51 protein-coding genes, 1 tRNA gene and 2 pseudogenes (2 of these 54 cut by a window edge) are annotated in these 57,378 nt (G+C 65.9%); 34 read left to right on the top strand and 20 right to left on the bottom strand.

Translation table 11 applies throughout. From position 1 onward, the window contains the following. A pseudogene (locus tag LAQ73_RS07570) lies at positions 1-726 on the top strand (MFS transporter); its annotated part reaches 543 nt to the left of the window's first position; the annotation flags it as partial. A gap of 355 nt (positions 727-1,081) precedes the next feature. Here the strand turns inward: LAQ73_RS07570 and LAQ73_RS07565 are convergent. Next, positions 1,082-1,154 (bottom strand) — tRNA-Gln (locus LAQ73_RS07565). A 126-nt stretch (positions 1,155-1,280) separates the two neighbouring features. Here LAQ73_RS07565 and LAQ73_RS07560 point away from each other — a divergent pair. Both LAQ73_RS07560 and LAQ73_RS07555 read left to right on the top strand, forming a co-directional pair. Continuing rightward, positions 1,281-1,856 (top strand): IMP cyclohydrolase, encoded by a 576-nt coding sequence (locus LAQ73_RS07560; RefSeq protein WP_224270615.1) that lies wholly within the window; start codon positions 1,281-1,283, stop codon positions 1,854-1,856. 96 nt (positions 1,857-1,952) lie between these two features. Continuing rightward, positions 1,953-2,612, top strand: coding sequence for a metallophosphoesterase family protein (locus LAQ73_RS07555; protein ID WP_224270614.1), 660 nt, complete (start codon positions 1,953-1,955; stop codon positions 2,610-2,612). A 5-nt stretch (positions 2,613-2,617) separates the two neighbouring features. Here the strand turns inward: LAQ73_RS07555 and LAQ73_RS07550 are convergent, their stop codons facing one another. From LAQ73_RS07550 to LAQ73_RS07540, 3 genes are all read right to left on the bottom strand, one after another. Further along, positions 2,618-3,964, bottom strand: a complete 1,347-nt coding sequence (locus LAQ73_RS07550; RefSeq protein WP_224270613.1) for a tryptophanase — start codon at positions 3,962-3,964, stop codon at positions 2,618-2,620. Positions 3,965-4,103: 139 nt separating this feature from the next. Next, positions 4,104-4,589, bottom strand: a complete 486-nt coding sequence (locus LAQ73_RS07545) for a hypothetical protein (protein WP_224270612.1) — start codon at positions 4,587-4,589, stop codon at positions 4,104-4,106. Between the two features lie 92 nt (positions 4,590-4,681). Then, entirely contained in the window at positions 4,682-5,860 is a 1,179-nt protein-coding gene (locus LAQ73_RS07540) for an aspartate kinase (protein ID WP_224270611.1), read from the bottom strand. A gap of 192 nt (positions 5,861-6,052) precedes the next feature. On the opposite strand from LAQ73_RS07540, the gene LAQ73_RS07535 reads away from it, so the two are divergent. Further along, on the top strand, positions 6,053-6,514 hold the full coding sequence (locus LAQ73_RS07535; RefSeq protein ID WP_224270610.1) for a hypothetical protein: 462 nt from the start codon (positions 6,053-6,055) through the stop codon (positions 6,512-6,514). A gap of 22 nt (positions 6,515-6,536) precedes the next feature. On the opposite strand, the gene LAQ73_RS07530 is transcribed toward LAQ73_RS07535, so the two are convergent. Next, positions 6,537-7,661: an oxidoreductase gene (locus LAQ73_RS07530; protein ID WP_224270609.1), complete on the bottom strand. Its 1,125-nt coding sequence runs from the start codon at positions 7,659-7,661 to the stop codon at positions 6,537-6,539. 271 nt (positions 7,662-7,932) lie between these two features. Continuing rightward, positions 7,933-9,687, bottom strand: a complete 1,755-nt coding sequence (locus tag LAQ73_RS07525) for a DNA-directed DNA polymerase II small subunit (protein ID WP_224270608.1) — start codon at positions 9,685-9,687, stop codon at positions 7,933-7,935. Positions 9,688-9,944: 257 nt separating this feature from the next. Between LAQ73_RS07525 and LAQ73_RS07520 the strand changes: the two genes are divergently transcribed. Further along, positions 9,945-10,637, top strand: a complete 693-nt coding sequence (locus tag LAQ73_RS07520; protein ID WP_224270607.1) for a S24/S26 family peptidase — start codon at positions 9,945-9,947, stop codon at positions 10,635-10,637. A 107-nt stretch (positions 10,638-10,744) separates the two neighbouring features. On the opposite strand, the gene LAQ73_RS07515 is transcribed toward LAQ73_RS07520, so the two are convergent. Further along, positions 10,745-12,418, bottom strand: a complete 1,674-nt coding sequence (locus LAQ73_RS07515) for a Cdc6/Cdc18 family protein (RefSeq protein WP_224270606.1) — start codon at positions 12,416-12,418, stop codon at positions 10,745-10,747. 1,245 nt (positions 12,419-13,663) lie between these two features. On the opposite strand from LAQ73_RS07515, the gene LAQ73_RS07510 reads away from it, so the two are divergent. From LAQ73_RS07510 to LAQ73_RS07485, 7 genes and pseudogenes are all read left to right on the top strand, one after another. Beyond that, entirely contained in the window at positions 13,664-14,305 is a 642-nt protein-coding gene (locus tag LAQ73_RS07510) for an Era-like GTP-binding protein (RefSeq protein ID WP_117593782.1), read from the top strand. Positions 14,306-14,309: 4 nt separating this feature from the next. Further along, positions 14,310-14,693 carry a DUF2073 domain-containing protein gene (locus tag LAQ73_RS07505; protein WP_224270605.1) on the top strand — a complete coding sequence of 128 codons (384 nt, stop codon included), beginning with the start codon at positions 14,310-14,312 and terminating at the stop codon, positions 14,691-14,693. Between the two features lie 5 nt (positions 14,694-14,698). Next, positions 14,699-14,851, top strand: a pseudogene (locus LAQ73_RS17615) (OapC/ArvC family zinc-ribbon domain-containing protein); the annotation flags it as partial. A 420-nt stretch (positions 14,852-15,271) separates the two neighbouring features. Next, the gene (locus LAQ73_RS07495) at positions 15,272-15,547 is read left to right on the top strand and encodes an OapC/ArvC family zinc-ribbon domain-containing protein (RefSeq protein WP_224270737.1); all 276 of its coding nucleotides are present in this window, start codon (positions 15,272-15,274) and stop codon (positions 15,545-15,547) included. A 186-nt stretch (positions 15,548-15,733) separates the two neighbouring features. Beyond that, complete coding sequence (locus tag LAQ73_RS07490; protein ID WP_224270604.1) at positions 15,734-15,973, top strand: hypothetical protein; 240 nt, start codon at positions 15,734-15,736, stop codon at positions 15,971-15,973. A gap of 107 nt (positions 15,974-16,080) precedes the next feature. Continuing rightward, the gene (locus tag LAQ73_RS17800) at positions 16,081-16,170 is read left to right on the top strand and encodes a hypothetical protein (protein ID WP_425601125.1); all 90 of its coding nucleotides are present in this window, start codon (positions 16,081-16,083) and stop codon (positions 16,168-16,170) included. A gap of 15 nt (positions 16,171-16,185) precedes the next feature. Continuing rightward, the gene (locus LAQ73_RS07485) at positions 16,186-16,968 is read left to right on the top strand and encodes a DUF7089 family protein (protein ID WP_224270603.1); all 783 of its coding nucleotides are present in this window, start codon (positions 16,186-16,188) and stop codon (positions 16,966-16,968) included. Between the two features lie 28 nt (positions 16,969-16,996). Here LAQ73_RS07485 and LAQ73_RS07480 read toward each other — a convergent pair whose 3' ends face one another. Then, complete coding sequence (locus LAQ73_RS07480; RefSeq protein WP_224270602.1) at positions 16,997-17,578, bottom strand: DUF7090 family protein; 582 nt, start codon at positions 17,576-17,578, stop codon at positions 16,997-16,999. Positions 17,579-17,670: 92 nt separating this feature from the next. Then, the gene (locus tag LAQ73_RS07475) at positions 17,671-18,120 is read right to left on the bottom strand and encodes a DUF2391 family protein (RefSeq protein ID WP_224270601.1); all 450 of its coding nucleotides are present in this window, start codon (positions 18,118-18,120) and stop codon (positions 17,671-17,673) included. 98 nt (positions 18,121-18,218) lie between these two features. Between LAQ73_RS07475 and LAQ73_RS07470 the strand changes: the two genes are divergently transcribed. Continuing rightward, a complete protein-coding gene (locus LAQ73_RS07470; RefSeq protein ID WP_224270600.1) occupies positions 18,219-18,899 on the top strand; it encodes a class I SAM-dependent methyltransferase in 681 nt (226 codons plus the stop codon). Positions 18,900-19,148: 249 nt separating this feature from the next. Here the strand turns inward: LAQ73_RS07470 and LAQ73_RS07465 are convergent, their stop codons facing one another. From LAQ73_RS07465 to LAQ73_RS07450, 4 genes are all read right to left on the bottom strand, one after another. Further along, entirely contained in the window at positions 19,149-20,720 is a 1,572-nt protein-coding gene (locus tag LAQ73_RS07465; protein ID WP_224270599.1) for an FAD-dependent oxidoreductase, read from the bottom strand. Positions 20,721-20,849: 129 nt separating this feature from the next. Beyond that, the gene (locus LAQ73_RS07460; protein ID WP_224270736.1) at positions 20,850-21,974 is read right to left on the bottom strand and encodes an ABC transporter ATP-binding protein; all 1,125 of its coding nucleotides are present in this window, start codon (positions 21,972-21,974) and stop codon (positions 20,850-20,852) included. Positions 21,975-21,981: 7 nt separating this feature from the next. Beyond that, positions 21,982-23,775, bottom strand: coding sequence for an ABC transporter permease (locus tag LAQ73_RS07455; RefSeq protein WP_425601124.1), 1,794 nt, complete (start codon positions 23,773-23,775; stop codon positions 21,982-21,984). 1 nt (position 23,776) lies between these two features. Then, entirely contained in the window at positions 23,777-24,910 is a 1,134-nt protein-coding gene (locus tag LAQ73_RS07450; protein WP_224270598.1) for a thiamine ABC transporter substrate-binding protein, read from the bottom strand. A 124-nt stretch (positions 24,911-25,034) separates the two neighbouring features. Here LAQ73_RS07450 and LAQ73_RS07445 point away from each other — a divergent pair, with 124 nt between their 5' ends. From LAQ73_RS07445 to ddfA, 3 genes are all read left to right on the top strand, one after another. After that, positions 25,035-26,021, top strand: a complete 987-nt coding sequence (locus LAQ73_RS07445; protein WP_224270597.1) for an AI-2E family transporter — start codon at positions 25,035-25,037, stop codon at positions 26,019-26,021. A gap of 71 nt (positions 26,022-26,092) precedes the next feature. Next, positions 26,093-26,734, top strand: coding sequence for a helix-turn-helix domain-containing protein (locus LAQ73_RS07440; protein WP_224270596.1), 642 nt, complete (start codon positions 26,093-26,095; stop codon positions 26,732-26,734). A 73-nt stretch (positions 26,735-26,807) separates the two neighbouring features. Then, a complete protein-coding gene (gene ddfA / locus LAQ73_RS07435; RefSeq protein ID WP_224270595.1) occupies positions 26,808-27,101 on the top strand; it encodes a DdfA family disk-determining factor in 294 nt (97 codons plus the stop codon). A gap of 21 nt (positions 27,102-27,122) precedes the next feature. Here ddfA and LAQ73_RS07430 read toward each other — a convergent pair whose 3' ends face one another. After that, positions 27,123-27,935 carry a sulfurtransferase gene (locus LAQ73_RS07430; RefSeq protein WP_224270594.1) on the bottom strand — a complete coding sequence of 271 codons (813 nt, stop codon included), beginning with the start codon at positions 27,933-27,935 and terminating at the stop codon, positions 27,123-27,125. Between the two features lie 231 nt (positions 27,936-28,166). Between LAQ73_RS07430 and LAQ73_RS07425 the strand changes: the two genes are divergently transcribed. Beyond that, positions 28,167-29,030 carry a sulfurtransferase gene (locus LAQ73_RS07425; protein ID WP_224270593.1) on the top strand — a complete coding sequence of 288 codons (864 nt, stop codon included), beginning with the start codon at positions 28,167-28,169 and terminating at the stop codon, positions 29,028-29,030. A gap of 958 nt (positions 29,031-29,988) precedes the next feature. On the opposite strand, the gene LAQ73_RS07420 is transcribed toward LAQ73_RS07425, so the two are convergent. Beyond that, positions 29,989-31,494, bottom strand: a complete 1,506-nt coding sequence (locus LAQ73_RS07420) for a stage II sporulation protein M (protein ID WP_224270592.1) — start codon at positions 31,492-31,494, stop codon at positions 29,989-29,991. Positions 31,495-31,625: 131 nt separating this feature from the next. Between LAQ73_RS07420 and LAQ73_RS07415 the strand changes: the two genes are divergently transcribed. The 3 genes from LAQ73_RS07415 to uvrB all read left to right on the top strand — a co-directional run bounded on the left by LAQ73_RS07415 (position 31,626) and on the right by uvrB (position 35,901). Then, a complete protein-coding gene (locus LAQ73_RS07415; protein WP_224270591.1) occupies positions 31,626-32,246 on the top strand; it encodes a ferritin family protein in 621 nt (206 codons plus the stop codon). 189 nt (positions 32,247-32,435) lie between these two features. Beyond that, a complete protein-coding gene (locus tag LAQ73_RS07410; RefSeq protein ID WP_224270590.1) occupies positions 32,436-33,773 on the top strand; it encodes a GNAT family protein in 1,338 nt (445 codons plus the stop codon). 67 nt (positions 33,774-33,840) lie between these two features. Continuing rightward, positions 33,841-35,901, top strand: coding sequence for an excinuclease ABC subunit UvrB (gene uvrB / locus LAQ73_RS07405; RefSeq protein WP_224270589.1), 2,061 nt, complete (start codon positions 33,841-33,843; stop codon positions 35,899-35,901). Between the two features lie 30 nt (positions 35,902-35,931). Here uvrB and LAQ73_RS07400 read toward each other — a convergent pair whose 3' ends face one another. After that, on the bottom strand, positions 35,932-36,426 hold the full coding sequence (locus LAQ73_RS07400; RefSeq protein ID WP_224270588.1) for a GNAT family N-acetyltransferase: 495 nt from the start codon (positions 36,424-36,426) through the stop codon (positions 35,932-35,934). A gap of 259 nt (positions 36,427-36,685) precedes the next feature. Between LAQ73_RS07400 and LAQ73_RS07395 the strand changes: the two genes are divergently transcribed. Together LAQ73_RS07395 and LAQ73_RS07390 are read left to right on the top strand one after the other, a co-directional pair. Continuing rightward, the gene (locus tag LAQ73_RS07395; RefSeq protein ID WP_425601123.1) at positions 36,686-39,142 is read left to right on the top strand and encodes a ribonucleoside-diphosphate reductase subunit alpha; all 2,457 of its coding nucleotides are present in this window, start codon (positions 36,686-36,688) and stop codon (positions 39,140-39,142) included. 34 nt (positions 39,143-39,176) lie between these two features. Continuing rightward, complete coding sequence (locus LAQ73_RS07390) at positions 39,177-40,169, top strand: ribonucleotide-diphosphate reductase subunit beta (protein ID WP_224270587.1); 993 nt, start codon at positions 39,177-39,179, stop codon at positions 40,167-40,169. A 24-nt stretch (positions 40,170-40,193) separates the two neighbouring features. Here LAQ73_RS07390 and LAQ73_RS07385 read toward each other — a convergent pair whose 3' ends face one another. Further along, a complete protein-coding gene (locus tag LAQ73_RS07385) occupies positions 40,194-41,324 on the bottom strand; it encodes an SPFH domain-containing protein (protein ID WP_224270586.1) in 1,131 nt (376 codons plus the stop codon). A 162-nt stretch (positions 41,325-41,486) separates the two neighbouring features. Between LAQ73_RS07385 and LAQ73_RS07380 the strand changes: the two genes are divergently transcribed. From LAQ73_RS07380 to LAQ73_RS07370, 3 genes are all read left to right on the top strand, one after another. Next, complete coding sequence (locus tag LAQ73_RS07380; protein WP_224270585.1) at positions 41,487-41,681, top strand: DUF7554 family protein; 195 nt, start codon at positions 41,487-41,489, stop codon at positions 41,679-41,681. A gap of 105 nt (positions 41,682-41,786) precedes the next feature. Continuing rightward, a complete protein-coding gene (locus LAQ73_RS07375) occupies positions 41,787-42,602 on the top strand; it encodes a twin-arginine translocation signal domain-containing protein (RefSeq protein ID WP_224270584.1) in 816 nt (271 codons plus the stop codon). Between the two features lies 1 nt (position 42,603). Then, positions 42,604-43,104, top strand: a complete 501-nt coding sequence (locus LAQ73_RS07370; RefSeq protein WP_224270583.1) for a 2'-5' RNA ligase family protein — start codon at positions 42,604-42,606, stop codon at positions 43,102-43,104. 13 nt (positions 43,105-43,117) lie between these two features. Here the strand turns inward: LAQ73_RS07370 and LAQ73_RS07365 are convergent, their stop codons facing one another. Further along, positions 43,118-44,458 (bottom strand): cytochrome P450, encoded by a 1,341-nt coding sequence (locus tag LAQ73_RS07365; protein ID WP_224270582.1) that lies wholly within the window; start codon positions 44,456-44,458, stop codon positions 43,118-43,120. 79 nt (positions 44,459-44,537) lie between these two features. Next, positions 44,538-46,706, bottom strand: a complete 2,169-nt coding sequence (locus LAQ73_RS07360) for an ATP-dependent DNA helicase (protein ID WP_224270733.1) — start codon at positions 46,704-46,706, stop codon at positions 44,538-44,540. A 514-nt stretch (positions 46,707-47,220) separates the two neighbouring features. On the opposite strand from LAQ73_RS07360, the gene LAQ73_RS07355 reads away from it, so the two are divergent. The 9 genes from LAQ73_RS07355 to argF all read left to right on the top strand — a co-directional run bounded on the left by LAQ73_RS07355 (position 47,221) and on the right by argF (position 56,633). Beyond that, positions 47,221-48,507, top strand: coding sequence for an argininosuccinate synthase (locus LAQ73_RS07355; RefSeq protein ID WP_224270581.1), 1,287 nt, complete (start codon positions 47,221-47,223; stop codon positions 48,505-48,507). A gap of 3 nt (positions 48,508-48,510) precedes the next feature. Then, entirely contained in the window at positions 48,511-49,983 is a 1,473-nt protein-coding gene (gene argH, locus LAQ73_RS07350; protein ID WP_224270580.1) for an argininosuccinate lyase, read from the top strand. A 314-nt stretch (positions 49,984-50,297) separates the two neighbouring features. Continuing rightward, positions 50,298-50,468, top strand: coding sequence for a lysine biosynthesis protein LysW (lysW, locus tag LAQ73_RS07345; protein WP_224270579.1), 171 nt, complete (start codon positions 50,298-50,300; stop codon positions 50,466-50,468). A 61-nt stretch (positions 50,469-50,529) separates the two neighbouring features. Continuing rightward, complete coding sequence (gene lysX / locus LAQ73_RS07340; RefSeq protein WP_224270578.1) at positions 50,530-51,402, top strand: lysine biosynthesis protein LysX; 873 nt, start codon at positions 50,530-50,532, stop codon at positions 51,400-51,402. Beyond that, a complete protein-coding gene (gene argC / locus LAQ73_RS07335; protein WP_224270577.1) occupies positions 51,399-52,436 on the top strand; it encodes an N-acetyl-gamma-glutamyl-phosphate reductase in 1,038 nt (345 codons plus the stop codon). The genes lysX and argC overlap by 4 nt, the downstream gene beginning before the upstream one ends. A gap of 33 nt (positions 52,437-52,469) precedes the next feature. After that, entirely contained in the window at positions 52,470-53,501 is a 1,032-nt protein-coding gene (locus tag LAQ73_RS07330) for an acetylglutamate/acetylaminoadipate kinase (protein WP_224270576.1), read from the top strand. Beyond that, positions 53,498-54,634, top strand: coding sequence for an aspartate aminotransferase family protein (locus LAQ73_RS07325; RefSeq protein ID WP_224270575.1), 1,137 nt, complete (start codon positions 53,498-53,500; stop codon positions 54,632-54,634). Before LAQ73_RS07330 ends, LAQ73_RS07325 begins: the two co-directional genes overlap by 4 nt. Next, a complete protein-coding gene (locus LAQ73_RS07320; protein WP_224270574.1) occupies positions 54,631-55,725 on the top strand; it encodes a [LysW]-lysine hydrolase in 1,095 nt (364 codons plus the stop codon). Before LAQ73_RS07325 ends, LAQ73_RS07320 begins: the two co-directional genes overlap by 4 nt. Beyond that, complete coding sequence (gene argF, locus LAQ73_RS07315; RefSeq protein WP_224270573.1) at positions 55,725-56,633, top strand: ornithine carbamoyltransferase; 909 nt, start codon at positions 55,725-55,727, stop codon at positions 56,631-56,633. The genes LAQ73_RS07320 and argF overlap by 1 nt, the downstream gene beginning before the upstream one ends. 3 nt (positions 56,634-56,636) lie before the next feature. On the opposite strand, the gene LAQ73_RS07310 is transcribed toward argF, so the two are convergent. Next, positions 56,637-57,378, bottom strand: the 3' portion of a protein-coding gene (locus LAQ73_RS07310; RefSeq protein ID WP_224270572.1) for a cation:proton antiporter. It continues 458 nt past the right edge of the window; 742 of the gene's 1,200 nt are visible here — the last part of the coding sequence; its start codon lies beyond the right edge, outside the window; the stop codon is at positions 56,637-56,639.

Below are 57,378 nucleotides of genomic sequence, written 5' to 3'. Positions count from 1 at the left end.
TACGGCGTCGAGGCGGCGTTCGTCGTCGCTGCCGCGTTCGCGCTCTTCGCGGGCGTCATCGCCTACTGGCAGGTTCCGGAGACGCACGTCACGGCCGAGTCGTCGACGAGTGCGCCGTGGGAGATCGACACGAGCACCCCCGCGCTCACCGTCGGCTTCGTCAACTTCGGACTCTTCTTCGCGTACCTCGGCGCGCTGTTTGCGACGCTCGTGCTGTTCATCCAGGTGAACGAAATCGAACTCCTCGGCTACGGTCCACAAGGCATCTCGGGCGCACTGATGGCGGTGACCGTCGTCTCCGCGTCGGTATTCATGCTCGCCGGTGGGAAAGTGAGCGACGACTACGGCGCTCGGGTGCCGATACTGCTCGTCTTTCTCGTCGTCTCCTTCGTCGGATTTCTCCTCCTATCGCGGGCCTCCTCGCTGCCGACGCTCGTCATCTCCTGTATCTGCATCGGCGCGGGACAGGGTGGCACCAGCGGCCCGCTGATGGCGCTGTTGGCCGACCTCACGCCCTCCGATCGGATGGGCCGCGCGACGGGGACCAACAACGTTCTGGGAGATTTGGGCGGCGGTATCGGGCCGATGGTGTCGTTGCCGCTCGTCGAGACGGTCGGCTTCGAGCCGGTGTATGCGGCCTGCGCAGTAATTCCGTTGCTCGCGGGGTTCGTGCTTCTAGGTGGGGTGTACGCGAAGACCGGGAGCGTGAATCCGCAGACTGAGTGAGGGAGATCCGGTGGGTCGAAAGCGGTCGAAGTTCTATTCGAAAATTGTAACGTTTCGGAAATAGATGAGCGAACAGTGGACCGAACTGAACTCTTCAGCGCCCTCACGCTATTTTATGTGGTCGTACTGGTTCTCCGAACTGACTCTGCACCTGCGAACCACGCATTCAATACGGTCATCGCAATTCCGGCTGTCGTCCTGCTGTACGCGATCCCCGCGTACCTCCTGATACAGTTAGTCGGGCGATTGCTGGTCGCGTGGGACGGCAACTGAGCGTCTTTGGTCGAGCGTCCGTCATCGTGTCTCGGATTCGAGAGATGAGACGGCCGCTCACGGGTCGAGAACGGAAAGAAAGTAGTCCCACACGGATTCGAACCGCGGTCGTTGCCCCCAGAAGGCAACAGGATTGGCCACTACCCCATGGGACTGCATCGCTTCGTAGCCCCCCTGAATATGTAAACGTTGCGCGTTGGAGACGCTCTGCGACGGGCAGACACAGGAACGATGCTGTACAAATCGCCATCTATTTCCGTCTAAACTATGCACGATAGTGCATGTACGTCGGACGCTTCATCGTCGTCGGACCGGGCATCACCGCCTACCGCGTCTCGTCGCGGTCGTTCCCGAACAGGCGGATCGTCGAACGCGAAGACGCGCTCACCGTCGCTCCCACCTCGGACGCGCCGGAGACGGACAACCCTTACATCTCCTACAACTGCGTGCGCGAAACCGAAGCGGGAGAGGTCGTCGTCGGCAACGGGTCGCAGGTCGACCCCATCACCGAAAAACTGGACCTCGGCTACCCCGCCCGCGACGCGCTCGTCGAGAGTCTACTCGCGCTCGACTACGAGAAAGACGACTACGACACGCCTCGAATCGCGGGCGTCGTCGGCAGCGACGAGGCGACTATCGGCATCGTCCGGAAAGACGCCGTACTCGTGAAGGCCGTCGAGGAAGCGACGCTCGTCGCCACCTACGAGGAAGACCGTCCACGCGCGTTCGAGTTCTCGGCGACGACGGCGAAAGAGGCCGCCCGCGAGGCGTACGACCTCGACTTCGAACACGCCGTCTGCGCGGCGGGCGTCGCCGTCTCCGACGACGGCGTCGAGACGGCCGTCGTCAACGACTGAGCGCCGCAGGCTGTCGAAGCGAACGCCGGTGTCGACCGGTCAGAGACAGTGAACGTGGCCGTCGAACACTAAAGTCCTCGCGTTGTAACCGAGAGTATGCGGTTGGGTGTTCTCTCCGATATACACGGCAATTTGGTCGCACTGGACGCGGTTCTGTCGGATATGTCGCCGGTCGACGGTATCGTCTGCGCTGGTGACGTGGTCGGTTACAACCCGTGGCCCGCCGAGTGCATCGAACGGCTCCGCGAGCGTGGGGTCCCGACCGTCCAGGGCAATCACGACCGCGCCGTCGCCGAGGGGACGGCGTTTCGGTTCAACGAAATGGCCCGCGCGGGTGTGGAGTTCGCCCGCGAACGACTCGACGGCGAGCAACTCGACTGGCTGGCGAATCTCCCCGAGAAACGTCTCACGGCCGACCGCAGCGTCCGCCTGGTCCACGGCCACCCGGACAATCCGGACCACTACACCTACCCCGACGAGTTCATGCCCGAGTTGCTCGACGGCGAGGACGTGCTCGTGATGGGCCACACCCACGTCCAGGCGCACGAAGCGTACGACGAGGGTATCGTGATGAACCCCGGTAGCGTCGGCCAGCCGCGCGACGGCGACTCGCGGGCGGCGTACGCCATCGTCGATTTGGACGCGATGACCGTCGAGGAGCGCCGCGTCACGTACGACATCGACGAAGTCGTTCGCGCCGTCGAGGCCGAGTGCCTCCCCGAGCGCATCGGGACGCGACTGTACGAAGGAACGTAGGAGAGTTACTCCGAGACCGGACGGAGCGTCGCAGAGAAGTGTCGGAGTTCCGGTACCGGCGGTTCACCGGTGATTTCGAGGCCGCCCACGTCCTCGCGGTGTGCGGCGACCGCACCCGCCGTCTCCGCGACGTGTTCGAGGTGTTCGCGCGAATACGTCCGGCGAGGAACCGCGAGGCGGACGAGTTCGAGTCGGTTCGCGCCGGGGAATGCGAAACTGCCGAGTTCGACGGCGCGGACGCCGCCTTCGCGGTAGAGTTCGCAGACGAGCGCCTGACCGGGGAACTGGTCGCTCGGCAGATGCGAGAACAGCTCCCCAGCGTCGAGATACACCGCGTGTCCACCCACGGGTTTGTAGACGGGAACGCCCTCGGCTTCGAGCATCTCGCCGAGTTCCTGTACCTGCTGGACGCGCTCTTCGACGTACGGCGGTTCGACGGCCTCGCGGAGGCCGACGGCCATCGCTTCGATGTCGCGGCCGGCCATCCCGCCGTAGGTGGGGAAGCCCTCGTAGAGGATGGCGCGCTGTTTCGCCGCCTCGAACACGTCGGGGTCGCGCATCGCGGTGAAGCCGCCGATGTTGACGAGCGCCTCCTTCTTCCCGCTCATCGTCACCGCATCGGCGTACGACAGTTGCTCGCGGGCGATGTCGGCGATCTCACTGTCCTCGAACTCGCTCTCGCGCTGCTGGACGAAGTAGGCGTTCTCGGCGAAGCGACAGGCGTCGACGACGAACGTCGCGTCGATTTCGGCGGCGAAGTCGGCTACTTCTCGCGTGTTGGCGACGCTGACGGGCTGACCCGCGGTGGAGTTGTTCGTGATGGTGAGCACCACGACCGGAATCGCGTCTGCGCCCACGTCGGCGACGACGTCGCGGGCGCGTTCGACCGAGAAGTTCCCCTTGAACGGGCCGTCGACGCTCGGGTCCTTCGCGCCCTCGATGGGGCAGTCGACCGGGTCCGCACCCTGATTGGCGACGTGGGCGCGGGTCGTGTCGAAGTGGGCGTTGTTGAGCACGACGTCGCCCTCGTCGACGAGACAGCCGTAGAGGACGTTCTCCGCGCCGCGGCCCTGATGGGTCGGAACGACGTGCGGAAAGCCCATCACGTCGTCGACGGCGTCGCGGAGTTTCGCAAAACTCGTACTGCCGGCGTAGGACTCGTCGCCGCGGAACAGCGCGGCCCACTGCTCGTCGCTCATCGTCCCGGTGCCGCTGTCGGTCAACAGGTCGATGTAGACGTGCTCGGCGGGGATGTTGAACGCGTTGTAGCCGGCCTCGTCCAGAATCGCCTCTCGTTTCTCGCGGGAGGGAAGCGAGATGGGCTCGACCATCTTCGCCTTGTAGGAGCGCATGGTCGGCGCGTCGTCGCATCGTGGCTTAATACCACCCTACCGACGTCTGTACGTTACCGCGCAGAACTGGCAGCGAGTGTGCGACTGTGGGGAGGAAACCGGAGTAGTGGACATCGGTATTGGCGTAAACTGCCCCGCGCTACGAACGGTCGAGGCTAGAGACGCTGCGTCGGTGATTCAAGAGACCATCGACGATGCGCCACGCCAGCGCCGTGAGGGCTGTGAGCGCACCGAACTGGGCGACGTGAAAGAAGGCGAACGGCAGAAACGCGACGAACAGACGGTCGAGTATCGCACCGCCGGGTGCGACAGTCGCTAGCAGGAGCGGCGGGACAAACGTCACAAGAACGCCGAACGCGGCGAGTCGTCGTTGAGGGACCGAGTACCGAAGCCACGACCCGCTAAAAGTGTCGGGAGAGGCAGGTATCGCCAAGCCGCCGCCGACAAGCGTCGACCCGGCGGCAACGGCGGCGACCCCGAACATCCTCCCGAAGCTCGCGCCGAATGTGTCCGCGTACCGCCCGGTCGTCGCGGCTGCAAAGTCGGCGACGCCGAGGGCGACGAGACAGATGCCGACGGCCGCAAGAGAGATGCGGAGCGGACCGAGAACGCGGCGAGTGCCCATAGTCCGCCTGCGGAGTGCCCGAGAATAAATCTTGTCGTCGATACGAAACGCCTCCGGTGGAAGTAGAGAATCGAGACTGGAGAGCGCGGCGACTACATCCTCTCTTGGACGATTTCGAGGGTCTGCTCGCGGTCGTCCCAGTCGACGAAGACGGCGACGGAAGTGGCGCTCGTGATGAGGTCGTGGATGTTGATGCTCGCTTCGGCCAGCGGCGAGACGATGCCGCGGATGATTCCGGGTTGGTTGGGGAGTTCGCCGCCGGTGATGCGGATGACGGCGACGGGCTCGTCGACAGTGACGCTGGAGAGCGACTGGTCGGCGACGACGGCGTCGTGCAGCAGGCTCTCGGCCTCTTCGGCTTCCTCGGTGGCGACGTAGATCGTGACCGAGTCCATCCCGCTGGCGACGGCTTCGATGTTGATGTTGGAGCCTCGAAGCGACTCCGAGAGATCCGCGAGGATGCCCGGGCGGTTGCGAATCGCGCGGCCGGCGACGGTGAGGCAGGCCAACTGCGTCTCCTGGAGGTCGATGAGGTTGCGGAACTGGCCCTCTATCTGGGTGCCGCCGGTCAGCAGGTCGCCGTGTTGGTAATGGACGACGCGAACCGCGAGGTGGTCGTCCTTGTAGCTCAGCGCGCTCGGGGCGACGACTTCAGCGCCGCGGAACGAGAGGTTCCGGAGTTCGTCGACGGTGATGCGCCCGACGTTTCGCGCGCCCTCGACGACGCGTGGGTCGCCGGTCATGACGCCTTCGACGTCGGTGACGATGACGACCTCGTCGGCGTCCATATACCTGCCGAGCATGACGGCGCTGGTGTCGCTGCCGCCGCGGCCGAGCGTCGTTATCTCGTCGTCGAGGTTCTGTGCGAGGAAGCCGGTGATGACCGGGACGACGCCGTCGAGTCGCCGCGCGAGGTCCGCCGCGCGGCGCTGGGTCTCCTCGACGTCGACTTCGCCGAGGTCGTTCGTGATGATGGGCCACTCCTCGCTGCCGGGTTCGACGAACAGCGCGTCGACGCCGCGCGCCGAGAGCGCGGCCTTCAGCATCCGGACGCTCGTTCGCTCGCCCATGCTGACGATTTCGGCGCGGTCGCGGTCGTCGGCCTCGAACTGAATTTCGTCCAGTAGGTCGTCGGTCGTGCTGCCCATCGCGCTGGCGACGACGGCGATTTCGTGCCCCTGTTCGACGGCGGCGGCGACGGAGTCGGCGGCGCGGTTGATTCGGTCGCCGCTGCCGAGACTCGTCCCGCCGAACTTCGCGACTACTCGCATGCGAGCGTCACCTCTCGCGGTCGGTCGGTACCGGGGTGCTCAGACATGGCGTGCGATAGCGGTGGAGAACGCATAACTGTGTTCACTCTCCCAACGGTTGCCGGTCCCGAAGGCGCAGGCGGGAGCGCGGTCGCCGACGTAGTGTGCGACTGATACCCACGGGCTTAAGCGCGCCGGTGCGAAACCTGCGGTATGGAGATACGCGATGCGGTCGAAGCCGACGCCGCGACCCTCGCCGGTATCGCCGACGCACCGACCGACGTGATGCGGAACCTCGTCCACGACAGAACCGTCCACGTCGCCACCGAAGCGAACACCGTCACCGGACCGAACGAGGACGCCGATGGGGCGGAGACGGACGACATCGACCGACCGGACGCGACGACCGAAGAGCCCATCGTCGGCTTCGTCAGCTACGACGCCAGAGACCGGACGGTCCACGTCACGCAGTTCGGCGGCGCCGCCGACGCGGTCGAGCGACTCCTCGAAGAGCCGCTCCGCTTTGCGCGCGCCGAGCGGATGGACGCCGAACTGCTCGTCGGGGCAGACGCCGACGACCTCCGCGGGGCCGCAGAGCGGGTCGGCTTCCAGCAACAGGGGTCGGGGCCGAGGTTCGACGGCCAGCGAACCGTGCGATATCGGCTCCAGCCGTAACGCGAGAGTCGAGCTCCGCTCCTCAGTCGTCGGCCGTCTCGGCGGCAGCGTCGGTGTCCGGGAGCTCGTTGTCGCCGATAGTCGCCTCGGGGACGAGAATCGCGCCGGGGTCGAACTCGTCGAGGTCCTCGTCGTTTCGGACGCGCTCGGGCCAGTCGGCGTTGGCGAGCGCGCTCGTCCCGAGCGTCAGGAGGTCCGCCCCGTCGTCGAGCGCGGCGCGGGCCGCCTCGGGGTCGCCGAGTCCGCCGTTGGCGACGACGGGCGCGTCGGCGTGTTCGACGGCGACTTCGGCGAGCGTCGGGCCGTCGTCGCCGAACGCCGGGGCGAGACCGTCGCCCTCGGTGGTGTGAACGTAGTCCGCGCCCGCCTCCGAGAGCACATCGAACACCGTCGCCGCGTACTCCTCGCCGGGCCACTCGTGCGTCTCATCGTTCACCTTCGTCTGCGAGACGCGGATGCCGACGACGAACTCGTCGGGCAGCGCCTCGGAGACGGCCTCGACGACTTCGGCGGGGAAGCGCGCGCGGTTCTCGGCGTCGCCGCCGTAGCGGTCGTCGCGCTGGTTGGCGTCGGGCGCGAGGAACTCGTTGAGCAGGTAGCCGTTGGCGGCGTGGAGTTCGACGCCGTCGAAGCCGGCTTCGCGGGCGTTCTCTGCGGCTTCGACGAACGACGCCTCGATGTCGCCGAGTTCTTCGATGGTCAGTTCACGCGGCGTCTCGAACGCACCGCTACCGCCGTACAGCTCCGCTTTCTCACCTTCCGGCTGGACAGCCGAGGGGGCGACCGTCTCGTCGGCGTGGGGGTTCCCCTGCGAGATCGCGCCGGCGTGCATCAGCTGGGCGAAGATTGGTTTGCCTTCCTCGTGGACCGCGTCGGTGACTTCCGTCCACGATTTGGTCTGCTCCTCGGTGGCGAGACCGGGTTGGTTCAGGTAGCCCTGGCTGTACTCGGTGTCGGGGTAGACGCCCTCGGAGACGAGAAAGCCGAAGCCGCCGCGGGCGAACTTGGCGTAGTACCGCGTCATCCGGTCTGTGGCGCGACCGTCGTCTGTCGCACTCGTCCGGGTCATCGGCGCGAGGCCGACTCTGTTGTCGAGCGACACTCCCTCGAACTCGAACGTCTCGAACAGCGCGTCGAATTCGGACATATTCAGGTCGAAGGACGCCCCGGTAAAAGGGAGACGGCGGTGGTGCACGCGGAGTGCACGCGATGTGTGGTATCGAACCCCGAGCAGTCGCACTCAGGTAGTCGATTCGGAGCGCGAACCCCCCTCGCTTCGCTTGGAGACGAGAAGGTGGGCGAGCGGAATCGTCATGACCATCGTCGGGACGGCGTACGGTATCTGAGTCGTCGGTCGGAGGCAGTACTTTTGTCCGAGCTTTTACGGGGCGAGCGGAGCGAACCAGCGTAAAACGTCGCTATGCGAACTTCCGAACCGTCATATCCAGCGTGTCGAGGTCGAGAATCGGCGCATAACCGGAATCAGGATTGATGTTGACGCTCTTCTGGAAGTCGGTCTGCTCCTGCCAGCAGCCCGAGTTGACCGCGAGGACGTTGTGGTACTTCCCCCAGCCGAGTTTGTGGACGTGGCCGGTGTGGAACACCTCGGGGACGTCGTCGATGACGAGGTAGTCGCGCTCTTCGGGCGCGAGGCGCATGTGACCGCCGTACTGCGGGGCGACGTGGCGCTTTTTGAGAAGTTGGTACATCGCCTTGTGCGGTTCGTCGTAACTCGCCTTCTCGGCGGGGAGTTCGGCGATGACCTCGTCGAGAGAGACGCCGTGATACATCAGCACCGAGACGTTCTCGATGGTCACCGTCGAGGGATTCGAGGTAATGTGGGCGTCGTGGGCGGTCATGATGTCTCGAAGTTCCTCGTCGAAGCCCGGTTGCGGTTCTGCGAGGCGGACCGCGTCGTGGTTGCCCGGTATCATGACGATCTCCGTGTCGCCGGGCACCTCCTTCAGATACTCGGAGAACTCCTCGTACTGGTCGTAGATGTCGACGGTGTCGAGCTCCTCGTCCTGATTCGGGTAGACGCCGACGCCCTCGACCATGTCGCCGGCGATGAGCAGATACTCGACCGGGTCGGCTTCGGGGGTGTGGAGCCAGTCGGTAAAGGAGTGCCACGCGTCGGCCATGAACTCCTGGCTGCCGACGTGGACGTCGGAGATGAGCGCCGCCTGGACGTGTCTGTCGGCCGTCTTCGGCCGGAACGTCCGCGGCACGTCCGGAAAGTGCAGCGTATCGACGAAGACGATACCCGAGTCGTCCGAGAGCGTCCCCTGGATGGCGATGCACTCGTCCATCAGGAGTTCGTCGACGTTGTCGGCGATGCCCTTGTCCTTCATCACCAGACAGGGGAACGTCCCCGTGGTGTCCTCCAGTTCGACGAGCCAGTGACCGCTCGCCGTCGAGCGAACGTCGTTGACGAGGCCGATGAGGTCGACTTCACTGCCCCCGACCATGTCGCCGATGGACTTCGCCGGTCGGTGGTTGACACGTCCGCGAAGGAGTTTCGACAGGCGGTCGTAGCGGTCCCGAAACGTCGTGACGAACTGCTTGTACTCGCCGGTGCCGGTACTCGCGCCGGTCATGTCGTTGGCGATGTCGAGCGAGCGTTTCGCGGGGTCGCGGACGTGCGCGGAGTCGGAGTTCGCGTCCGGCGAACGGGTCGTCGGCGCGGTGACCGTCTCCGCGGATCGGGAGCTCGACCCCTCCGTTTCCACTGGAGAACTCGTCTGAGTCGGCGGATTCTCCGTCGAGGGTGCAGTGGAAACGGACGGGTTGACCGTCGACGACTCGGAGGGGGCTGCCGTCGTGGTCGCGCTGGAGTCCATCGTACCGTCCGAGTTGACCGAGTCAACTGGGTCGGTCGAGTCGGTCGAGTTGGCCGGGTCGGTCGAATCGGCCGGGTCGGACGACGGGGACGAGGCAGGCGAGGCCGGGGTCGGCTTCGTCGGCGCGTCCGCCGCGTTGGCTCCGCCGTCGAGGACCGCTCTGACCTGGTCGACGGTGAGTCGAAGTGCGTCGTCGGGGGCGGCTTCGATGGCACGCTCCAACGCCTCGGGGGGGTTCGCTGCGCTGGCGAGCAGGGTCACGGCCTCGCGTTCGGCGTTGTAGCCGCGGCTGGCGAGCGCTTTCACGATGCGTGAGGGCGTCTCCAGCGGCACAGGCAGAGATACACAGGTCGAAAGAAAAGCGTGCCGGAGACGACCGGGGACCGACGTCGGCGGCGAGGGCTCCAGAAAGTTGAAACGCGGACGGGCCGAATCGGGGCGCAATGAGTGCTGGAGATAGCCGCCCGCCCTCCGATAGTTCTGAATCATCCGGAGGGGGCGGGACCTCCGCTTCTTCCGATCGTACCGACACCGATGGCTCGTCCGGCGGTCCCGTCGACAGGTTTCTTCACGACCAAGACGGTCCGTTCATGTTTCTCCGGGAACTGCTCAGCAGTGCTGCCATCGTTCTCGCTATCGGAGCCCTCCTGTTCGCCGTCGCCGGCGTCTGGCCTCCGATGGTCGCCGTCGAGAGCGGGAGCATGGAACCGCACATGGAGCGAGGCGACCTCATCTTCATCACCGAACCCGGTCGGTTCGCACCGGACGCAGGCGGCGGGTCGAGCGTCGTCACGTTCGCCGAAGGTCAGGAAGCGGACTACCGGTCACTCGGGTCCTACGGCTCCGTTATCGTCTACGACAACCCTAACAGCGCCGGCCCGCCGATTATCCACCGGGCCATGTTTCGGGTCGAATCGGGCGAGAACTGGTACGAGAAGGCGAACCCGGACTACATCACCGCAGACAACTGCGAGGAACTGGAGTTCTGTCCCGCGCCGTACGACGCCTACATTACGAAGGGCGACAACAACCCGACGTACGACCAGACGAGCACCATCAGTGCACCCGTCAAAGAGGAGTGGGTAACCGGCGTCGCGCGGGTTCGTATTCCGTATCTCGGATGGGTTCGCCTCGCCTTTGCGAGCACGGCACCTGCGACGACCGACGCTGGACCGTCAGTCGTCGTTTTCTCGCCAACGGAGGAGTCGTCGACCACCGAACGTCTCTCGGAACCGAGCGCATCCGTCGGGTCGCCTCCAACGACGGCGTCTATCTCGGCGTAAGCGGACCGGGAGTATACCACTATTTCGAGTGCAGACCGTTAGCTCTCTTAAGCTCATGTTTCGCGTCTGAAATCCGGGTTTAGAGTCGAAACAGAGGGGTGTGAAAATCAGTTGTCGAATCGCGCCTGTACAAACGGCTGGGCGTTCTCGATGTCGCCGAGACGCGAATCGGAGAGGAGGACGGCTTCAGTCTCGTCGATGGGAACCGAGAGGCTGATCTCCTTCGTCCGACCGTAGCGACCTTTGGAGACGACGACGGCGTTGACGATGCCGAGCATGTCGAGTTCGCTGATGAGATCGGTGACACGGCGCTGCGTGAGGATGTCGGCGTCGAGCTCCTCGCAGAGGCGTTTGTAGATGTTGAACACCTCGCCGGTGTTGATGTTGTGGACGCCGTTCTTCTCGAGGAGGATGATAGAAAAGAGCACGATTTTGCTCTGCGTCGGGAGCGTGCGGACCACTTCGACGACCCGATCGAGTTCGATCTTGTCCTGTGCCTGCCGGACGTGCGTCTCCGCGACGCCATCGGCCTGACTCCGCTCGGCGAGTTCGCCTGCGGTCCGGAGGAGGTCGAGTGCGCGACGAGCGTCGCCGTGTTCCTGCGCGGCGAACGCCGCACACAGCGGGATGACGTGCTCGGAGAGCACGTGGCTCTTGAACGCGACGTCCGCGCGGTGTTGGAGGATGTCGCGCAGCTGGTTGGCGTCGTACGGCGGGAAGACGATCTCCTCCTCGCCGAGCGAGGATTTGACGCGCGGGTCGAGGAAGTCGGTGAACTTCAGGTCGTTGGAGATGCCCATGATGGAGATGCGCGAGTTGTCCAACTCGGAGTTCATCCGCGAGAGGTTGTACAGCGTGTCGTCGCCGGATTTCTCGACGAGTTTGTCGATCTCGTCGAGCATGATAACGACGACGCGTTCGTTGTAGTCGACGGCGTCGAAAAAAGTCGAGTAGACGCGGTCGGTCGGCCACCCCGTCATCGGAACCGACTCCATCTCCTCGCGGTCGCGTTCGAGTTCCGAGATGCGGGCGTCGACATCGCCGACGGCGTCGAACCCGGTGTCGGCGAGGGCGTTCTCGTCTTCGCGCGCCCGTCCGGCCAGCGTTTCGAGCGAACGGAGGCGATCGTCGATGACCGCGTGGTTCTTCTCGATGAACTTGTTTGCGAGCTGTGCGAGAACGCGATACTGGGTGTCGGTCACCTCGCAGTTGATGTACTCGACCTCGCAGGGGACGTCGTACTTCTGTGAGGTCCGTTCCAGTTCCTGGCTGACGAACTTCGCGCTTGCGGTCTTGCCGGTCCCCGTCTTCCCGTAGATGAGGATGTTCGACGGCGTCTCGCCGCGGAGCGCGGAGACGAGAATCGTCGCCATCTGGTTGATCTGGTCGGTCCGGTGGGGGAGCTCGTGGGGCGTGTACGACGGTCGAAGGACCTCCTTGTTCTCGAAGATCGGCTCTCCCGAGAGCAAGTCGTCGAACAGGCCGCGACTATCGTCGCCGTCGTCGTCGAGTGCGACGTCGCTCAGTGCACGCGAGGGGTTCGGCGCGCCGGACCGTCGAGCGGTCGAGAGCTCGGATTCGTCGGCGGCGTCCCCTGTTTCGGTGGAACCGTCAGCCGCGGGGTCGGCCGACCTCCCCTCGCTGGTCTGGTCGGGTGGAGTTCGGTCCGATGGGGTGTCGGACCGTGTGTTGCTCGTCTCCTCGTCGCCAGCGCGTCTTCGTTGCTCCGACGCCGTGTCCGCGGGTTCACCGTCGTCGGAGTGTGAGTCGTCTTCGGTCATCGTTGATCCCCTTTGTTTCGATTGGAACTGCGCCGGCGGCGGTGGAAATTCGGGTGTAGAACCGACGAGGAGCCGATATCCAACTCGTCGGCCGCCGAGGCGCGTCCAGGTGATGCAGAAGAAACGAATGAAGAGGAGGGACAAAAAAGTTATCGCTTCGTGACGAGTTCCACGGATGGAGCGCTCGAACTGTCCGGCTCAGCCGGTTCGGTCACCTCAACCAGAACCCGTGTATTCCTCTGTTAAACGCCGAATTCGGCCGCGTCGATGGAAGTCAGCGCAACCAATCGTTGTCGGCAGGTGAGTCCGGAATCGATGCGGAGAGTTCTCGACTGTATCGCGTTCGGCTTCTGACCGATTATATATCCTGTCTTTCAGTAAGAGTGGTGAGAGTAATGGCCCGTTGAGCAACCCCTCTATTTCGAGTGGAAACCGGGCGGACCGTAAAGAGTCGGAGGGAAGCGGTGACACGTTGCGTTTCGGCCCGTGAGAACGTAAGTGGGGCGACAGGAGAGAGGAGTCGGGAAGCCAGGCTCCCCCCCACCCCTTCGTTTCCGGTGGAACGGTCCACAAGGAGGGGACGGCTCTCAGGGCAACCTGAATAGGCAGGATTTATCACGTATTAGCTCATACTAGTCCGTAGGCTCAGCAAATAATTTGTTGTTGTGTTTTTTGTGTTTATTTATTAAAATTTCTGGAGAACACAACACCGATTCGTCTTCACGCCACGCCCGATTCCATCGGCGAGTCTCTCGTGGGGTATCTCCACTCGAAACGAAGGGGTGGGGGTGGGGACAAAGCGAGGAGAGGATTTTTCGGTGACCGAGAACACCCATCCAAGGCAGTATTAATCGCGGCCCACGGTAGCGTCAGGTATGACAATGTCACACAGTATCTCACGATGTGCTGTTGTATGCGGTGATATTGTATGTGGTAATGTTGCAGGGACTACCGACTCGGATCGTTGAGCTGCTCGTCTTTTGTCTCGATTCTGTGACTCGACTCTCTTTCCCCTCTTCAACAGTTTTCTCCCCCTACTTTCTCTCTCTTTGTAGTAGTTTTACACCTCTTATATCTAGTGTTTCGCACGCCTGCGCGAGGACGAACCACACTTTCCTCTTCGTAGCTTGCAAAGATCTGTCGGCTAAAGTGACCGTTGTCTGACGCAGTACTTAAGTTACCCCGGGGATGTTCTACCCGCATACGCCCCTCCACGAGCGGTGTTCGGAGGAGCAGGAGTCTAGGATGGGACTGCTCACAGAACTCAGAGATAGCATATCACGGGTCACCGACCGGCTGTTTTCGGCCTCCGAGCCGAAGCGAATCGGCATCTACGGACCGCCGAACGCCGGAAAGACGACCCTCGCAAACCGTATCGCCCGCGATTGGACCGGCGACGCCATCGGCCCCGAGAGCCACATTCCGCACGAGACGCGTCGCGCCCGCCGAAAAGAGAACGTCGAGATCGAGCGCAACGGCCGCGCCGTCACCATCGACATCGTCGACACGCCCGGCGTGACGACGAAAGTCGACTACAAGGAGTTCCTCGACCACGACATCGACAAAGACGACGCAGTCCGTCGCTCCCGCGAGGCGACGGAGGGTGTCGCCGAAGCCATGCACTGGCTTCGCGAGGACGTCGACGGCGTCATCTACGTGCTCGATAGCGCCGAGGACCCGTTCACGCAGGTCAACACGATGCTCATCGGCATCATCGAGAGCCGCGAACTGCCGGTGCTCATCTTCGCGAACAAGACCGACCTCGAGGGCTCGAACGTCAAGCAGATCGCCAACGCCTTCCCGCAGCACGAGACGGTACCGCTGTCGGCGCTCGAAGGCGAGAACATGGACGAAGTGTACGACAAAATCGCGGAGTACTTCGGGTGATACCATGCCCGAAGTAAAACGCGGCGACCACGACGGCATCCAGATCGACCTCATCAGCGGCGCTCGGATGGAGAACATGCGGAGCATGGAGAAGATCCGCCTCATCCTCGACAGCGTCCGCGACGGGAAAATCGTTATCCTCGAAGACGGCCTGACGCCCGACGAGGAGTCGAAGCTCATCGAGGTGACGATGACCGAGATCAGCCCCGACAACTTCAGCGGCATCGAGATCGAGACGTACCCGCACAAGAGCAGCGACGGCGGGTTCCTCGGTAAACTCATGGGCCGCGAATCGACGAAGAAGCTCACGGTCATCGGTCCGGCCAACCAGATCGAGACGCTCCACAAGGACGAAACGCTCATCAGCGCGCTCATCTCCCGGAAGTAGTTCGTATGCCGCACGAGTGTACGAACTGCAGCGAGACGTTCGCAGACGGTTCCAAGGAGATGCTCTCGGGCTGTCCGAGTTGTGGGGGTAACAAGTTCCAGTTCCGCCCCTCGTCCTCGTCGGAGTCCCCGGAGTCGACGACATCCGCGAAGCCGACGACGTCCACAGAACCGACGACATCCGCGAAGTCGACGACGTCCGCGGACTCGACGGCGTCCACGGAGACCAGTGGCGACGGCGCTCCCGGCGCCACCGGCGACCCCACCAACCGCGGGCGGTCGCCAGCGACGACTGAGAGCGCGAGCGCGGGTTCGCGGCGGGCGTGGCCCGGACAGGAGACGTCCAGGGACACCGAGTCGAGTTCGCCGAAGCCGTGGCCGTCGACGGCGCGCGAGCCGGCCAACCGACGACAGTCGACCGCGGCCGCCGAATCGGACGTGACGGTCGATCCGCAGCGCCCCGCGAGCACGTCGACTCGACGCGGTCGTTCCCAACCATCGGACGTGTCGTCGAGTGACGGCGGACCTGCAGCCGAAACGCGGGAGGACCGCGCGCAAGCCGACGCTCGAAGCGGCACCGTGAGTCCGGACGAGATCTCGCGCGCCGCACCCGCCGAGACGCCGCAGTCGGCCGGCGACACCGACGACACCGCCGAAGTCGACGATAAACCGGACCTCTCGACGCTCCGCGAGGAACTCAACGAGCAGTTCGAGAGTATCAAAATCGTCAGCCTCGGGCAGTACGAACTGAACCTGATGGAGCTGTACGACCGCGACTCCTACATCATCTCGCTGCAGGAAGACGGCCACTACGTCATCGAGGTTCCCGAGACGTGGAACCGAGACAACGACTGAGTTCGTCTCTGTAATCTCTCCTGCCGCCTCTTCTCGCCCGCGTAGGACTCTTTCTCTTCCTCCTCCGCGCGCCACCGCACACACACCTTCCAGTCTACTCGACGCCTCCTGGCGCACCTTTCGGTCCACTCGACGCCTCTTGGAGCTACTCCGCGCGCTCGCGCGGCTGGGTCTCGTCGACCGGAAATGAGGGGCCGAAGCGTTCGACCTGGCGATTCGGGTGATGGTCTCGGCCTCACGGCAGCGTTCACGGCCATCGTCACCGACTTCTACCCCCGCGCGGCGGTCAGCGGCTTCCGGTACTGGAGCGGTACGTGGAAGGACGTAGCACGTCGGTTGGGTGTCGGTGCGTCGGTCGGGTGTCGGTGGTCAGGCGGCGTCAGCGGTCAGGCGGGTCGGCGCGTCGGTCGAGCGTCGGCGGATTGAGTCGGTAGAGCTTTTACATCTACCGCGTCGGACCGCTGCGTCGGCCGATCTCGACAACCCGTGCCTTTTCAGCACGTTTTAAGCGCCCGCGGTGACACGCTATCGCCATGAGTACGGCGACGAAAATCGTCCTCGGTACCGTTGGCATCTCGGTCATCCTCGGCGTGAGTATCCTCGCAGTCACCGTCTTCGGCTGACAGAGAATCCAGACGATGTTCCAGAAACGGCAGCTCAGCGGTGAGCTTCGAGCGGTCAGAGACGAGTACGCACCCGAGACACTCGTCGTCGACGCCGACGCGGACTTCGAGACGATTCCACCCGCGGCCGCGGAGGACCTCGGTCTGCTCGCCGAGTCGCTCGACCCGGCGGCGTATCCCGCCGCGTGGCTCCCAGAGGACTCCCCAGTACTGCTCCGGCGCTACGCGGGCGGAACGTTCACTATCGGGATGCCCGGCGACGGCACCGTCGTCTGGACCCGGCAGACGAACCCGCCGACCGTCATCGCCAAGAAGCGCGCCGAGGGAACCCCCGAGGCGTTTCTGGAGTTCCTCTTCGCGGAGGCGTTCGTCCAGATTCACCTCGGCGTCCCCGAACATTTCCTCCCGTTCTTCGGCGAGAGCTACCGCGACCTCGACGCGGCGGTGTCGTTGTCACCCGCCGAACTCTACCAGATCGCGGCCGCGCTGTTCGACGGCTGGGTCGGCGTCCAGACGTGCGAGGTGTTCGCCGAGTGGGGTGACGACTACCCCGACCTGTACGATGCGTGGCTCGACGCCGGCACCCACCTCGAAGGGCGCATCGAGGGACTCTCCGGCGAAGTCGCCCGCGGCGAGACGTCGTTCGTCGACGCCACGGAACTGGCGTGCTCGGGGCTGAAACACGCTATCGAGCTTCCGGCCCCGTTCGCGGCGCTGGACACGACGGCGTACCGCGACCACGGGGCGGCCTACGCGGTTCGCTGGGCCGAGAAGACGTTCGAGAAGTTGCGTGACTAACCGGAATTTCGAGGACTGCCGGCTTCGACTACCGCTGTTCGTAGCTGACGCTGCCGTCTTCGGCGAGGTCCACGATGCCGGTGAACAGTTCCCTAAAGCGTTCGAGGACGTCCTCGTCGTGGACTTCCTTCGAGAGGTGGAAGATGCCGACGGCGTCGTTCTCCTCTAAGAGTTTGAGCAGGCGCTTCGTCGCCTCGTAGACGCCCTCTTCGTCCGCGTAGTACGCCATCTCGGTGAGCGAATCGACGCTCACCCGCAGTTTTCCGGGGTGGTTCTCGAAGAACTCACGGGTCTGCGCGACGATGCCGTCGAGGTCGTCCGGCGAGGAGACGTAGTGGACGTGGTCGGACTTGCGCCGCGAGTAGCCGCGTTCGACCGAGAGCGTGTCGAGGATGACCGCGCGGGCCTCGTCGACGTCGTAGTGTTCGAGCTTCTGTTCGACCTCGCGGGCGGTCGTCCGCGTCGAGATGACGAGGAAGTAGTCGGTGTCGGTCTTCAGAAAGTCGGTGTCGATGCGGTCGGTCTCGCCGATGCTCGGATGCAGAAGAAGCAGACCAGTCCCCGCAGGGATGGTGTCTGGAGCGTTTTCGATGGCGAGGCTGTAATCCATATCGGAGAATCCAACCGAACTGACTTAACGATGCGGGCCAGCACTCCGGCGCTCGATTCGGTCGGCGAGGCCCGACCGCCGTCGAACGGGTCTCAGAACACGCTGTCGGCGGTCGCTGCGCCGGTGACGCTGAACACCGCGCCGATGCTCGTCGCCTTCAGCGTGATCACCACCTGCGTCCAAAACGTCACCTCGGCGGCCTCGACGTGGTTCGGGATGAGCGTCGCCGGCGCGTCGAACGCCAGCGCGAGGATGAACACCGAGAAGTAGGCGACGAGGATGAGCGAGACGAACCGCAGCGGAATCCCCGCGAGTTCCGCCTCGCGGTCAGGGTCGCGGTCGTCGTCGGCTTTGTACAGCGCGCCGTAGCCGATTCCGAGGACGATACCGACGGTCAACACCGTCTGGTACCACTCCATCCCGACGGCGAGCGCCCACACCTCGTCGGTGACGACGAACGGCCCCGCGAGGAGAAAGCCGCCGACGACCTGCTGTGCACTGTCCGCGAGCTTGAACCGACGATGATGTCCGACCCGAACCATAGCGACACGTTGCGACGACTGAACGTAAACGTCACGCGTTCGTCTGAACGCCGCTCTGACTCCGAACCGACTTTACTCATCCCCGCCGACGTACCGCCATGAGTGTCCGCGAGGAGTTCGACGCGTGGGCGGCCGACGGCCGCGATAAGGGGATGGAAGAACGCCACTGGCACACCGCAAAACACGTGCTCGCGCGGATGCCCGTCGAGGTGGGTGACACGGTGCTCGATCTGGGAACTGGAAGCGGTTACGCGCTCCGAGCGCTCCGCGAGACGAAGAACGCAGGTCGCGCCTACGGGCTCGACGGTTCACCCGAGATGGCCCAAAACGCCCGCGGTTACACCGACGACTCCGGCGTCGGCTTCGTCGTCGCCGACTTCGACGAGCTGCCGTTCGCCGACGACGCCGTCGACCACGCGTTCTCGATGGAGGCGTTCTACTACGCGGCCGACCCCGAACACACGCTCGAAGAACTCGCCCGGGTCCTCCGCTCCGGCGGGACGTTCTACTGCGCGGTCAACTACTACGAGGAGAACGTCCACAGCCACGAGTGGCAGGAGAACATCAGCGTCGAGATGACTCGCTGGAACCGAAGCGAGTACCGCGAGGCGTTCCGAACCGCCGGCTTTCACGTCGCCGAACAGGACAACGTGCCGGACCTCGACATAGAAATCCCCTCGGCCGAGAAGTTCCCGACCGATAACTGGGAGACCCGCGAGGCGATGGTCGAACGCTACCGCACGCTCGGAACGCTGCTGACGGTCGGCGTCGTCCCGTGACTTCGATTACCGCCGACCTGAGACGTCGCCCCGTGACTTCGATTACCGTCGACTTGAGACATCGTCCCGCGAGTCCGGCACGGTCGACTTGAGACGCCACTCCCGCAAACGTTTATAAACGAAGACAGGACCACCTCGCCCCGTGATCTGACTCTCGGCGCGCGGCGGTTCGCGGTTGCGCGACCAGCCGCCGTGCGACTCTCTTGAACTCCGCCGGTCGCCTGTTCGCTCCTTCTCTCTCGCGTTCTCTCAGTTCACGTCCAGATTTCGCGTCGGCAAATCGGAGACGGCCGGTCCGTCGACGACGTGACCGTCGTACTCGAAGCGCGACCCGTGACACGGACAGTCCCACGACCGCTCGGCGTCGTTCCAGTGGACGATGCAGTCCATGTGCGGACAGACGGCCGAGTGCGTGTGCAGTTCTCCGTCGTCGTCGCGGTACGCCGCTATCGGTTTCGTCCGCTCGCGGAGCACTGTCGACTCGCCCGGTCGTAGCCGCGCGAGGTCGTCGCGGTGCGGTTGCGACAACCAGTCGCGTACGAACTCTTTTGCGACGTTCGCGTTCTGCGTGGCGAACTCCGTCGCCGACGTTCGGTCGACGGTCACTCGGCTCGGGTCGTACACGTCGGCCCAGGAGTTCTCCTCGCCGCGAACGAGGTCCGCGAGCAACAGCCCCGACGCCGTACCGTTGGTCATCCCCCACCCACCGAAGCCGCTGGCCATGTACACGTGCTCCGAGAACGGCACCGCGCCCACGTACGGCACTTTGTCCACCGAGGCGTAGTCCTGCGTCGACCAGCGGTACTCGACGGACTCTACGTCGAAGTGCCGCCGGGCGGCCTCCTCGACCTTCCGGTAGCGCTCGCTCGTGTCGCCACCTTGTCCCGTCTTGTGGTTCTGGCCGCCGACGAGCGTCAACACCTCGTCGCCGGTGTCGTGCGTCCGAACCGAAAAGTACTGATCGCCGGTGTAGTAGTACATCGCCTCCGTCGGCGGGTCGGCGACGCGAGCCGCGACGACGTACGACCGCTTCGGGTGCATCCGCGCGAAGTACGCGCCCGTGTCGTGGATCGGAAAGTGCGTCGCGAGGACGACGTCGTCAGCGAGAATCTCACCGCGGTCGGTGTCGACGACCGGCCGCGCGCCGCCCTCGACGTCGAGCGCCCGCGTCTCCTCGTAGATGCGTCCGCCTTCGCCGAGAAACGCTTCGGCCAGCGCCAGCAGGTAGTTCCGGGGGTGGAACATCGCCTGGTCGTCGAATCGTACGGCGGCGACCGCTTCGTCGTCGACGGCGATCGACTCCTCGTACTCCGAGGGGAGACCGAATCGACGGGTCGCGTTCACTTCCTGTCGCACCTCCGAGCGACGCTCCGACGACCGGACGTAGGCGTACGACGGCAGTCGACGGAACGCGCAGTCGATACCGAGTGACTCGACGCGCGATTCGACGTGGTCGATGGCGGCCTCGTTCGCCTCGGCGTACTGTCGAGTCTTTTGCTCACCGACGGTCGACGCCAGCGTGTCGTAGACGATCCCGTGCTGCGAGGTGAGTTTCGCCGTCGTCTTGCCCGTGACGCCGGTGAGGATGTGGTCGCGCTCGACGAGTGCGACGTCCTGTCCCGCCTCAGCTAACTGGAGTGCGGTCGTCACCCCGACGATGCCGCCGCCGACGACGGCGGTGTCGACGTCGATGCCGCCGTCGAGCGGCGCGTACTCCGTCGTCGGCGAGGTGCCGAGCCAGACGGACGTCCGCTCACCCGCCGGAAACTGGTCGGTTCTCGATGCTGTGGCGTCAGTGTCGTTGTGGTCGTTGTCCTTCATCGGAGAACTCCGTCGTCCGAGGTGCGGCCGAGCGCCGCGCGGGCGTGGAAACCGTCACCAACCGGTCCTGCGAAGGAACCACGCCGCGCCGAATAAATCTAGGACCCACTGTCACCGCGATCGGAGTGTTTACCATTCGAATACGTGCGCGTCCGCGGGGTCGAATCCCAGCTCGACCGTCTCGCCTGTCGGCGGTGACTCCGGTGCGCGGACGGTCACCGCGCGTCCGTTCCAGTCGAGGTGGACGCGCGTCGTCTCGCCGAGAAACTCTGCCTCCCGAACCGTCGCCTCGAACCGATTCTCGCGTCCGCCGACCTCCAGTCGCTCGGGGCGGACGCAGAACCCGACGCTCCCGCCGTCGAACCGCGGCGATTGTGAGGGAGACGAGCCTGACCCGACCTGCGCCGACTCCCTCTCGCTCGCTGAATCGTCCGCGGCCGCGTCGACTTCGAACACGGTCTCGCCGACGCGCACGTGAAGCCGTCGCAACCCCTCCGTTTCATATGCAACTTCCGACTTGTCGTGCTCGTCGACCAGTTTGCCCTCGAACAGATTGTTGTCGCCGACGAACGAGGCGACGAACCGCGTCGCCGGCCGTTGGTACACCTCGCGCGGCGAGCCGATCTGTTCGACGCGGCCGGCGTTCATCACCGCGACGCGGTCGGAGACGGCCAGCGCCTCCTCCTGATCGTGGGTGACGTACACCGTTGTGATCCCCAACTCCGACTGAATCTCCTTCACCTGCAGGCGGAGGCGCTCGCGCAGACGCGCGTCGAGGGCGCTCATCGGTTCGTCCAGTAAGAGAAGACGCGGTCCCGGTGCGAGCGCGCGAGCGAGCGCGACGCGCTGCTGTTGGCCGCCCGAGAGTTCGGTCGGGTCGCGCGCTTCCATACCCGCGAGGTCGACGAGTTCCAGGAGCTCCGAGATGCGTTCCTCGCGTCCGCGGCGTCGCTCTCTGTCGGCGAACCGAAGCCCGTAGCCGACGTTCTCGGCGACGCTCATGTGCGGAAACAGCGCGTAGTTCTGGAAGACGACGCCGACGTTTCGGCTCTCCGGCGGCACGCCCGCGACGCTCTCGCCGTCGAACTGAATCGAGCCCTCGGTCGGCGGTTCGAACCCCGCGATGAGCCGCAGCGTCGTCGTCTTGCCACAGCCGGAGGGGCCGACGAGCGTGAAGAACTCGCCGTCACGGACGCGGAGGCTCACGTCGTCGAGCGCCGTCGTCCCGGCGTACACCTTCCGGACGTCCTCCATGGCGATCTCAGACACCGCGGGACCCCCTGCCGAAGCGTTCGATGACGACGAAACTGAGGCTCGTGACGACGAGGAGGAGACAGCCCATCGCCGTCGCTGGTCCGAGGCGGCGACCGAGATAGCGTTCGACGGCGACCGGCATCGTGTAGCTGTTCGACCCGGTGGCCAAAATCACCGTCGCGTCGAACTCGCCGACGCTGATGGCGAAGGCGAACGCCGCCCCGGCGACGACGCCCGCGGCGACGAGCGGCAGTTCTACGTCCCACAGCGCCCGCGTCCGCGACGCGCCGAGGCTCCGCGCGGACTCGACCAGTCGCGGGTCCAGATTCCCGAGCAGCGGCGCGACGTTGCGCGTGACGAACGGATACGCGCTCACGGCGTGCGCTGCGACGATGGCGATCGCGCCCGCGACGGTGAAGCGGTAGCCGAACGCCTCGAAGCCGAACACGAGCCCTCGAAGGAGGCCGAGGCCGACGACGATGCCGCTCACCGCCAGCGGGGCCATCGACAGCGCGTCGACCACCTTCCGGCCGCGGTAGCGCCGCGTCGTCAGCACTGCCATCACGACGCCCATCGGCAGCGCCAAAAGCAGCGTGCCGACGCCGAACAAAAGCGAGTTGAGCACCGCGGGCAGCGGCTTCACCTGAAACTCGGTCGCCGTCGCCTGTCGCTGAACGAGGAACTCGTAGTAACGCGTCGTCAGCGACCCGTCGGGTGCGGTGATGCTCGAAAGCAGCATGCTGGCGATGGGTGCGACGAAGACGACCAGGACGACGACGCCGTAGCCGAAGACGGCGACGCGTGAGAGCGTCTCACGGACCGAGAGTCCGTCGAGCGACCCCGGAACCAGCCTTTTTCGAGGTGCCGGACGCGCTCCCGCGCCGAAGGCGGCGGTCTGTTGGCGGGCCTCGTATCGGAGGTACGCGTAAGTGAGGCCGAGCGAGACAGCCGTCTCGACCACCGCGAGCGCGGCGGCGTCGGCGTACGCCAGCTGCTGAACACGATAGAAGATGAACACCTCGATAGTCGCGTACTGGAGGCCGCCGAGCGCCAGCACGATGGGAAACGACGCGAACGTGAAGACGAACGTCAGCGTCGCGGAGACGAGAATCGCGGGGAGAAGTTGCGGAACGACCACGTCGAGAAACGCCCGCGTCGGCGACGCGCCGAGACTCCGCGCCGTCTCCACCGTCCGCGCGTCGAGGCTCTCCCACGCCGCCGTCGTCATCCGGGTCACGAGCGGCGCGTTGTAGAACGCGTGGGCGACGATGATAGCGGGAAGCGTGTACAGCAGGTTCACCGGACCGAGTCCGAGCGAGGAGAGCAGGCGGTTGAGCGTACCGTTCGCGCCGAAGGTGGCGACGAAGCCGATGGCGACCATGATGGAGGGAAGCACGAACGGGAGAATCGTTAGCGAGCGGAGCGTCTCGCGGCCGCGGAACTCGAAACGCGACAGCACCCACGCGCCCGGCAGCCCGAGCGCGACGCTGGCGACGGTCGATAGCACGGCCTGATACGCGGTGAAGCCGATGATCTCGACGAGGTAGAAGCGCGACGTGAGCACGCCCAAAAGCGGTGCGAACGTCAACTCGCCGTCGTCGACGACGGCTTCGACGAACACCGTCGCGACGGGGTAGTAGAAGAGAACGAGGAGGACGACGCCAGTGACGACTGCGACGACGGCCAGCGCGCGGGCTTCGAGCCACCCCGAGACGGTGCTGCGTTGTCGGCCGACCCGTCCGGTCGACCCGTCGCCGCCCGCGTCCGCGCCCGCCTCGCCGGCTCTCGTCGCGTCGCTCACGTCAGTTGCTGGCGAACTGCTGGGCCCACGCGTCGGTCCACTCACTGAGGTTGCCTTGGAGCTCCTCGTAGGAGAACGTGACCGGTGTCTCGGGTTCCTTGGCGTACTGGGCGAACTCCTCCGGCAGCGGCGCGTCGGAAATCGCCGGGAACGAGACGTTTCTGACTGCGATTTCGGCCTGCACCTCCGGGCGGAGCATGAACGAGAGGAACCGGTTTGCGAGGTCCGCGTTCGCGGAGTCGGCGAAGCGGGCCATCCCCTCGGGATTGGCGTACGCCTCGCCGTTCAGGAAGCGGATCTGGTGCTCGCTGAGGTCCTCGCCCTCCTCGTTGGCGTACACCTGGTCAGTCGAGTAGGAGACGACCATCGGCGCTTCGCCGTTCGAGTAGGCTGCGTAGGAGTCCTCCCACGTGCCGAGCACGCGGACGCCGTTCTGCTGCAACTGCTCCCAGTAGTCGAGGTAGCCGTCCTCGCCCTTCGCGTGGATGGTGTGGAGCAAGAACGCCTGTCCGGTCGCACTCGACTGCGGGTCCTGTGCGAGGAGGTCGCCCTCGAACTCGGGGTCCAGCAGGCCGTCGAACGTCTCGGGGGCCGTCGCCTCGTTCTCGTTGTAGACGAGGCTGATGTAGCCGGTGTCGTACGGAATCGCGCGGCCCTGCGGGTCGAACTCCAGTCCCGACTGGACGGCGTCGCGGCCCTCGATATCGCCGGCATCGACGGGAGTGAACAGCTCGCCATCGACGTTCTCGTCGACGCGGATGAGCATGTTCGTGTCGAGGCCGACGTAGGCGTCGGCGTCGATGTCGACGCCCTGCGTCGCCCGCTCGATGTAGTAGTTGATCTCGTTGTCGGGAGTCTGCCACTCCAGCGTGGCGTCGAACTCGGACTCGAACTGTTCTTTGAGCCACGCTCCCGGGCTCGAACTCGGCGCGTCGACGAACGCGGAGTACGTTGCAATGCGGAGCGTCGCCGGTCCCTCGGGCGTTCCGGTGGTCGTGCCCGTCGCGTCTCCGTTTCCGGTCTCGTTCGACCCGGAGCCGTCGGCTCCGTCGTCGACGGGCTCGGCGCTACAGCCGGCGACGAACGCTGACACGCCCGCAGCGCCCGCCGCTTTGAGGAAGTTTCGTCGTCTCATTACGAGGTGATTACACCGAGTGTTATTTAACGGTCGTGGTCTGTCCGCGCCGGAGAACCCCGTCGACGCTCGACTCCGAAGGCGAGAACCGAACGGCTATTACGGTCTCTTCGGAACCTCCGGCGTGACTTTCGACCGACGGTACGTTCTCGGGGCGGTGTTCGTTATCTCGGCGGCGTTGGCGGCACTGATACTCGCCGACGTGTTGGGGACGGTGTTTTTCGCCCTGACGGTGGCGTATCTCCTCTCGCCGTTGCGTCGAGAACTGACCCGGCGCGGGCTGTCGGCGTGGACGTCGAGCGCCGTCGCCACCGCGGCCGCGTTTCTCGGCGTCGTCGTCGTCGCGGCACCGCTGGTCGGCGTGCTCGTGCTTCGGTTCGACGCACTCCGCGGGTTGCTCGCCATCGTCCCCGACGCGGTGACGCTCGAACTCGCCGGCTACGCCTACACGGTGACGCTCGACCAGGCGACGGCGGTGGCGCTGTCGCTTCTACGGTCGCTCGCACAGGAAATCGTCGTCGCCGCGCCGGTACTGCTCATCAAACTCTCGGTGTTCGCGCTCGTCGTCTTCGCGTTGCTGTTTCGGGCGGGGACGACGCGCGAGGCCGTGTTGGCGCTCGTGCCTTCCGCGTACCGGGACGTGGCGTCGGCACTCGACAAGCGCGCACGCGACACGCTGTTTGCGATCTACGTGCTGCAGGCGGCGACGGCCGTCGGGACGTTCTTCGTCAGCGTCGTCGTCTTCGCGCTTCTCGGCTACGACTTTCCGGTCGCGCTTGCGACCGTCGCGGCGGTGCTGCAGTTCGTGCCCGTTCTCGGGCCGAGTCTGCTCCTGTTGCTCTTGGCGGTGTACCACCTCACGCTCGGACAGACCGTCGCTGCGATCCTCGTCTTCCTCATCGGCGGGTTCTTCGTCGCGTTTCTGCCAGACGTCCTCATCCGACCGCGACTCGCCCGGCGCACGGCGAATCTTCCCGGGAGCATCTACTTTGTCGGCTTCGTCGGCGGGCTGTTGAGTCTCGGCGCTCTCGGCGTCATCGTCGGGCCGCTCGCCGTCGCACTCGTCCTGGAGAGCGCGGCGTTGTTCTCGTCGGAACTCAAAGAGAATTAACCAAATGAATTAACTTGATGCGCCGCCGGTCTTTTGTGTAATCGAGCGATAGTTGGACCCGTGTTCACCGCATGACTCTCTACGCCGAGTTCGCTCTCCCGCCCGACGTTCTCCCCTTCAGTTCGATTCTCGCAGCGACGCCCGACGTGCGAATCGAACTCGTTCGCGTCATCCCGACGAGGCCCGACGTGTTCCCGTACTTTCGTGTCTCCGGCGCCGACGAAGACGCCGTCGTCGACATCCTCTCTACACACGACGCCTTCGAGAGCGTCGACGTTCTCGGTCCCGACGGCGACGGGACGCTCTTTCGGAGCCACTGGACCGCGGCGGGTGACGAGCTCCTCGCGGGGTTCGCTCGCCTCGACGTGGCGCTCCTCAGTGCGACCGGCACGCCGGAAGGGTGGACGTTTAAATGTCGAGCGCCGACGCGCGAGGGACTCTCGGCGTTTCAGGAGTACTGCAGGGACCACGACGTCCCGCTGAGCCTCCGTCAACTCCAGCGACTCGACGGCGCTGCACGGCAGTCGGAAGGACTGACAGAAACTCAGCGGGAGACGCTGCTGCTCGCGTTCCATCGGGGGTACTTCGACGTCCCGCGGCGCACGTCGCTCGACTCGCTGGCCGACGAGTTCGACATCAGTCGACAGGCGGTCGCCGACCGTCTGCGCCGCGGTTATCGCAACCTCGTCAGACGGACGCTCGTCGAACAGTGAGTCCGGACGCGGTAATAAAGGACGTTGCATAGTCACGGGACACACTCTCTAGGGTATACGACCACACCCGGTTGTGACTGTCACTTCACCGCTCATTACTCCCGGGCCACACGCGAAGGTCTACCGACGCAGCGACGGCGAACGACCGAGCGACACCGTCGTCAGAGCTGTCGCCGACGCCGCGAAGACGGATCCGCTCTCGCTGCCACCGCTTTTCGACGCCATCAACCCCGACGCGCTGGACGACCTCTTCTGCGATGCGCTCGGCGGGCACCGGCGCTCCGGCAGTCGCGTCGTCGAGTTTCACTACGCGGGCGTCCACATCTCCGTCTTCGACGACGGTCGAGTGCTCGTCCAGTCACACTGACCGCACGCTCCGCTCGCCTTCTCAGTTTTCCGTCGGTGGCTCGCCTCTCTCTCCCTCGCCTTCGAGCGGGCCGCCGCGCGCTTTCCACTCGGTGAGACTCCCCTCGTAGAACGCAATGTCCTCGTAGCCGAGCCGCCGAAGCACGAGGTAGGTGTGGCTGATGCGGCGGGCGGTGTTGCAGTACAGAAGCACGCGCCGGTCGTCGGAGACGCCGTGGTCGGCGAGAATCGACGCCAGTTCGCCGGTCGATTTCAACCCTCGCGTCTCGTCGTCGACGAACTCGCGCCAGTCGAGTTGCACCGCTCCGGGGACGTGGCCCTCCTCGTACTCCCACGGTTCGCGCGTGTCGACGACGACCACGCCGTCGTCGTCGAGGCTGCCGAGCACCGTCTCGTAGTCGACCAGCGGCGACGAGTCGGGGCGTCGAACCTCGTACGTCGTCGCTTCCGGCTTCGGCGTCTCCGTCGTCGTCTCGTACTCGCGGCTCCACGCGCTGTAGTCGCCGTCGAGCAGGTGGAGGCGGTCGGTGTCGTGGCCGTACAGTTCGGCGGTCACGAGAAAGCGGGCGGCGAAGACGCCGTGGGTGTCGTCGTAGGCGACGAGGTGGTCGTCGTTCGTGATTCCTGCCTCACTCATCAACGTCTCCCACGTCTCCGCGCCCGGTAACATCCCTTCATCGCCTGCAGAACTGCGAAACGCCTCGAACGGAATACTCACCGCACCCGGAAGGTGGCCGATACCGTCGAACTCCCACGCGTCGCGCACGTCGACGACGCGGACCTCGTCCAGTCGGTCGGCGAGCCACGACGGTGCGACGACGGCGTTTTCGTACATGTGACGGGCTACGAACGGACGGGATTTAGCTCCCGTCGTCGCGGCCACGAGTGACTTCCGTCTCCTTTACCAGCAAAAACCCCCGACAGTTGTCGATTCGTCAGCCGCGCAACATTGGAATAAATCACTTGTCGGGCTGATTGTCGCAAAATTCTCCGGTACTTCGCTCGAACGGCCGTACATGCCGGGGGTGTGAGGGTTATGCTTCCGGAGTTCGTAGACATCCACGCGATGGCAAATTACGCAAAAGACGTACTCGTCTCGGCGGACTGGGTCGAAGACCATCTCGACGAATTCCAGAGCGACGACTCCGAGTATCGACTCGTGGAGGTCGACGTCGACACCGAGGCGTACGACGAGGGCCACGCCCCCGGCGCGATCGGGTTCAACTGGGAGACGCAACTGCAGGACCAGACGACCCGCGACATCCTCGACAAGGACGACTTCGAAGAACTGCTCGGCAGCCACGGCATCAGCGAGGACGCCACGGTCGTCCTCTACGGCGACAACTCGAACTGGTTCGCCGCCTACACCTACTGGCAGCTCAAGTACTACGGTCACGAGGACGTCCGCCTGATGAACGGCGGCCGCGACTACTGGGTCGACAACGACTACCCGCTCACCGACGAGGTGCCGGAGTTCCCCGAGCAGGAGTACTCCGCCCGCGGTCCGTTCGAATCCATCCGCGCCTACCGTGACGACGTCGAGAAGGCCATCGGCCGCGGTCTGCCGCTCGTCGACGTTCGCTCGCCCGAGGAGTTCTCCGGCGAGATCCTCGCCCCGCCGGGACTGCAGGAGACCGCCCAGCGCGGCGGCCACGTCCCCGGCGCTCGCAACATCTCGTGGGCGGCCACCGTGAACGACGACGGCACGTTCAAGTCCGCCGACGAACTCCGCGAGCTCTACGGGGCCGAGGGCGTCGACGACAATCAGGACGTCATCGCGTACTGCCGCATCGGCGAGCGCTCCTCCATCGCGTGGTTCGCACTCCACGAACTGCTCGGCTACGACAGCGTCACCAACTACGACGGCTCGTGGACCGAGTGGGGCAACCTCGTCGGCGCACCCGTCGAGACCGGCAGCAACGACGACTGAGCGCCTGCCGACTCGACACCGACTCGGTGGCTACCGCTCACGAGTTCTTCTTTCTTCGACCGGCGAGCGCGTCGCTCGTCAGTCGATGTCTGTGAGGATGGGGGGATACGAGGCGGGTGCCTCGTCGAACGCGACGCACCGTGACTGCATGGCTTGGCTAGTTCGTTGGCACGCGAACTGTGAGTGGTCTGGTGCGCCCGCGTTTCGCATTCACGACTTGTTCTTCTACTCACTAAACGACACTGCCAAACATGTTAGGTCCTACAATCACTGTGGACGAAATCCTCCTAATTTGACCGGTCTGGCGCCCCGCGAAACTCAAGTTAGGTCTGCCGGCGACCTACGAGACGCACTGCTCGTCGGTCGATGTCTGTGAGGATGGGGGGAGAACGAGGTGGGTGCCTCGTCAAACACGGCACGTCCGGAGTGCATGGCTTTGGCAAGTTCGTTGGCACGCGAACTGTGATGGGTCCGAGGCGTCCGTGTTCGCGTATTACCGTAGTGACGCCATCTACTAAACGACTGTACCATACAAATGAGGTTCCGTCTCGATCCGTCGCGGCGGCGCGGAAACGCCGTTGTAGTCGACGCCGCCGAAGATGAGAGCGGACGCTAATCCAGACGAGAGCGGACGCTGGTCCTAAGGGGAGCGGACACTGGTCCCGACGAGACGCGTCGCTCGGAGATGCGTGTCCGAAGAGAATTCGAGGCAAATGCCCCATCGAACGCAGCGCACCGGGACTGCATGGCTTGGCTAGTTCGTTGGCACGCGAACTGTGAGTGGTCTGGTGCGACCGCGTTACGCATATCTGAAGAGTAGCCCCGTCCACTAAACCCTTCCACCTAACAAATTAGGTCCCCGCGTTGCAGGAAGAAGCTCACAAATGGACGAACGAAATAGCAGTCGACCGGTGTCTCGACGATAGCAGTCCGGCCGGGAGGCGTCGCGCCCGAAACGCTATCCGCCGAGGACGAACGCGGCGATTTGAGGCGTCAGAAACGCCTCGATGAACGACGCGAGGACGAAGACGACGGCGAGTCCGACGAGCACGCGGAACGCGCGCTGGAGCGCTTCGGCCACCGACGCCGCGTCGTCCCGACCGCGGTACGCGCGCCACCCGACGCGGCCGAGATGCAGTCCGAGCGCACCGGCGACGACCAGTCCGGGCAGTTCGACGATGCCGTGCGGGACGACGAGCGCCAGAAACGGCACTAACTCGAAGATGCCGGCGAGCGAACCGACGAGCAGTCCGTTGAACGCGAGACTGGCCGCCGCCGGGACGCCGAGGGCGAGGCCGCCGTACGCGCTGCCGGCGGCGACGAGCCAGTTGTTCGCGGCGATGTTGACGAACGTATCCACCGGGAAGACGCCGAACACGCCGGCGACATCGCCCGGTGCGCCGATTTGGATGCCGTACCCCGACGTCGCGGCGTAGCCCGCGAGAATGCTCCCGGCCAGCACGAGCGTCGAGACGAGATTCCACCCCGGATGGTCGAGGACGAACCGCCCGAGCGCGCCGACACCATCTCGCGTACGTGCGACGATGCGGCGTCGTCGCGTGGGCCTGTCGGTGCCGTACTCGTCGTCGCGTTCGCCGAGACCGCGTTCGGCGTACAGCGAGGTTTTGAACCCGTCGAGAATCGGCGAGACGAGCAGTATCGACAGCACCGCGCCCGCCTGCGTCACACCGAAGAGGCCGGCCGTTCCGACGACGATGCTGTTGCCGACGAACGCCGCCGCCGCGACGAGCACGTAGAACAGGAAGTCGACCGGCCGCCGAATCGGGAACCGAACGCTCGCGCCGAGAGCGCTGGTCAGTCCGTCGCCGTCGACGACGAGCGACTGTTCGGTGAACGCCAACAACAGACCGACGACGAGGGCGAGCGACGCGGCGGCGAGCGCGACGAGGACGGCCGCCAGCGCGCCCATCGGGCCGAACGCGAGCAGCGCGGTGGCGAGGACGGCGGTCACGACGAGGAGGCCACCGAACAGCACCCCCCTGAGGAGGGAGAAGGCGACGAACGGCAGCCAGAGTCGACTCGCACCGCGGACGCCGTCGAGCGCCGGGTCCCGCCCGTCGATCGCGGCGAGCACCGCTGAGAGCGTGCCGGCGCGAACGCCACCCGCGACGAGGAGGCCGACCACGAGCGACGCCAAAGCGGCGAGTCCGAAGACGGTGACCGTCAGCGGCGTCACGACGACCGCCAGCGCCTCGGGGAGGCCGGTCGGAACCGTCGGCTCGGCGGAGCTGAACGCGGTGAAGTCGACCTGTTGGATGCGCTCGGCGAAGGTGCCGAGACGGCCGCTCGACGAGAGCACGGCGACGACGATGGCGACGCCGACGAACAGCGGTACGCGGGCGACGACGCCGACGCTCGTCGCTAGCAGGTAAAACGGCAGGACAGCAATGGGGTAACGATCCGGGAGGCGGAATCCCGAACGGAGGGCTGTGGAGATGCGCACGTCCGACAGTTGACACCCATCCCCGTAACTGTATCTCCCGGTGACTATTCGACGCCCGCCGACGCTGCCGTGTCGTCGAAGGGATTGACGGCGACGTAGGTTACAAACACCTGACCTCCCTACGTCGTCGTATGAACGGCTACGAACTCATCGAGACGCTGCGCGACGACCACGAGACGGCACTCTCCCGACTCGGCTCCTCGAAGGCGTTGTACGCGCTCACCGGCGGCGAGATGGACGCACCGGCGGTTCGCGCGGCCGCGCACGACGAAGCCGAGACGGCCGCCCGTCTCTTCGAGGAGTGGGCCGAGACGGAGGACCACGAAGACGCCGCAGAGTTGTTCTCGGCCGTCGCCGACGCGGAGGCCGACCACCGAGAGGCTATCGGGAGCGACGAGGGGAACCCGGACACGGATCGCCCGACGTACGAGACGCTCGACGGCTTCGGGACGACCGAAGAGCGGGTCGGCGGCCTGCTCGCGCGCTCGATCGTCGGCAGCCGCCTCGCCGGGCAGATGGTCGGTTTCTTCGTCGGCAGCGCCGACACGTCCTCGGCGGACGCCTTCCGTAGCATCCGCGACGACTACGACGACCAACTGGACCGTGCCGCCGAAACGCTCGACGCCGTCTGCGAGGACGACGCCGACTGGGAACGCGCCCGTGCCGCCGCCGCCGCCGTCGTCGACGCCGCGTACGACCACTACGTCGAGGCGCTCGAATCGATGGGCGTCAAGCCGAAGAACGTCTGCTGACCGCCGAATAGATTGATTCACCGACTGACACTCTCGAATCTCCACGCGAACCGAAGGGGTCCGCGGTCTCTGTGGGCTCTTACTGTCCGTCTGGGCTAAACGATTGGGAAGCCCCTAGCCCCCGTTTGGTCGGACTTACGACCGAGTATGGAGTGAGTAACAATGCCGTCCCTCCCGTAAATCCCACCGATGACCGTATCGACCGACGAGCGTCACGACGGGGACGCTGGTGCCGACCACGACGGGTCCGGCTCCGCGTCGGCGGCCGACTCTCGCGTCGACGAGAACGGGCCGATTGACGCCGCAACGTCGCCCGAAAAGCCTGCTTCCGACGGCGGAGACGCCCCCGACCCGACCGGTAGTTCCGCCGTAACGGTAGCCGACGCCGTTGACGATTCGCTTCCCCACCTACGTCCGTTCGATTCGACCGACCGCGACGCACTGCTCTCGCTGTGCGAGACGGTGACGGGTGAACCGATGGACTCGACGCGGTTCGACGGGCTGTTTCTCGACGCGCCGTTCGCTCTCGACGAAACGCCGATACACGTCGCCGAACGTGACGGCGAGCTCGTCGGCGCGCACCTGTCGGTCCCGGTCCGCATGCGCGTCGGCACCGACGTGGTGACGGGTCTCTGTGCGTACGACACCGTCGTCCGACCCGACTACCGGGAGACCGACCTCGCAGCTCGACTCGCCTCGGCGGCGACGGACCGATACGACGACTCGGAGGCGACGTTCGGGTTCGCGTTTCTCGACGACGACGCGCTCGACGACGTCTCGGAACTCGACTACCGCGTCGCCGACGAGCTCCCGACGTACTATCGGATGCAGAGTTCGGGCGCGTTCGCCGGCGGTGACGGCGTTGTGACCCGGGCGCTCGGGCGACTCGCCGCCGTCGCCGCCCGCGGGTACACCGCCGCCAAACGTCGCCGTGTCGCCGTCGACCGAACGGTGACGGTCTCGCGCGTCGACGGCGTCGCGGCCGACCGTCTGGCGTCGCTCGCCGACCGCACCGACGTCGGCGGTATCCACGCCGTCCGCGACGCGGCGTTCTACCGGCGGCGGTTCGCCGACGGCGAGACGGCCTACCGGACGTACTTCGCCTCGCGCGACGGTGAGACGGTCGCCGCCGTCGTCGTCGCCGACCGAGACGGCTCCCGGGTCGAACTCGTGGACGCTCTCCCGAGTGCGAGCCTCGCCGACGACGCCGAAAACCCCGCCGACGAGACGGCAGACGCGCGGGACGACGCCGCGATTCGAACGCTGCTCGTCGCCGTCACCGAACAGTACGCAGACGCCGACTGCCTCGCGGCGTTCGGCTCGGCGTTCCCCGAACGTGCGATGCGAGCAGTCGGGTTCGTCCGAGACGACGACTACCCGCTGTCGCTTCGGACCACGCCGACGACGCTCGTCACCCGGCCGTACTGTGACGGCGACGTCAGCAACGCCGACTCCTGGCGCTGCGGTGGCGAGATACTCACCGACGGCACCGTCTGGCGTCCGACGCTCGCCGACCGCTTCTCGTAACCGTCCGACGCCGTTCGTCTCGCGCTCGGACGTGTCCGTAAAGTAGCTCCGCCACGTACGTCGCTCGATGAGTGACACCGACTCCGGACCGCTGTCGCCCGACCGGCCGGAGGCCGACCGTCGGTTCCGCGTCGACGCGCCGTTCGACCCCGCAGGCGACCAACCGGAGGCCATCGAGCAGTTAGCCGCCGGCTACGCCGAGGGGATGCAGAAACAGACGCTGCTCGGCGTGACGGGCAGCGGGAAGACCAACACCGTCTCGTGGACCATCGAGGAGGTCCAGCAGCCGACGCTCGTCCTCGCGCACAACAAGACGCTCGCCGCCCAGTTGTACGAGGAGTTCCGGAATCTCTTCCCGGACAACGCCGTCGAGTACTTCGTCTCCTACTACGACTACTACCAACCGGAGGCGTACCTCGAACAGACCGACACGTACATTGACAAGGACATGTCCATCAACGAGGAGATAGACCGCCTCCGCCACTCGGCGACCCGGTCGCTTCTCACCCGCGACGACGTCATCGTCGTCGCCTCCGTCTCGGCCATCTACGGCCTGGGTGACCCGCGAAACTACAAGGAGATGGCCTTAGAGCTGGAGGTCGGCCAGGAGATCGACCGCGACGAACTGCTGAAGCGCCTCGTCGACCTCAACTACGAGCGAAACGACGTCGACTTCTCGCAGGGCACCTTCCGCGTGCGCGGCGACACCGTCGAGGTGTTTCCGATGTACGGCCGCTACGCCGTCCGCGTGGAGTTCTGGGGCGACGAGGTCGACCGGATGATGAAAATCGACACCTTGCAGGGCGAGGTCGTCTCCCAGGAACCCGCGGTCCTCTTTCACCCGGCGGAGCACTACTCCATCCCGGAGGGCCGCCTCGAACGCGCTACTCGAGAGATAGAGGAGCTGATGGGGCAACGGGTCCGCTACTTCGAGCGAAACGGCGATCTGGTCGCCGCCCAGCGCATCGAGGAGCGAACCACGTTCGACCTCGAAATGTTACGGGAGACCGGCTACTGCTCGGGCATCGAGAACTACTCGGTACATATGTCCGACCGCGAGTCGGGCGAAGCGCCGTACACGCTCTTGGACTACTTCCCCGACGACTTCCTCTGCGTCGTCGACGAGTCCCACGTCACGCTCCCGCAGATCAAGGGCCAGTTCGCGGGCGACAAATCCAGAAAGGACTCGCTCGTCGGCAACGGCTTCCGCCTGCCGACCGCCTACGACAACCGCCCGCTGACGTTCGAGGAGTTCGAAGAGAAGACCTCGAAGCTCCTGTTCGTCTCGGCGACGCCGAGCGACTACGAGCGCGAACAGTCCGAGCAGATCGTCGAACAGATCGTTCGCCCCACGCACCTCGTCGACCCGAAGGTCGAGGTGACCGAGGCGACGGGACAGGTCGACGACCTGATGGACCGCATCGACGACCGCATCGAGCGGGAAGAACGCGTGCTCGTGACGACGCTCACGAAGCGGATGGCCGAGGACCTCACCGAGTATCTCGAAGAGGCGGGCGTCGACGTCGCCTACATGCACGACGAGACCGACACGCTCGAACGTCACGAGCTCATCCGCGACCTACGACTCGGGAACATCGACGTGCTCGTCGGCATCAACCTCCTGCGGGAGGGCCTCGACATCCCCGAAGTGTCGCTCGTCGCCATCCTCGACGCCGACCAGGAGGGCTTCTTGCGCTCGGAGACGACGCTCGTCCAGACGATGGGTCGCGCCGCCCGCAACGTCAACGGCGAGGTCGTGCTCTACGCCGACAAGATGACGAACTCGATGGAAGCCGCCATCGGAGAGACCCAGCGCCGCCGCGAGATTCAGACCGAGTTCAACGAGGAGCACGGCTACACGCCCGAGACCATCCAGAAGGAGGTCGGCGAGACCAACCTCCCGGGAAGCGACACCGACACCTCCGGCACCTCCGTCGACGACGTCGAGGACGCCGACGACGCCGCTCGGAAGGTCGAACTGCTCGAAGACCGGATGGACGAGGCCGCGAGCAACCTCGAATTCGAACTCGCCGCGGACATCCGCGACCGGATTCAGGAGCTCCGCCGGACGTTCGACCTCGACCGTCCGGACGACGGTATCGCCCCCGAAGTCGACCCCGAGTTCTGAGCCACCCTCGGTTTCGAGTTCCGGCGGCGACTACGCCGCCGAGAGCTCCTTCCGATAGACGTTCTCCCGGTAGCTCTCGCCGCCCATCGTGACCTCTCCTTCTCCCGTCTGTTCGAAGCCGAGGTGGCGGTAGAACTCGTTGCCCATCTCGTTGTCCGCGAGGACGATGGCCTCCAGTCGGTGCATGTTGAAATCTTCGAGGTCCGAGCGGAGGCGCTCGTACAGCGCCGACCCGATGCCGTCGCGCCAGTGGTCGGGGTCGACGTAGAGACGGACGATGTCGCCCTGTTCGGCTTCGACAACGCCGTGACAGAAGCCGACTATCTCACCATCTTCCTCGGCGACCAGAAACGCCGTGCCCGGCTTGTCGAGCGCATCGGAAAGCGTCTCGTCGGAGTACCACTCCGAGACCGTTTCTTCGACCGTCTCCGTCCCGAGGATGTCGCGGTACGTCGCCTCCCACGACTGTCGGGCGACGCGCTGTATCGCCGGGATATCGTCGGGTATCGCTGGTCTCACTCCCATGTGTCACAGTAGCACGCCAACGCGGAAATCCGTTATTCGGGGCCGCTGACACGACCTCGGTAACTCACCGAAAAACAACCGAATTTGTACTACTGAAAGCTCTGTTGGAAACACTTATGCCGCTCCCGTCGGTCATCACGCGGTACACGGTTCGACCGCGCCGACGGTGCCGACACGGGCGCTCTCGGCCGTTTCCCCGACGAGTCGCGACGCCGTCCAGCGACGCGACCGCCGGGGTCGAACTCACACCATCTCAGACATGAGCCAGACCACCGACACACACGCAGAGACCGCTCGCTCAGTGCTCGTGGACGCCTGCCGCGGCCGCGACGCCATCGGTGACGTCGACGGTCTCGCCGACGCCACCGAGCGAAAACTGTACGACGGTGCATCCGTCGACGAACTGTACGAAGCCATCATCGACGTGTTGACCGCCCGCACCGAGCGCGACCCGGCGTTCGACGCCGCGGCGGCCGACGTGTTCCGCCGCCGCTACCACCGCCGACTGCTCGGCGACGACCTGCAGGGCGACGACCTTGACGCCGCCTACCGCGAGTCGTTCCGCGAAGGAATCGAACGCGGCGTCGCCGAAGACCTGCTCGACGAGCGCATGCTCGCCTACGACCTCGACGAACTCGCCGACACGCTCGTCCCCGACCGCGACGAGGCGTTCGGCTACATGGCGATGGAGACGCTCGAAAAACGCTACTTCCTGCGGACGAACGAGGGCGAGCGCCTCGAACTGCCGCAGTCGTTCTGGATGCGCGTCGCCATGGGCGTCGCGCTCCGCGAACTCCCCGAGGAGCGCACCGAGCGCGCCAAGGAGTTCTACGAACTGCTGTCGACGCTGCGGTTCGTCCACTCGACGCCGACGCTGTTTCACGCCGGGACGACCCATCCGCAGCTCTCCTCCTGTTATCTCACCACCGTCGACGACGACTTAGACGACATCTTCGACGCCTACGGCGAGCACGCGAAGCTCTCGAAGTGGTCCGGCGGCCTCGGCAACGACTGGACCGACGTCCGCGCGACCGGCGCGCTCATCGAGTCGACGGGCGTCGAGTCGACGGGCGTCGTCCCGTTCCTGAAGATTTCGAACGACGTCACCGCGGCCATCAACCGCTCGGGGAAGCGCCGCGGCGCGGCCTGCGCCTACCTCGAGTGCTGGCACATGGATTTCCCGGCGTTCGTCGACCTCCGACGCAACACCGGCGATGAGCGCCGCCGCACCCACGACATGAACACGGCGGCGTGGATTCCGGACCTGTTCGTGAAGCGCGTCGAAGCCGACGAGCGGTGGACGCTCTTCTCGCCCGACGAGGTGCCCGAACTCCACGGCACGTACGGTCGGGAGTTCGAGGAGCTGTACCGCGAGTACGAGAAGAAAGCCGACGCGGGCGAACTCCGACAGTACGAGCGCGTCGACGCCGCCGACCTCTGGCGGACGATGCTCACCCGCCTGTTCGAGACGGGTCACCCGTGGCTGACGTTCAAAGACCCCTGCAACGTCCGGTCGCCGCAAGACCACGCGGGCGTCGTCAACTCCTCGAACCTCTGCACCGAGATCACGCTCAACACCTCCGACGACGAGACGGCCGTCTGCAACCTCGGCTCCGTGAATCTCGCGCGGCACGTCGACGGCGAGAGACTGAACCGCGAGCGTCTCGCCGACACCGTCGACACGGCGATACGGATGCTCGACAACGTCGTCGACCTGAACTTCTACCCGACCGACGCGGCGGAGCGCTCGAACCTCCGTCACCGTCCGGTCGGCCTCGGCGTGATGGGCTTCCACGAGGCGCTCGTCGACTGCGGCGTCCCGATGGCCGCCGAGGAGGCCGTCTCCTTCGCCGACGAGGCGATGGAGTTCGTCGCCTACCACGCAATTCTCGGCTCCTCCCGGCTCGCCCGCGAGCGCGGCACGTACGACAGCTACGAGGGGTCGAAGTGGGACCGCGGGCTGTTCCCGCAGGACACGGTCGAACTCCTGGAGGAGGAGCGCGGCCGCGAGATACCCGTCGACGTCTCCGAGACGCTCGACTGGGAGGCCGTCCGCGGGCACGTCGCCGACCACGGGATGCGCAACTCGAACACGATGGCCGTCGCGCCGACGGCGACCATCTCGACCATCGCCGGGACGACGCCCTCCATCGAACCGCGCTACTCGAACCTCTACGTGAAGTCGAACATGTCCGGCGAGTTCACCGTCGTCAACGAGACGCTCGTCGAGCAGCTGAAGGAGCGCGACCTGTGGGGTCCCGAACTACTCGACCGCATCAAGTACCACGACGGCTCGATTCAGGAGATAGACGCCATCCCCGAGTCGCTGCGCGAGCTCCATCGCAGCGCCTTCGAAATCGACCCGCGGCACCAACTTCGGCTGTCGGCGCAGCGCGCCGTCTGGGTCGACCAGAGCCAGTCGCACAACGTCTTCTTCCCCTCGACGGACGGGACGCTGCTCGACGACGTCTACCGGACCGCCTGGAAACTCGGCCTGAAGACGACCTACTACCTGCGGACGCTCGGCGCGAGCCAGATAGAGAAATCGACGCTCGACATGGCCGAGTACGACGACACGCAGTTGCGCGGCGGTTCCGAGGGTAGCGACGCCACCGCAGACGGCGACGACGCCGGCCACTCCGACGACGAGTGGGAGTCCGGCGACGCCTGCGACCTCCCGAGCGTCGAGGACCCGACCTGCGACGCCTGCCAGTAACGCCCGCTAATCGCTCTCCAGCACACAACCACCGATGCCGATACTCAACGACGACAGCCAGCACGACCCGAACAAGATACTGCCCATCGAGTACGACTGGGCCCGCGAGTACTACAAGGCGGGCGTCGCCAACAACTGGGTGCCCGAGGAGGTTCCTATGCAGGACGACGTCTCCCAGTGGACCGGCGACGAACTCACCGACGCGGAACGACGACTGGTCGAGTGGAACCTCGGCTTCTTCTCGACGGCCGAGTCGCTGACGGCGAACAACATAGTCCTCGCCGTCTACGACTACGTCACCGCGCCCGAGTGCCGCCAGTACCTCCTGCGGCAGGCGTACGAGGAGGCCATCCACACGGACACGTTCATCTACTGCTGCGACAGCCTCGGCTTCGACCCCGAGTACCTCTACGGAATGTACGACCGCGTCCCGAGCATCGAGGAGAAAGACGAGTTTGTCGTCGACCTGACGCGCGCCGTCGACGACCCCGGGTTCACCATCGAGACGGACGACGACCTCCGGGCGTTCCTCCGCGACCTCGTCGGCTTCTACGTCATCATGGAGGGCATCTTCTTCTACGCGGGCTTTGCGATGATGCTCGCGCTCAAACGGCAGGGAAAGATGGTCGGCGTCGGCGAGCAGTTCGAGTACATCATGCGCGACGAATCCTTGCACCTCAACTTCGGCGTCGACCTCATCAACACGGTCCGCGACGAGAACCCCGGCGTCTGGACCGACGCCTTCGATGCCGAGATTCGAGAGCTCGTCGTGGAAGCGGTCGAACTGGAGCAGATATACGCGGAGGAGGCGTGTCCCCCCGATCTGTTCGGGATGAGCGCCGAGCAGTTCGCCGAGTACGTCGAGTACGTCGCCGACCGCCGCCTCGGCCAACTCCGGATGGACGCCGAGTTCGGCACCGAAAACCCGTTCCCGTGGATGTCCGAACAGGTCGACCTCAACAAGGAGAAGAACTTCTTCGAGACGCAGGTGACCGAGTACCAGTCCGGCGGGTCGCTCGACTGGTAACCGAGACGCGTGCGCTGACCGCGCTCAGTTCCGCTCGGTCTCCTCGGGGACGACCTCGACGATCTGCTCGCGGTCGCCGTTGCCGATGTCGTCGAGAATCTCCTCGATGTCGTTGAGACCGAGCATCTCGCGCGTCTCCGCGTCGAACGACTGCGAGTCGAGCTGCGGGGTCGACTCGCGCACGTCGCTGCCCGACAACTGCTTGCCGTAGCGGCCGACGAGCGAGGTGAGCTCCTGCGGGAGCACGAACGTCGTCGACGGACCCGCACCGATCTCCGACAGCGTCTCCATCCCCTTGTCGATGATGGCGCGTTCGCCCATCGATTCGGCCGCGCGGGCCCGCAACACCGTCGAGACGGCCTCGCCCTGCGCTTCGAGAATCTGGCTCTGTTTCTCACCCTGCGCGCGGATGATGTTCGACTGCTTCTCGCCTTCCGCCCGTTCGACGGCGCTGCGCCGTTCACCTTGGGCTTCGAGAATCATCGCGCGGCGGCGACGCTCGGCGGCGGTCTGTTGCTCCATCGCGGCCTCGACGTCCCTGCTGGGTTTCACCTCCCGGACTTCGACCGATTCGACGCGGATGCCCCACTCGTCGGTTGGCTCGTCGAGCTCCTCGCGGATCCGCGCGTTGATCTCGGCACGCCGCGACAGCGTCTCGTCGAGTTCCATATCGCCGAGCACGGCGCGCAGCGTCGTCTGCGCGAGGTTCGAGGTGGCGGTGACGTAATCTTCGACCTCCAAGAAGGCTTTCTTGGCGTCCATCACGCGGATGTAGACGACGGCGTCGGCCGTGACGGGCGAGTTGTCCTCCGTGATGGCCTCCTGTCGGGGAACGTCGAGCGTCTGGGTCCGCATGTCGAAGCGATGCGCCCGCGAGACGAACGGCGGCACGAGGTTGAGGCCGGGTTCGAGCAGTTTGCGGTACTCGCCGAACACCGTCAGTGCGCGTTTCTCGTACGCTAGGACGATTTCGACGGCGCTGACCAGCGTTGCGACGGCCAGTGAGCACACGAGCAAGCCGACGATAGTCGCCGGCGTGATGGGGACGAGCGTGAGCGCCACCGACGCGGCGACGACGAGAAAGAGGGCGGTCCACAGTTGCTTGGGGACGCCTCTCGCCGTAGCGCGCCCGAGTTCGCGGAAAGGGCTTGCCATACGCTCTCTAGCGAGCGACCAGGGATAAGTGTCACTCGTGATTCACCCCTCTCGCGCTCGACCCCTTCGCTTCCACTGCAGATTGTGGCAAACGTCTATCGTTTTCCGACGAATCGAGACGTCGCCGGTGCATTTTTGCGTACCGGACAGTCACGTCCGCGCATGAGTCGAAGCCGCGCGAAACTCGACGTCGAGGACCTCCTGAAAGTCGTCTTGGTTCTCGTCGTCGTCTGGTTAGTACTCGAAATCGTCGAGACCGCACTCGGCATCGTCGGTGGTCTGCTCGGTCCATTGCAGCCGTTGCTGGGTCTCATCGTCGTGACGCTCATCGTGCTCTGGTTCTTCGACCGGCTTTGAAGTCGTCGACCTCTCGACGTACGCCGACCCCCCGACGTGCGCCGACCCACCCGTCCCGCACGCGCACCTGACGGATTTTTGTACTCCCGCACGTAGTCGGTGCCGATGACGACACCGACCAGCTCGCGCCGGACGTTTCTCCGCCGCGTCGGCGCGGCGGGAGCGCTCGGCGTCGCGACGGTCGGCTGTCTCGGTCGTGCGCCGCCGGTCGTCGTCGCCACCGCGAGCGAGTCGACCTCGCTCGCGGCCGACTCGGGAGTTCTCGGCGAGCGCGCGTTCGCCGGCTACGTCTCCCAGATGGCCCGTCGATACGGCGACAGCGGTGTTTGGGGCACCGACGAGCCTCCCTCCCCGACCGAGGCGGATTTCGAGAACGCGCGACGGCTCTCGCTTCGGGCCGCCCTCGACGGCGACGAGTACGCCGTCGCCGACGCCGCCGTCGCCCGTTACGGCCTCCGGCGCTTCGACACCGACGGCCGTCGCCACGTCGCCTACTGGCTCTGGTGCGCGGCCAGACCGCTGACCGACTCGGTGTGGCTCGACGCAGTCGGCCGCTCCATCGGTATCGCACTCACGAGCTTCGAGGTGGGAGTCGACCTCGATTCCGCCGCCGACCTGTTCGACTCCGCGCCGACCGCACGGGTGAGCGGTCCGCAGGCGGTGTCGGTTGCGACGGCGGGCGAGAGCGACGGGGGCGCGGTGTTCGGCGTCGACTTCCCGCTCCGCGACGGTCGGCTTCGGCCCCGCGTCGCCGACGTCACGGACGGCGGAAACGGACGCGACAGCTACCGAATCGGCTGGCGCGGTCGGTTCGGCGGCGTCCAGTCGGTGAACGGCCTCTGCGTCGTCGGCGAGTCGGTGTCCGGCCCCGACCCCACTACCGACTGGCACGTGTCGCTCTCGGCGGCGGGGTGGGTCTGACGTGAGCTACAGCCTCAACGTTCCCGTCCCGGGGACCGTCGAGCGCTTGGCCGACGAACTCTACCCGCAGTTGACCGCGTTCGATACGGTACGGAACCGCCACACGCTCGTCGTCAAACGCTTCGAGAACCAGCCGTACGACCGCCTCCGCGAGGCGCTTCGTCTCCCGCTGGCGAACGAACCGACGTTCGAGGCGCGAATCGCGGGCGTCGATACGTTCGAACGACCGACCCGCGGCGACGGCCCCGTCGTCTACCTTGCCGTCGACAGTTCCGGCCTCCTGGCGCTTCACGACAGACTCGTCGATAGATTCGGCGAAATCGAGGGACTCGAAGGCGACGACTACGTCCCACACGTGACGCTCGCTCGCGGCGGTTCTCCGTCCGCCGTCGACGCGCTCCGCGACGCCGAGTTCGACCCGGTGGCGTGGACCGTCTCCGAACTCGACGTCTGGAGTGCGGAGTACAGAGAAGTCGTCGGAACGATTCCGCTTCGGGGGTAACTCCGGCCCCGCTTTAGTTCTCTCGCGCGTGCAGTCGCATCTCCATCGGGTTCCGCGGATGCATCGTCAGCGACCCGCGAAGCGTGAGCGGGTCGTCCTCGCCGACGTACTCCAGCGAGTACTTCTGGGCGACGGTGCCGAGAATGAGTTTGGCTTCGAGCATCGAGAACTGCTTGCCGATGCAGTGGCGCGGGCCGGCCCCGAACGGGAAGTACGAGAGCCGCGGGCGCTTCGAGCGCTCGACGGGCGTCCAGCGGTCGGGGTCGAACTCCAGCGGGTCGTCGTAGTATCTCGACGAGCGGTGGACGGCCCACTGCGGCAGCATCACCGCCGACCCTTCCGGGACTCTGTAGCCGCCGAGCTTCACGTCCACGAGCGGCTCGCGGAACAGCGTGTACACCGGCGGGTAGAGGCGCATCGTTTCCTGCAGTACCTGTTCTGTGTATCGCAGTCTCCGGGCGTCCCGCGCGGTCGGCGCATCGCCGCCGAGTAGCTCGTCGAGTTCGGCGTGGACCTTCTCCTCTACTTCGGGATGCTGCGAGAGCAGATACCACGTGTACGTGAGCGTCAGCGCGGTGGTGTCGTGGCCCGCCAACAGCATCGTCATCATCTCGTCGCGCAGCTGCTGGTCGGTCTGCTTGCCGCGCGCCTGCGCGCGCATGAGAATCGAGAGGAGGTCCATCCGCGAGGGGTCGTTCTCGGTCCCGCGGCGGTCGCCGACGATGTCGTCGATGATGGATTCGAGCACCTCGATGGCCCCGCGGTACTCGCGGTTCTCGCGGGTCGGTGCCCAGTCGGGGATGAGGAAACGCCGCGGGTCCGGTTCGAAACGCGCGCCGAGCGGTTCGAGGTGTTCCTGTACCCGCTGGACGCGCTCGTCGCCCGCCGTCGACCCGAACATCGCCTCGACGATGATTTTCACCGTCAGCCGCGCCATCTCTATCTGGGCGTCGAACGTCTCGCCGTCGCGCCACTCGTCGAGCATCGCCTCGGTGTAGTCGGTCATCGTCTCGTCGAGCGAGGCGATGCGATGCATGTTGAACGCCGGTTGGGCCAACTCGCGCTGTTCGCGCCATGTCTCGCCCTCGCTCAGGAGTAAGCCCTCGCCGAGCAGGTCGCCGATGGCGTCGTCCTGAAACCGAGGTTTTCGGTATCTCTCGGCTTCGCTCACAAGCACCGTCTCGATGTCCCCGGGGTTGGTGAGCATGTACGTCTCCAGCGGCCCGAGGTCGAAGCGGACCACGTCGCCGTAGGCGTCGGCGCAGGCGGTGAGGAAACTGAAGGGGTCTCTCGCGTACTGCTGACTACTGCCGAACAGCGGGACACCGCGGGGACCCGGGGGTCGCGCTCGCATATCTCGGCTTCGGATGGAGTGCGGATAAGCGTTGGCCCGAATTCGCTTCTGGAGCGCTCTGTCGGCCGGAATCGGTGGCTTAGGGGCTCGGTGGCTCGCCGTCGTAGGCGTCGTGGCCGGCGTAGAAGTTCAGCATCGCGAACTTCAGTTTCTCGGGGCCGACGTCGATGAGTTCCCGCCGCTCCTCCGGCGGGAACGTGTCGCGGACGCCGTACTTGCCCATCGTGTCGCTCGCGGAGGTGTAGCGTTTGTCGACGAGCGCGCGCACGCCGAAATCCTCCGGCGAGCGGATGACCCGGCCGAGCGCCTGTCGCGTCTTGCGAATCGTCGGAATCTCGACGGCGTAGCGCCAGCCGGGGTCTCTCCCTCTGTCGGCGTACGCGCGGTCGTAGGCGTCCTGCACCGCCTCCATCCGTTCGGAGAGATGCGGGTAGGGGACGCCGACGACGAGCACGGTCCGGGCGTCGTCGCCGTCGAAGCTCACGCCTTCGGCGAGCGTCCCCCACAGCGAGGTGAACAGCGTCGCGTTCTCGCTCGACACGAACCGCTGGCGGAGGTCCTCGGTGCGCGTGCCCGCCTCGTCGAGCATGAGCGAGCCCAGCGACGCGCCGCCGAGGCCGCTCCCGCCGAGCATCTCGTAGTAGCGCTGGGCCTCGGCGTAGGAGGGGAAGAAGACGAGCGTGTTGCCGGGGGTGAAGCGAATCGCGTCCGAGAGGACTCCTGCGATGGTCTCCTGCGTCGACTCCTCGTTTCGCTCCTTTGCGAACAGCGCGGGCGTCTGCACCGCGAACGTTCGCCGGTTCTCGTCTGGGTACTCCATCCCGTAGGCGAGCGTGACGGCGTTCTCGATACCGAGGACGTCCTCGGTGACGTCGAAGGGGCGGAGCGTCGCGCTCATGAGGACGCTCGCGTGGACCTCCTCGAACAGCGACTCGGTCACCTGCCGGGGAATGCAGGTGTACAGTTCCGCGCGGCCGTAGATCTCGTCGGTGCCGCCGTCGCGGCGGACCGACACCATCGGATGCTGGCCGAGTTTGGTTCCGTCCTCCATCCACGACGAGAGAAACGCCGCCGCCTGTAAGGTCTGACACTCTTTCCGGCTCGTCGTCTCGCCGTCTTTGTACGCCTGTTCGTACTGTTCGTCGAGCGACTTTCCGAGCTGAAGGGCGAGTTCCACCTCCACGTCGATGCCGCGGCCCTCGTAGCTCTGCAGAAATTCGAGCGTCAGGTCGTCGCGGCGGTCCGGGTTGGCGATGCCGACGTCGGACCAGTTCTCGCCCACTTGCTCGCGCTCGCCGAAGCCGAAGCTCTCGTCGTACGTTCGGCGGAGCGCGCCGAGGAAGGCTTCGAAGACGTTCGCGGCGGAGTCGCTCCGGGAGTCGTCGCTCTCTTCTAACTCGTGGAGCGCGCTCTCGATGGTGTTCTCGGTGAGCGTTCGGCTGGCGTGGTCGCGCGCCGCGCCCTCGATGTTGTGCGCCTCGTCGAAGACGGTGATGACGTCGCTGGGGTCGCGGTCCAACCACCGGAAGAACTGCTCGCGGATCATCGGGTCGAGCAGGTGGTGGTAGTTGCAGACGACGAGATCGACGCCCTCCATCCCCTCCTTGAGAAGTTCGTAGCCACAGAGCTGGTGTTCGTCGGCGTACTCGTACACGTCGTCGGGCGTGCGCACGTCGTCGAACAGCCACGAGAAGAACTCGCCGGTGTCCTTCACGAGGTTGTTGTAGTAGTGTTCGCAGACGTTCGTCTCGCGGAGGTCCTCCAGTTCGTCGCCGATCTGGTCGAGCTCGTCCATGACGGCGCTTCGCGCCTCCGCCGCCCCGGAGTCGCCACCGCGGCTCTGTTCGAGCAACTGCTCTTGGCGGCGTTCGAGCTGCTGTTTGTCCTCCTCCTTCTCGACGACCGACCGAGTGGTGTCTCGGAGGCTCTGACACTCCTCGTACCCGACGTCGATGTGGCACATCGACGCCTTCCCGCGGAACACTACCGCCCGAATCGGCTCGGTGCGGGTGATGGCGCGGGCGTCCTCGACGAACTGGCGCATCTGCTGGTGGACGTTCGTCGTGATGACGACCGTCTTGTCGTTCTCGCGGGCGAACTCCAGCGCGGGGACGAGCGCCGAGAGCGTCTTTCCCGTACCGGGTGCGCCCTCGATGAGAACGTCTTGTTCGCGCGCGAACGCGTTGGCGATGCCGTCCATCGCCGCTCGTTGGTTGGGGTAGGGCTCCTCGTACGGGAAGAACCGCATGTGTCCGTTCGTCTCAGCCACTACTCCCCGCTTGCGCGTCACCGAGTTAAAAGGCTCGGACTACGTAGCGGGTCGATGACAGGTACCGGCCCGAGAGGGGTTGATGCGGCTGGAGGGGTTCGAGAGACGACCACGACAGCAGTCTTCGACTCGGAGACGTTATCTTCACGCCCGATTCTCGAATTTTACGGCGCTACCCCTCCTCTCACTGTCTCAGCCACCCCGGATTCGAACCGCAACGCTTGCCGGCCCGAAAGCGTTTAATAACGTCCCTCTACAAGAGTCTCAGTAATGACGCGCACTCGCCGCGCCGGACCGGTCGCCCCCGTCCGAGCCGTGCGAGCGCCGCGACCGGGCCTTTAGGCCCTACTCTACTTCACCTCCTCGTCGTCGCACTTTGCTTCAACTCCCAAGTGCAGATTCTCCATTTTCGGCCGCGTAGCTTCCAGTATCTCTTTTTATTCCAAACTCTAAAGCGCAGAATTTAATACCGTGACTCTCCGACGATGGTGTAATGACACGCGTGGCACTCGCGTTTAGCGGCGGACTCGACACGACAGTCTGCGTCCCGCTCCTCGAAGAGGAGTACGGGTACGACGATGTAATCGGCGTCACGGTCGACGTCGGACAGCCGGAAGAGGAGTTCGAGGAGGCCGAGGAGACGGCCGAGGCGTTGGACCTCGAACACTACATCGTCGACGCGCGAGCCGAGTTCGCCGAACAGTGCCTCGACTCCGTCCGCGCGAATGCGACGTACCAGGGCTACCCCCTCGGGACGGCGCTCGCGCGCCCGGTCATCGCCGAGGCCATCCTCGACGTGGCGAAGGAGCACGGCTGCGAGGGTATCGCCCACGGCTGCACCGGCAAAGGAAACGACCAACTGCGCTTCGAGGCGGTCTGGCGCGCCTCCGACCTCGAAGTCATCGCCCCCGTGCGCGAACTCGGTCTCACCCGCGAGTGGGAGATGGAGTACGCCGCCGAGAAGGAACTGCCCGTCGAGGGCGGCAACGAGGGCGTCTGGTCCATCGACACCAACCTCTGGAGCCGCTCCATCGAGGGCGGCCAACTCGAAGACCCCGGCTACGTCCCGCCGGAGGAGATCTACGAGTGGACCGACGCGCCCGGGAGCGAGACGGAACTCGTCGAAATCGAGTTCGAGAACGGCTATCCGGTCGCCGTCGACGGCGCGGAGATGGAGCCGCTGGCGCTCATCGAACATCTCAACGACCTCGCGGGCGCGTACGGCGTCGGTCGCACCGACATGATGGAAGACCGCATGCTCGGTCTGAAGGTGCGCGAGAACTACGAACACCCCGCAGCGACGGTGCTGCTCACCGCCCACGAGGCGCTCGAACAGCTCGTCCTCACCAAGGAGGAGCGCGACTTCAAGACGACAGTCGACAACGAGTGGGCCCAGAAGGGCTACGAGGGCCTCGTCGACGCGCCGCTGATGGAGTCGCTGAACGCTTACATCGACCAGAGCCAAGGAACCGTAACCGGCACGGTGACGGTCAAACTCCAGGGTGGCCAAGCCCGCCCGGTCGCCCGCGAGAGCCAATTTGCGGTTTACTCCGAGTCGGCCGCCTCGTTCAACACCGAGACGGTCGACGGCATCGAGCAGGGCGACGCGACGGGCGTCGCCAAGTACCACGGTTTCCAGTCGCGCCTCGCCAACGAAGTGGCGGAGAACGTCGAGAAACCCGAACTCGCCGCCGACGGTGGGTCCGGGAGCGAATCGACCGGACCCTCGTCGCAAGCGCAGTACAGCGACGGCGGGTCCGAGAGCGAAGAGGACGAATAATCCATGAGCGAGGAGTCCGTAGGCGACGTCATCCGCCGCGACCGCTTCAGCGGCGGCCCCGCCCGCGACTTCCTCTCCAGCCTCGCGGCCGACGAGCGCATCTTCGACGCCGACCTCGCTGTCGACCGCGCGCACGTCGTAATGCTCGCCGAGCAAGGCATCGTCGATGACGAAGACGCCGCCGACATCCTCGCGGCGCTCGACGCCGTCGAGGACGCGGGTCACGCCGACCTCCCCGGCGGCGAAGACGTCCACGAGGCCATCGAAGCCGCCGTCATTCAGCACGTCGGCGAAGACGGCGGAAAGATGCACACCGCCCGCAGTCGCAACGACGAGGTGGCGACCTGCATCCGCTACCGCCTGCGCGAGGACGTCCTCGACGCCGTCGAAGGGACGCTCGCGCTCCGCGAGGCGCTCCGCGAAACCGCGGCCGAGCACACCGAGACGGTGATGCCGGGTTACACGCACCTGCAACCCGCCCAGCCCATCACCGTCGCCCATTACCTGCTGTCGTACGAGGCGGCGGTCGCCCGCGACACCGCACGGATGCTCGACGCGTACGGCCGTATCAATCGCTCTCCCTTGGGCGGCGCGGCGTTCGCGGGCACGCCGTTCGACATCGACCGCGAGCGCACCGCCGCCCTGCTCGGCTTCGCCGCCGTGCTCGGCAACTCGATGGACGCCTCGTCGTCGCGGGACTTCCTCGCGGAGACGCTCGGCGCGCTCGCGACGCACGCGACGACCATCTCGGGGCTCGCGGAGGACCTCATCATCTTCGCCAACAAGCGGTACGTCGACCTCTCGGACGACTACTCCTCGACCTCCTCCATCATGCCCCAGAAGAAGAACCCCGACACGCTCGAACTCGTCCGCGGCACCGCGGGCGACGCCGTCGGCGGTCTCACCGGGCTTCTGACCAACCTCAAGGGCCTCCCCCGCGCGTACAACCGCGACCTGCAGTTGGCGCACCCGCACGCGTTCCGCGCCGTCGACGCCGTCGTCAACGCGACGGACGTCGCGGCGGGCGCGATCGCCACCGCGACGTGGAACGCGGACGAACTGGCGGCGGACGCGGGCGACGGCTTCTCGACGGCGACGGGCGTCGCCGACGCGCTGGCGGCGACGGGGATGCCGTTCCGCACGGCGCACGAGATCGTCGCCGCCGCGGCCGAGGGAATCGACGACGAGGACGATGCGGCAACTACTGCTGCAAAACTTGACGCGGCCGCAGAAGCGGTGTTAGGGGAGTCCCTCTGGACCCGCGTGAACCGCGAGACCGTCGAAGCCGCCCTCGACCCCGCCGAGAGCGTCGCCACTCGCGACTCGCTCGGCGGACCCGCGGCGTCGGCGGTCGAGACCCAACTCGACGAGGCCGAAACCCGTTTCGACGCGGACGCTCACTCCGTCGCCGCGTGCCGCGACGCGCTGGCCGAAGCCGACGAGAGACTCCGCGCGGAGGTAACGAGCTATGTCTGAACGCCTGCGACGACTCCGAGGACTCCGACGACCGCGAGCCCCGGCTCCGCGGCTTCCACGCCTTCCGAGATTCCCGCGACGACCGCGACCGGAACCGCGACCGCTCCCGAAGCCGGTCCGAACCCGAGGGCTCGCGGGCGCTCCGCTCCCGCCGCCGTCCCCTTCGGGGGACAACAACACTCGGAATCTCGACACTGAATTCCAAAACGGCGGCTACGAACGCTCTGGACTCGCTTAGCGGCGACTCCGTCATTAATTTTCACAAACAGTTTCGCTGCATTTAAGGTGGGTAACCCACAAGAAGTGGATACACCATGACCGAAGCAGAATGCGCCGAGTGCGGGACCACGCTGGACCTCGCCGACGACCTCGAAACCGGAGAGATAATCGACTGCGGCACCTGCGGTGCGGAGCTCGAAGTCATCGACGTCAACCCGCCGGTCCTCGAACGAGCCCCCGAGCTCGAAGAGGACTGGGGGGAGTAACCGTGAACAACGCCGAATCACAGATCCGGCGAGCTCACACTCGCCATCGGGGGTGGCTCGCGTGAAAATAGGAATGCTGTACTCCCGAATCCGCAGGGACGAGAAGCTCCTCCTCTCGGAGCTTCGCGAGCGCGGCCACGACGTCACCAAGATCGACGTCCGCAAGCACCAGTTCGGACTCCACGACACGACCGCGCCCGTCGACGACCTCGATATCGTCGTCGACCGCTGTCTCGCCACCTCGCGTTCGCTGTACGCGACACGCTTCATCGAGAGCTACGGCGTGCCCGTCGTCAACAGTCCCGAGACGGCCGAAATCTGCGCCGACAAGGCGAAAAACAGCCTCGCGCTCGCGGAGGCGGGCGTCCCCACCCCCGAGACGAAAGTCGCGTTCACGAAGGAGAGCGCGATGGAGGCCATCGAGGCGTTCGGCTACCCCTGCGTCCTCAAACCCGTCGTCGGGTCGTGGGGTCGCCTGATGGCGAAGATCGACTCCAGAAGCGCCGCCGAAGCGATTCTAGAGCACAAAGCCACCTTGGGCCACTACGAGCACAAGGTGTTCTACGTCCAGGAGTTCGTCGAGAAGCCCGGCCGCGACATCCGCGTGGTGGCGACCGACGGCGAACCCGTCGCCGCGATGACTCGCACCTCCGAGCACTGGCTCACCAACGCCGCGAAAGGCGGCGTCACTGAGAACTTCGAGTGGGACGACGAAGCGCTCGAACTCGTTCAGAAAGCCAGCGACGCCGTCGGCGGCGGGCTGCTCGGCGTCGACCTGATGGAGACGGGCGAGAGCTACACCGTCCACGAGGTGAACCACACCGTCGAGTTCAAGGCGCTGAACGAGGCGTCCGACGTCGACGTTCCGGCCGCCGTTGTCGACTGGCTGGAGGCGAAAGCGGCCGAGAAGACGGCCGCGGAGGCGGTCGCGTGAGCCTGAGCGCGGCCGTCGTCGGCGGCTCCGGCTTCACGGGTGGCGAACTGCTCCGTCTGCTCGCGGGCCACCCCGAGTTCGAGGTCGCGCAGGCGACCAGCCGCCAGTACGACCGCAAGACCGTCGGCTCGGTTCATCCCAACCTGCGGGAACTGGACCTGCGCTTCAGTTCGCCCGAGGACCTCGAATCGGTCGACGTACTGTTCGCGGCGACGCCCCACGGCGTCTCGATGGAACACATCGACAGCTTTCGGGACGCCGCGGACACCGTCGTCGACCTCTCGGCGGACTTCCGCCTCCAGACGGAAGAGCAGTACGACGAGTGGTACGACGGCCACGTCGCGCCCGAGTACCTGGAGAAATCCGTCTACGCGCTGCCCGAGCTGACGCGCGACCAACTGCCCGGCGCGGATCTCATCGCCGCCGGTGGCTGCAACGCGACGGCGACGATTCTCGGCCTGAAGCCGCTGTTCGACGCCGACGTACTCGACGGCGACGAGCAGGTCGTCGTCGACGTGAAAGTCGGGTCGTCGGAGGGTGGCGCGTCGGCCGGCAAAGCCTCCTCGCACGCCGAGCGCTCGGGCGTCGTCCGCCCGTACGCGCCGACCGGACACCGCCACGAGGCCGAAATCGAGCAGTTCCTCGGTCTCTCGGTGTCGTTCACCGTCCACGCGGTGGATATGGTGCGCGGGGCGTCGGCGACGTGTCACGTCTTCCCCGACTCGCCCGTCACGAAGGGCGACCTCTGGGGGGCGTACCGCGAGAGCTACGAGGACGAACCGTTCATGCGGATGGTCGCCGGCGGCGGCGGCGTCTACCGCTACCCCGAACCGAAGGCCGTCGCCGGGACGAACTTCGGCGAGGTCGGCTTCGAGGTCGACGCCTCGAACAAGCGCCTCGTCGTCTTCTCGGCCATCGACAATATGATGAAAGGCTCCGCCGGGCAGGCGGTCCACGCGGCGAACGTCGCGCTCGGACTCGACGAAACCGCCGGACTGGAGTTCACCGGCCTGCACCCGGTCGGCTCGCCCTGAGAACGAGACGGAACCGAACTACGAGACACACCGATGACACAGAGCACCTACACGCGCGACGACCTGCTCGCGGCCCACGAGCGGCTCGTCGACAACGACTGCGGCACAGACGACGACCAACTGTACACGGACGGAGGAACCTCGTCGCCGCGAGACGACGGGAGCGGGAGCCGGGAACCGCCGGTCGTCGTCAAAGTCGGCGGCGCGAAAGCCGTCGACCCCGCGGGTGCGGTGGGTGACGTGGCGCACCTCGTCGCCAACGGCAGAGACGTCGTCGTCGTCCACGGCGGGTCGACGGCCGTCGACGACACCCTCGAAGCGCTCGGCGAAGAGCCGACCTACGTCGAGACGCCGTCGGGCGTCGTCGGCCGCTTCACCGACGAGCGCGCGATGGAGGTGTTCTCGATGGTGATGCCCGGGAAACTCAACACCGACCTGACGGCGACGCTGCGTAACGCTGGCGTCGACGCCATGGGCCTCTCGGGCGTCGACGGCGGGCTCCTCACTGGAAAGCGCAAGTCGGCCGTCCGCGTCGTCGAGGACGGCAAGAAGAAGATCAAGCGCGGCGACCACTCCGGAAAGATCGAGTCGGTCAACTCCCAACTCCTCGAAACGCTGCTCTCGGACGGCTACACGCCCGTCGTCACGGTCCCGATGCTCGGCGAGGAGCAAGACGGCTCCGTCACGCCCGTCAACGCCGACGCCGACCGCGCGGCCGCGGCCGTCGCGGGTGCGCTCGGTGCCGAACTCGTCGTCCTGACCGACGTCTCAGGCGTCTACGAGGACCCCGACGACGAGGCGACGCTCATCGACTCGGCGGCGACGCCCGAGGAGCTCGCGGCAGTCGATTCGGCGGCCGAGGGGTTCATGACGAAGAAGGTGATGGCGGCCAAGGAAGCGCTAACCGGCGGCGCGTCGGCCGTTATCGTCTCCGACGCGAACGTCAACGACCCCATCGTCGCGGCGCTCAACGGCGCGGGGACGCGCATCACTCGCGGCGCGCTCGGCGAGGACGCTCCCGGCCTCGACACCGCGGACGCGGTGCCCGGAGGTGAGTCGCAGTGAGCGGCTTCGTCTTCTCGGAGAAACCCATCCAGATTCGGTCGGGCGAGGGGATGTCCCTCTACGCCGAGGACGGGACTGAATACTTGGACTTCGGCGCGAGCTACGCCGTCGCCGCGACGGGGCACTGCCACCCGAAGGTCGTCGAAGCGGTCCAGAAGCAGGCGGGCGAACTGCTCTACGTGCAGGGCTCGTACCCCGTCGCCGCGCGCACCAAACTGTACGAGAAACTGGCGACGCTCGCGCCCGGCGACATCTCGAACGTCTGGCTCTGTAACTCCGGCACCGAGGCCAACGAGGCGGCGATGAAGTTCGCCCGTAGCGCCACCGGACGGTCGAAGATCGTCGCCACCAAGCGCGGCTTCCACGGCCGCACCCTCGGCGCGCTGGCGATGACGTGGAAACAGCAGTACAAGAAGCCGTTCGAGCCCCTTGCGGGGGGCGTCGAGTTCGTCTCCTACGGTGACGCTGAGGAACTCGCGGAAGCCGTCGACGACGAGACGGCAGCGGTGTTCCTCGAACCCGTCCAGGGCGAGGGTGGCGTCCACCCCGCCGACACGGAGTACCTACGGGCAGCCCGCGAGGCGACCGAGGAGGCGGGCGCGGCGCTCGTCTTCGACGAGATTCAGACCGGCGTCGGCCGCACCGGGTCGCTGTGGGCCTGCGAGGGCGCGGGCGTCACGCCCGACATCCTCACGACGGCGAAGGGAATCGCCTCGGGTCTCCCGCTCGGCGCGACGCTCTGCGCCGACTGGATCGCCGAGGAGTGCGGCGACCACGGGTCGACGTTCTCGGGCGGTCCCGTCGTCTGCGCCGCCGCGAACGCGACGCTGGACGTCGTGGTCGAGGAGGACCTCCCGACGCACGCCGGCGACGTGGGCGCGTATCTCGTCGAGTCGCTCGAAGCCGCGACCGAGGAGCACGACCTCCCCGTCCGCGAGGTGCGCGGGCAGGGGCTGATGCTCGGCGTCGAAGTCAAGCGCGGCGCGAACCGTATCCTCAGGGAGTTGGCGCTCTCCGAGCAGATTCTCGCGCTTCCGGCCGGGCGCTCGGTCGTCAGACTGCTGCCGCCGCTCGTCGCCGAGCAGGAACACGCCGACCGCTTCGTCGAGGCGTTCGCGGAGGTGCTCGGATGAACGCGCTCGAGGGTGCGGACGCCGCGAACGAGACGGCCGACTACCACGACGCGCTCGACACCGAGGGTAAACAACTGCTGTACGACCTCGTCTCCACACCCTCCGTTTCGGGCGAGGAGGCCGACGCGGCCGCGGTGCTCGTCGACTTCTTCGAGGCCCACGACCGCGAGGTGTGGGTCGACGAGGTCGGCAACGTCCGCGCGCTCGCCGACGACTCCGTGCTCCTCACGTCGCACATCGACACCGTTCCCGGGGAGGTACCGGTCGAGGTGAAAGACGGCGACGACGGCCCACAGCTCTGGGGCCGTGGCAGCGTCGACGCGACGGGGCCGCTGGCGGCGATGGCGGCGGCGGCCGTCGAGACCGGCGTGAGTTTCGTCGGCGTCGTCGGTGAGGAGACCGACTCCCGCGGCGCGCGCCACCTCGCCGAGACGCGCGAGGAACCCGGTGCCGTCGTCAACGGCGAACCCAGCGGGTGGGACGGCATCACGCTCGGCTACCGCGGCTTCCTCGCGGGGACGTACGTCGGTACGAGCGAACTCGGCCACTCCTCCCGACCGGAGAACAACGCCATCCAGTCGGCGGTGAACTGGTGGTCCCGGGTCGCGGAGTTCTTCGAGGCCGAAGCGTCGGAGGGCGTCTTCGACACGGTGACGACCAAACCCATCACCTTCGCCGGCGGCCCCACCGAGGACGGCTTCGCCGTCGAAGCGACTGTCGACGTCCAGTTCCGCGTCCCGCCCAGTCTCACCATCGAGGACGTCCGCGAGGTCGCCGAAGGTGAACTCACCGACGGGAGCGTCCACTGGCAGGAACCCATCCCGCCCGTAATGGAGAGCCCCCGAACCGACGTGGCGCGGGCGTTCCGCGTCGCCATCCGGCAGGCGGGCGGCGACCCCCGCTTGCTCCGCAAGACCGGGACGAGCGACATGAATCTCTACGCGGGCGTCTGGGACTGTCCGATGGTCACCTACGGCCCCGGCGACTCGGACCTCGACCACGCGCCGAACGAGCACCTCTCGCTCTCGGAGTTCGAGAAGTCGGTGTCGGTTCTCACGACCGTCGCCGAGAAACTCGGAGGTGGGGCGTGATGGCCGCCGCGACCGAACTGGAGACGGCGAACGTCCTCGACATCGACGACCTCTCGGCCGCGGAGGTCGAGACCGTCCTCGACCGGGCGGCGGCGCTGAAGGCGGGTGAGGACGACGCGCAGTTCCCGCGGGCGACGCTGGCGATGCTGTTCGAGAAGCCGAGCACCAGAACGAGAGTGTCGTTCGAGACGGGAATGACGAAACTCGGCGGCCACGCCATCTTCCTCGGTCCCGACGACGTCCACCTCGGCCACGGCGAACCCATCAAGGACACCGCTCGCGCGCTGTCAGGCTACGTCGACATCATCATGGCGCGCCTGTTCGACCACGCGGACCTCGAAGAACTCGCCGAGTACGCCACCGTCCCAGTCGTCAACGGTCTCACCGACGACGCCCACCCCTGTCAGACGCTCGCGGACCTTCTCACCATCCGCGAGACGTTCGGCGACTTCGACGTCGACGTCGCGTGGGTCGGCGACGGCAACAACGTCGCCCAGTCGTTCGTCCTCGGCTGTGCGCTCGCGGGTATCGACCTCACGGTGGCGACGCCCGACGGCTACGGCATCGACGCCTCGGTGCTGGAGCGCGCGGCCGAACTCGGCGGGGAACCGGAGACGACGACGGACCCCGAAGCCGCCGTCGCCGACGCGGACGCCGTCTACACCGACGTGTGGGTGAGCATGGGTCAGGAGAACCAGCGCGAGGAGAAACTGGCGGCGTTCGACGGTTTCCAGTTGAACGAAAATCTGCTCGCCGACGCCGACGCGAAGGTGATGCACTGTCTGCCCGCCCACCGCGGCGAGGAGATCACCGACGAGGTGCTCGAATCCGAGCGCTCGCTCGTCTGGCAGCAGGCCGAAAATCGCCTGCACGCCCAGAACGGGCTGCTGGCGGAACTACTCTCCTGATTTTCAGCTCGTCGTCTCCGAGCGGCGACGCTGCAGTACGCCCTCGAACACCTCCGAGTACTGCATCAGCACCGTCCCGAGGATACTCATCACGAGCACGTAGCCGACGGCGAACGCCGGAATCACCTGCGTCATCACCGGCCCGTTACCGGTGGCGGCGACGGTGGCGATGATGAGCGAGAACTCCCCGCGTGTCACCATGCCGAACCCGACGCGGAGCGACCGCCGGTCGTCGAGTCCGTAGATGCGCCCCGAGAAGAACCCGGAGACGATTTTCGTCGGCGTCGTCGCCACGACGGCGATCGCCAGAATCCCCACCGTCGTCGCCACGAGCAGCGGGTCGGTGCCCAGGCCAATGTAGAAGAAGAAGACGGCCGCGAAGATGTCGCGGACGGGCGTCAGCAGACGTTCGATGCGCTCGACGTGGTCGGTGCTGGAGAAGCCCATGCCGACGAAGAACGCCGCGACGGCTTCGCTCACGCCGATAGCGAGGGCGATACCGGCGACGAACACCGCCACCGCCAGCACGCGGAGCACGAACAGCTCGCTGGAATCGGCGTCGAACAGCCGCTCGAACAGCGGCCCGCCGAACCAGACGCCCGCCAGTAGGACGCCCAGAAACGCGACGGCGACGGCGACGTCGGTGAGAGCCGTTTCGAGGCCGCCGCTGCCGCCGACGAGCGCCGCGACGACGGCGAGATAAATGGCGATAAACAGATCCTCGAACACGAGCGTCCCCAGCATC

The sequence above is a fragment of the Haloprofundus salinisoli genome (genome assembly GCF_020097815.1).
In the GTDB taxonomy this organism is placed as follows: Archaea; Halobacteriota; Halobacteria; order Halobacteriales; family Haloferacaceae; genus Haloprofundus; species Haloprofundus salinisoli.
This window is presented reverse-complemented; position numbering and strand designations above follow the sequence as displayed.

Coding starts and splice junctions, on each gene's coding strand:
- LAQ73_RS07415 (WP_224270591.1), top strand. CDS start 31,626: ATGAACGGCTACGAACTCATCGAGACGCTGCGCGACGACCACGAGACG.
- LAQ73_RS07320 (WP_224270574.1), top strand. CDS start 54,631: ATGAACGCGCTCGAGGGTGCGGACGCCGCGAACGAGACGGCCGACTAC.
- LAQ73_RS07470 (WP_224270600.1), top strand. CDS start 18,219: ATGAGTGTCCGCGAGGAGTTCGACGCGTGGGCGGCCGACGGCCGCGAT.
- LAQ73_RS07535 (WP_224270610.1), top strand. CDS start 6,053: ATGGAGATACGCGATGCGGTCGAAGCCGACGCCGCGACCCTCGCCGGT.
- LAQ73_RS07395 (WP_425601123.1), top strand. CDS start 36,686: ATGAGCCAGACCACCGACACACACGCAGAGACCGCTCGCTCAGTGCTC.
- LAQ73_RS07520 (WP_224270607.1), top strand. CDS start 9,945: ATGTTTCTCCGGGAACTGCTCAGCAGTGCTGCCATCGTTCTCGCTATC.
- LAQ73_RS07400 (WP_224270588.1), bottom strand. CDS start 36,426: ATGGGAGTGAGACCAGCGATACCCGACGATATCCCGGCGATACAGCGC.
- lysW (WP_224270579.1), top strand. CDS start 50,298: ATGACCGAAGCAGAATGCGCCGAGTGCGGGACCACGCTGGACCTCGCC.
- LAQ73_RS07440 (WP_224270596.1), top strand. CDS start 26,093: ATGACTCTCTACGCCGAGTTCGCTCTCCCGCCCGACGTTCTCCCCTTC.
- LAQ73_RS07540 (WP_224270611.1), bottom strand. CDS start 5,860: ATGCGAGTAGTCGCGAAGTTCGGCGGGACGAGTCTCGGCAGCGGCGAC.
- LAQ73_RS07360 (WP_224270733.1), bottom strand. CDS start 46,706: ATGCGGTTCTTCCCGTACGAGGAGCCCTACCCCAACCAACGAGCGGCG.
- LAQ73_RS07380 (WP_224270585.1), top strand. CDS start 41,487: ATGAGTCGAAGCCGCGCGAAACTCGACGTCGAGGACCTCCTGAAAGTC.
- LAQ73_RS07385 (WP_224270586.1), bottom strand. CDS start 41,324: ATGGCAAGCCCTTTCCGCGAACTCGGGCGCGCTACGGCGAGAGGCGTC.
- LAQ73_RS07480 (WP_224270602.1), bottom strand. CDS start 17,578: ATGGATTACAGCCTCGCCATCGAAAACGCTCCAGACACCATCCCTGCG.
- argF (WP_224270573.1), top strand. CDS start 55,725: ATGGCCGCCGCGACCGAACTGGAGACGGCGAACGTCCTCGACATCGAC.
- LAQ73_RS07510 (WP_117593782.1), top strand. CDS start 13,664: ATGGGACTGCTCACAGAACTCAGAGATAGCATATCACGGGTCACCGAC.
- LAQ73_RS07475 (WP_224270601.1), bottom strand. CDS start 18,120: ATGGTTCGGGTCGGACATCATCGTCGGTTCAAGCTCGCGGACAGTGCA.
- LAQ73_RS17800 (WP_425601125.1), top strand. CDS start 16,081: ATGAGTACGGCGACGAAAATCGTCCTCGGTACCGTTGGCATCTCGGTC.
- LAQ73_RS07375 (WP_224270584.1), top strand. CDS start 41,787: ATGACGACACCGACCAGCTCGCGCCGGACGTTTCTCCGCCGCGTCGGC.
- LAQ73_RS07530 (WP_224270609.1), bottom strand. CDS start 7,661: ATGTCCGAATTCGACGCGCTGTTCGAGACGTTCGAGTTCGAGGGAGTG.
- LAQ73_RS07460 (WP_224270736.1), bottom strand. CDS start 21,974: ATGGAGGACGTCCGGAAGGTGTACGCCGGGACGACGGCGCTCGACGAC.
- LAQ73_RS07450 (WP_224270598.1), bottom strand. CDS start 24,910: ATGAGACGACGAAACTTCCTCAAAGCGGCGGGCGCTGCGGGCGTGTCA.
- LAQ73_RS07555 (WP_224270614.1), top strand. CDS start 1,953: ATGCGGTTGGGTGTTCTCTCCGATATACACGGCAATTTGGTCGCACTG.
- LAQ73_RS07425 (WP_224270593.1), top strand. CDS start 28,167: ATGGCAAATTACGCAAAAGACGTACTCGTCTCGGCGGACTGGGTCGAA.
- LAQ73_RS07465 (WP_224270599.1), bottom strand. CDS start 20,720: ATGAAGGACAACGACCACAACGACACTGACGCCACAGCATCGAGAACC.
- LAQ73_RS07410 (WP_224270590.1), top strand. CDS start 32,436: ATGACCGTATCGACCGACGAGCGTCACGACGGGGACGCTGGTGCCGAC.
- LAQ73_RS07560 (WP_224270615.1), top strand. CDS start 1,281: ATGTACGTCGGACGCTTCATCGTCGTCGGACCGGGCATCACCGCCTAC.
- LAQ73_RS07485 (WP_224270603.1), top strand. CDS start 16,186: ATGTTCCAGAAACGGCAGCTCAGCGGTGAGCTTCGAGCGGTCAGAGAC.
- LAQ73_RS07430 (WP_224270594.1), bottom strand. CDS start 27,935: ATGTACGAAAACGCCGTCGTCGCACCGTCGTGGCTCGCCGACCGACTG.
- LAQ73_RS07365 (WP_224270582.1), bottom strand. CDS start 44,458: ATGCGAGCGCGACCCCCGGGTCCCCGCGGTGTCCCGCTGTTCGGCAGT.
- LAQ73_RS07490 (WP_224270604.1), top strand. CDS start 15,734: ATGAGGGGCCGAAGCGTTCGACCTGGCGATTCGGGTGATGGTCTCGGC.
- uvrB (WP_224270589.1), top strand. CDS start 33,841: ATGAGTGACACCGACTCCGGACCGCTGTCGCCCGACCGGCCGGAGGCC.
- LAQ73_RS07355 (WP_224270581.1), top strand. CDS start 47,221: ATGACACGCGTGGCACTCGCGTTTAGCGGCGGACTCGACACGACAGTC.
- argH (WP_224270580.1), top strand. CDS start 48,511: ATGAGCGAGGAGTCCGTAGGCGACGTCATCCGCCGCGACCGCTTCAGC.
- LAQ73_RS07505 (WP_224270605.1), top strand. CDS start 14,310: ATGCCCGAAGTAAAACGCGGCGACCACGACGGCATCCAGATCGACCTC.
- LAQ73_RS07550 (WP_224270613.1), bottom strand. CDS start 3,964: ATGCGCTCCTACAAGGCGAAGATGGTCGAGCCCATCTCGCTTCCCTCC.
- LAQ73_RS07545 (WP_224270612.1), bottom strand. CDS start 4,589: ATGGGCACTCGCCGCGTTCTCGGTCCGCTCCGCATCTCTCTTGCGGCC.
- LAQ73_RS07515 (WP_224270606.1), bottom strand. CDS start 12,418: ATGACCGAAGACGACTCACACTCCGACGACGGTGAACCCGCGGACACG.
- LAQ73_RS07390 (WP_224270587.1), top strand. CDS start 39,177: ATGCCGATACTCAACGACGACAGCCAGCACGACCCGAACAAGATACTG.
- LAQ73_RS07330 (WP_224270576.1), top strand. CDS start 52,470: ATGACACAGAGCACCTACACGCGCGACGACCTGCTCGCGGCCCACGAG.